Source organism: Synechococcus sp. CB0205 (assembly GCF_000179255.1).
Lineage (GTDB): Bacteria > Cyanobacteriota > Cyanobacteriia > PCC-6307 > Cyanobiaceae > Vulcanococcus.
In genome coordinates this window covers 1-54662 of the sequence record NZ_ADXM01000008.1, presented here as the reverse complement: position 1 = coordinate 54662, position 54662 = coordinate 1, and the positions used below count along the sequence as shown (strand labels likewise).

The window sequence follows — 54662 nt, the reverse complement described above, 5'->3', positions numbered from 1 at the left end:
TCCAAACCACCCCCTCAATCCTGTTGGCTTATCAGGTCTCCTCCTCGGAGGGGCAGTTCGATCGCGCCTATCTCAATGGCCTGATCTATGAGCAGCTCTACTACCAGCTAGAGCGCATTCCAGGGGTTGCCCAAGCGACCTTGTTTGGCGGGAGTAACCCGGCCTTTTGGCTGTTCGTCGATCCGAACAAGCTCACGGCCAACCAGCTGACCGCTGATCAGGTGGTGTCGGCTGTTCGCAGTCAGAACTCCGTCGCCATTGGTGGCCTGGTCGGTGGTCCACCGGCGGGGGGGAATCAGCTCTTCACCTATCCGATCTTGGTCGAGAACAATGGCAACTTGGTCTCGGTTGATCAGCTCAACCAGTTGATCGTTGGTCGCTCTCCCCAGGGCAATCTGCTGCGCTTGCAGGACGTGGGAGAAGCCACCTATGGCTTCAATACCTTTGCGACGGAAGGGAGTGATATCAATGGCTACCCCGCGATCACCGTCGGCGTTTATCAGACCCCCGAGAGCAATGCCCTGCAGGTAAGCGAGGCGGTGGTGAACCTGATGGATCAGTTCCGTGCTCAGGTTCCTCCGGGGGTGACGGTGCAGCAGATCTACAACGTCGGGCAGTTCATTGAGTCCGCCGTTGGAGGGGTCACCGACGCCCTGGGCCTAGCGATTGTGTTGGTGCTGGTGATCCTCTTTCTGTTCCTGCAGGACTGGCGCGCCACGGTGGTTCCGAGCCTGGCGATTCCGATCTCCTTGGTGGGCACCTTTGCCTTCATGAAGGCCTTTGGTTTTTCGATCAATCAACTCACCTTGCTGGGCCTGGTCTTGGCCACGGGCCTGGTGGTGGATGACGCCATTGTCGTGATTGAAGCGGTCGCCAAAAACCTTGAGCAGGGAATGAAACCGCGTCAGGCCGCCCTCGAATGCATGGGCGAATTGATCGGAGCGATCATTGCTTCCTCGCTGGTGCTGATGGCGGTGTTTGTGCCGGTGGCGTTTTATCCCGGTGGGATCGGCATCATCTACCGCCAGTTCGCCTTGACGATCGCGTTCTCGATCGCGATCTCGACCTTTAACGCCCTGACCTTCTCGCCGATGATGGCGGGGCTGATTTTGAAGACTGAGAAGCCTCCGCGCCCAGAAGGCTGGCGTTGGACCGTGGCTGGTCTGGTGATTGGGCTGGGTTTTGGAAAATTCAGCGCAGCCTCCTTTGGACCCCTGGCCTATGTCGTGGGGATTGCGGGGTTTGGCTTTGCCGGCAGTCGGCTGGCTCTGATCTTTGATCGCTTCAATGCCTTTTTTGCTCGCTTGGAGCAGGGCTATGGGCGTCTCCTCCACTGGCTGATCGACCGCCGGCGTTGGATCTTGATGGGTTTGGGGGCTGGGATTGTGACCACCGCCATTGCCTTCAATGCCCTGCCCACGGCTTTCATCCCTGAGGAGGACCAGGGCTATGGCCTGGGGATCTACCAACTTCAGAACGGAGCGTCCCTCTCTCAGACCCAACAGGTGGGCATGCAGATCGCCGAGGTGCTCAAGCAGGAGAAGAACATCACAGCAGGCAGTGTGATCAGTGGTGCTGGGTTTAACGGCAATAGCCCCGATCAAGGTCTGTTTTTCTTTGGGCTGAAGCCCCTGGATGAGCGCTCAGGCTCCGAAAACAAAGCCCCGGCGATTGTTGATCGCCTGAATGCCAAGTTGTCCCGCTTCAGCAGTGGCCTGGCGGCGGCTTCTCAACCCCCAGCCATCCCAGGCTTTTCGGCGCAAGGGGGCTTTTATTTCCAGTTCAACGACCTCAGTAATGGTGCCTATACCTTCACCCAGTTGGATCAACTGGCGGAGCAACTGGTCAGCCAGGGTCAGGCCAGCGGTGCTTATTCCAACCTCTATACCCAGTTTGTTCCAAGTGCTCCAGCCTTTGGACTGAAGATCGATCGATCGATTCTGGGTGCGCTGAATGTCGACTTTCAGCAGGCCATGCAGACGATCGCCATTTTGGCGGGTGGTAACTACTCCGGTCTGACCTACGAGAGTGGTCAGGTGCGCAACATCTATGTCCAGGCCGAGCCCGCCGGTCGCCAGGGGTTGGAGAACATCCTGAGCTACTACGTACGCAACCGCGACAACAAGTTGGTGCAGGTCTCGGAGTTCGCCTCGTCTGAACTCTCCAGTGCACCGCCGGTCATCAGCCACTACAACCTCTACCGAACGGTTTTGATTCAGGGTGTTCAGGCCTTGGGTAAGAGTTCTGGTCAGGCGCTGAGCGCGATCCAACAACAATTCAAGGCCCTTGATTTCAACAACATCGGCTATGCCTTTACGGGGATTGCCGCTCTACAGCTCTCGGCCGGCAGCGCCAGCGTGTTGGTCTTTGGCCTGGGGGTGTTGTTTGTCTATCTCGTGCTGTCCGCCCAGTACGAGAGCTACGTCACCCCGGTGATCATCCTGATGACGGTGCCCTTGGCGATGCTCGGCGCCTTGGCGTTCCTCTCCCTGCGCTCGATTGATCTCAATATCTATGCCCAGGTGGGCTTGGTGACCTTGATTGGTTTGGCCGCGAAAAACGGCATCCTGATCGTCGAGGTCGCCGAGCAGCATCTGGAATCGGGGATGTCCTACGGCGAGGCTGCCATTGCCGCAGCTGAGTCGCGGATGCGGCCGATCTTGATGACGGCCATCGCCTCATTGGCGGGATTCTTCCCCTTGGTGGTGGCCACCACGGCGGGAGCCAACAGCCAGCAGTCCCTCGGCACCGTGATCTTTGGTGGCCTACTGGTCGCCACGGTGCTGTCGCTTGGGGTGGTTCCGCCGTTCTATGTCGCCATCAAAAACTTGGAGGAGCGCTGGTTTGGCGCTCCAACGGCACGGGGTTAGGGCTGATCAGGTGATCACGGTCGGGCGGTCCATGCCCGTGCGGGTCTTGATTTCAGCTAGGGCATCGGCTGCAGTGATCAGGTCGGCCAAGGCGGTCTGGGGATCCTGGTTCAGATCACCGCTGCTGGGCACATAGCTCTCGAGGTACAGCCGCAGGGTGGCGCCTTGGGTGCCGGTGCCGGAGAGGCGGAAGACAACGCGGCTGCCGTCATCCAGCAGGATCCTCAGGCCCTGGCCGGTGGTCAGGGAGCCATCCACCGGATCGCTGTAGCTGAAGTCATCGGCCGTACTGATGCGGCGGCCGGCGAAGTCCTGGCCCACCAGTGAGGGCAGCATGCCCTTGAGGCGGTCATAGAGGCCATGGGCCTTCTCGCTGGCGATCGCTTCGTAGTCATGGCGCGAGTAGTAGTGCCGGCCGAAGCGCTTCCAGTGGGCATCCATGATCTCGGCCACCGAGCAGCGCTTGCTGGCCAGGATTTGCAGCCAGAAGAGAACGGCCCAGAGTCCGTCCTTTTCTCGGATGTGGTTGCTGCCGGTGCCGAAGCTCTCCTCACCGCAGAGGGTGATGCGGTCGGCATCCAGCAGGTTGCCGAAGAACTTCCAGCCGGTGGGTGTCTCGAAGCAGGCGATGCCGAGCTCCTTGGCGACGACGTCAACGGCGGCGCTGGTGGGCATGGAGCGGGCGACGCCCGAGAGCCCTTGGGCATAGCCCGGCGCCAGCGTGGCATTGGCGGTCAGCACCGCCAGGCTGTCGCTGGGGTTCACGAAGCAGCGGTTGCCCAGGATCATGTTCCGGTCGCCATCGCCATCGCAGGCCGCACCAAAGCGATAGGCATCGCTCTCCATCAGGAGCTCGGCTAGATCGTGGGCGTAGGTGAGGTTCGGGTCGGGGTGCCCACCACCGAAATCCTCCAGGGGCTTGCCGTTGCGGACTGTTCCTGCCGGTGCCCCCAGCAGGCCCTCGAGCAGTCGGGTGGCGTAGGGGCCCGTGACGGCGTGCATCGCGTCGAAGGCGATAGGGAAGTCGTCTTGAATCAGCGCCTTGATCTGATCGAAGTCGAACAGCTTCTGCATCAGGGCGATGTAGTCATCAACCCCATCAATCACCTCTAGGCGGAGATCTCCCACCGTCTGCTGGCCGACGGCATCAAGGTCGACCGGCGCGGACTCGAGGATGCGGTAGCCATCCAGGGTCTGGGTGCAGGCGTAGATCGCGTCCGTGAGGGATTCGGGGGCCGGACCGCCATTGGCGCCATTGACCTTGACTCCGAAATCACCGTCGGGACCACCGGGGTTGTGGCTGGCCGAAAGGATGATGCCGGCCGTGGCCTGGTGCTGTCGGATCAGGTTGGAGGCGGCCGGGGTGGAGAGGATTCCGCCGCTGGTGGTGATGATGCGGCCCACACCTTGGGCGGCGGCCATGCGGGTGATCACACCGATGGCTTCACGGTTGCCGAAGCGGCCATCGCCACCGACCACCAGGGTGCCGCCTTGGATCCCGGGAACCGTGCGCAGGATCGCCTCGATGAAGCTCTCGAGGTAGTGGGGTGTTGCGAACTGACGGCTGCTCTTGCGTAGCCCCGACGTGCCTGGTTTTTGATCGGAGAAAGGGGTCTCGAGAGCGATCTGCCGCACGCCGCTGGTCATCGGTGAGAGCCGAGGGGGCACCAAGTTAGACCGATGTTCTTGATTCCAGAGGTGATGCGGCGGAACTAGCTGCCGCCAAAGCCAAAGCCGCTCTTCTTCTGGTTGTCAGGGGCTTGGGGCTGGTTGGCTTCGGGCTTGGCCAACTCCAGGCTGCGGCAGACCAAAAGCAGGCGCTGGGCTGGATCGCTTAAGGCTTCCCGCCGTTGATAGCTGTTGCTTGCAGCGGGTTTGGCTTTCTCAAGGATGCTCCAGAGCAGGTCCTTGCAGCTGGCGGGAAGTCGGGGGTGATCCATCAGTGGATCGGCGAGCTCTCGGGACCGTGAACAGCTTGCGGCGCTGTTGTCGCGGGCGCAGCTGATGGTGATCAGCTGCAACTCCTTCAGGCTCTCTTCGCTTGGGAAGGGAACGTAGGGGTCAGCCGCCAGCCCCGCTCCGCCGCTCAGAACTGCAGCAGCGGCAATGGGCAGGGGCAGCAGCTGACGCAGGGACACCATGGGGCCGGGCTCACTGGCATCCATCTTGGATCGAAATCGCGGCGCCTAGCCCAGAACCATTTTTTTGCTGCGCGTGGGATGCAGCAGATCAATCATCAGGGTGTTGATCCATCCGTCCTGCTTGCTCTGCCAGAACAACAGCAGATAGTGCCCTTTGCGTTGGATCCGCATGGCTAGAGCAGCGGGGTCACTCTCAAGTAACGCGGCTCTGCGTGGCAGGGCTCAAAAGCTCTGCTTTGGTTTCAACAGTTGGAAGAGACTCTGTTCCTAGGACTGTTGAAAGCCGGTGTTTATACCGATCGCGCAGCGCAGATCTGCTCCATAACGTGTGTGCATCTCCGATGGGGATGGGGAACTGAAGGCGCTGGGGGGCCAGCGTCTTTTTTATTGCCCAGGATGTTGAAGAGACCGGTTCTTTTACTCATGGTGTTGCTTTGCGAGTACTCCTAAAACAGCAGCAGACACCAACAGAACGCCCCTGTTCGGGCGCTCGGGTGCCAAGGGCGGTCAACAGGCCGCCCTTCTTCATGGCCCCTGGCTAAAAGGGAGGCTCCATTGCCGTGGGAGCGATGCCTCTTCTGCCGCGCTGGCGCTTCATGACCGATGAGGCCAAGGCTTTAACCAAGCGCGTTGCTGTCTCTGCGGTGGCCTTGCTGTTGGCAGCGCTGTTGCTCCGTGCCCTGCTGCCCTGGATGCTGCTGGTCCTGCTCCTCTGGGGGCTTTGGCGCTGGCGGCGGGGCTAGCAGCCTTGGGTCCGCCATCGTTTTGTATCTGCCGGTACTAACGGGGGCCAGGCGATCTATAGGTTTTGTAGCGATGGACTTGGGGAACTGACTTGAGGCAGCCAGTCGAGCCCTGGGCTTCCACTCATGTTTGACCCGTTTGGTCTGTCCTGCCTGGATTACTTGATCTGGCTGCGCTCAGGTCAGGAGGCCACGCTTCGCCTCTCCTGCAGTCAATCCACCATTTCCCGTAACGCGAAAGCTGTCGCCGAATCCCTTGGCCTGGATGCCCGCAAGCTCGAGGGGGAGTGGAGCCTGGATGGGGATCTCTCGCTCCTGAATGCCGAGAGGGAGGTGCATCAGTTCGCTCGCTGGCAACGGAACGATGCCCTGCGCATTGACGGGATCTACGGGGCTGGGGCGCCCTATCTCGAGGGTCTCTCTGATCCTTGGGTCTGCGGTCGATCGGACTTCATGGGGATTCCCTATCCCATGGTGTTGCTCAGCCAGTCGATCTTGGATGTCTGGATCGGTTGCCATCCCGATCTGCCGGAAGACGACGACAGGTTTGTCGTGGTCCCCCTCAGCCGTTACCCCGCCTATTTCTTGGTGGATCGTGCGCACCCTCTGCTGGAGTCACCAGGCGATTTGACCCTGGAGGATTTGCGGGGATTCCCGGTCCTTTCCCTGCCCGATGGTGCGTTTCCGAAGATGCAGCAGCACCTCAAGGGCTTGGGTTTGGCGCGCACTCCAGTGGGAACGACGCGCCATGACCCCCGCCGCTGGGAGGGGCGCACCGAGGATCAACTCACCATCAGCTACGGCAGCCCCCACACGGTTGCCTGTTTTGCTGGGGCCAAGGTTGCCTTGCCTCTCTCCACAGGGCTGACCTTGGGGGATTCCCTGGTGGTGAAGCGCCGTTTCGCGGACAGCGACGCCTTTGTGCAGCTCGTGGCTCAGCTGCGTGCGCGTGCTCAGTCCCTCTCGGCGTCTCGCCCTGAGCTGGTCAGTTGTTGAGCGGCCAATGATTGGACTCGATGAACTGGATTGCCTGGATTACCTGATCTGGCTGCGCACCGGTGATCGGGTGGCCCAACGGCTCAACTTGGATCAAGCCTCGGTGTCCAGAAAGGCGCGGCGAGCCGTGGCGGCCTTTGGCTTGGAGACCAGAAAAGTCGAGGGCGAATGGCAGCTGGAGGGGGATTGCACGCTGCTCGATTTAGAGCGGCAAGTTCACCAAGATTGCCGCTGGAAACGGGACCTGCCGCTGCGGATCGAGGCGCAATATTATTCCGGCCCGTTATTGCTCGATGCACCCCCCAAGGGGTGGCTCTGTGGTGCTTTTGATTGTCTTGATGTCGCCACTCCTCTAAGCCTTTTAAGGCGTGGTGTTGTGGATGTTTGGATTGCTGGTTTTCCTGATGTACCAGGGGACGATGACGATGCTTTCGCTGTCGTTCATCTCGATCGTTTGCCAACCCATTTGGTGGTCTCCCCTGGTCACCCGCTGACCCGCCTGGGCTCAGCCATCACCCTGGAGGATGTCCGTCAATTTCCCTGCTTGGCCTTACCCGATGGTGCTTTCCCGAAGTGTCAGGCTGTTTTGGAGGGATTGGGATTGTGGAACTCCCCCTCGTCGGTCCGCCGCTACTCCTATGAGGTCTGGGAAGGCCGAACCGCGGATGAAGTCACAGTGGCCTACGCCAGTGCCTTTTCGATCAGCCTGTATCCCACAGAAAAGGTGATTTTGCCGATTGAGATTCCACTGACGGTTGGCGACAGCGTCGTGGTGCCGCGTCGCTTCGCGAATCATCCGCGCTTTCTGGCGTTGCTCGAGCACTTGCGCTCGCGCCTGGAGTCCATGCGTTCGGCCTACCCCGAGCTCGAGATCCTGCCGGCCTAAAGCCGCTCAACCCCACTGCCGCAGCGCTGTCGGTTGCGTTCGAGTTTGCGCCGCAGTCGTTCGGTGATGCCTAGATCGGCAGTGCGCCAGAGACGATCCATTTCACGGGTGAAGTGGGCAGCGACATGCGGGGAGCGGATCACCAGCAGCACCTCGTCGTTTTGATGGGCGGCAGAGGGGCTCCAGTTGAAGCTGCCGGTGATGACGGTCTTGCCATCGATGACAGCGAACTGGTTTGGCTGGAGACCAGAAGTGCTGTCCCAGCTTTGTTCCTCAGGGTTTCTGTGGGTCCCTGAGCCGATAAGAGAGCCAATCTCTCGCTTGGGGATGCATTGGAAAGGTGTACGGCTACGAACGACTAAATCTGCCCTTGATGGCTTGAGCTATTCGGTGGTAGTAGCCAGACCGTTGTGCTGGAACTATCAGGCGATGGCGTTTTTGTTGTCTCGGCAAGAGGCTGGGCAACCCAATAAGAATCTTCCTGATTTTATTCACCACCTCTCATCTCTCACTAGTAAAAGGTGAGAGGTGGTGAAGTTCTTTGAGACTTGCCCAGAAACTCACTCAGTCAAGCGCCTGCTTTCTCTGCCCATCAGACGCAGGACTCCAATCGGTGTAGACCACTTTCCACGCCTTGACTGTTTCAGGTCCGATTTCATTGATGCGGAGACCTGTTGATCCATCACTGGATAGCAAGACAAATGCTTTCCCGTTGACCAGGCTGTAATTGGCGAGAGCATCAGCGATCTGCTTATTGACAGCAAAAACGCCATCACAACCATTGACGACGATGTATCCATTCTTGTTCTTGATTCCAAATGCTTCAATCTTTTCGCTACCAGTAGTTACACGCCTTCCGAATGACTTTTCCGCAACTGTCTCAAGGCGAACCCTTATCATATTCCGACCGAAGAAGGAGGCAACGCGGAATGTGCGATTGTAGTTGCGGTCGAAGACTCCAATGGTCTGACCTGTTATGGGATTCTTGAGAATGACAGGTTTGGAGAGTGGGAACTTGGTGCTTTCAAGATCCTGTGAGCGCCAGTCTTCGGTAATAGTGAAGACCTCAACCCCAGGAAATTGCCTAGGCAGTTTTTCTTCTTGGTATTGAATGTATTCCTCGGTGCGCGTTGGTTCGCAGAGATGAAGTTCTTCCTTGAGGTTGTCTCCGTATTTCTTGGGACTAATTTCAAAGGCGCAAACCGGAGCGCTCGCTATCAGCATTGCTGAAATCAGGGCTGAGGGGCGTAGCAGGCTCATGGTGCGATCGCGTGTATTCCTGTAGCGTACACCCATATACTGTGATCCGTCTCTTATGTGTTTCCTGCATATCAACTCGCAGAATAGCGCTTCTCTTTCATCTTTTGGGTCAAGATTGACTAAGGTTGTTTCACTACTGTTTCTTTCGGTAGCGCCTCCTTCAGTCGCTGCTCCAACAGTAAGCGTCCGAAGTGCAGTGAATTGTCCTGGTGTCTACTTGCCAGCAGGTAGCGGCAAAGTATGCAAAGCGATGCCTGACTATAAGGATATTATCTATCTTGGGGAAAACTCCCGTAAGTCCTGCAAGTTTCCATACACCCGCGTGAATGCTGGAGACAGCAAGTGGTGCGTGACTTATCCGGATCCGTAAATTGCTGTTTGCTTCTCAGGAAATCAACTTCACAAGCGCCCTCAGTCATCGACAAAGTGATCGCGCTTACCAGTGGATTCAGAACGACGCTAAACAACCCGATAAGCATCTACGTAGTTCTGCTTGGTCTGGTAGCGAAGCCACTCCCATAGCCACTCAGCTCCTCTGAATTCCACTACCGCAGCGCTGGCGGTTGCGTTCGAGTTTGCGCCGCAGTCGTTCGGTGATGCCCAGATCGGCAGTGCGCCAGAGGCGATCCATCTCACGGGTGAAGTGGGCGGCGACCTGCGGGGAGCGGATCACCAGCAGCACCTCGTCGTTCTGATGGGCGGCAGAGGGCGACCAGTTGAAGCTGCCAGTGATGACGGTCTTGCCGTCGATGACAGCGAACTTGTGGTGCAGTTTGTCGCCGCGGGCCAACTGTGGTGTGCCGACGCCTTCGGCTGCCCGCTCGAGCGGTTGATTGTTCGTCTCTATCTTGCAGTCGCGATCAGCCATGGCGACCCCCAGGAGATCGAGGACTTCAGAGAAGGGACGGCTGGCAAAGCCTGGATCAGCCACAAGCCGCAGCCGCACCTGCTGCGCCAGTCGCTCGGCCAGTTGGTCGGTGAGTGACTGCGCGGAGAAGACAAACAGGGCTAGATCGATGCGCTCCCGTGCCTCCGCGAGGACGGAAGCGATCAAGGCCAGGCCGTTGTTGGGATCACTGCGGCGATGGGGCGCAAACAGCACCTCCACCTTGCTGCTTCCCACACGGATGCGCTCAGCGGCGTGCTGACCTTTGCCCAGGCCAAAGCGGCTATCGGGTTGCCCGCCGGGCCCGTCTCCCCACATCCGCTCAAAGTCCTCGCGGAAGAGTGCGGCCAACGCTGGGTTCTCGATCTGCAGCAGGTGGTTGGCGTTCCCGCGGGTTCGGGGCGCGCCCGGGTCCCCATGGATGCCTGAGGCGGTGAAGTTGGCCGACCCCGTCACCACGGTCTGCCCATCGACCACCAGGTACTTGCTGTGCATCAGGCCGCTGCCCTTGCTGCCATCGGCGGTGTCATCCAGCAGGGGGACGCCCGCGCGCTGCAGGATGCCCACGGCATCGCCCTGCTGCCGCTCGCTCTCCGAGAGTTGCCCGTCGCCGTTTTGGTCGGCTAAGGCGCGCAGCTGCCGGTGGCGTTGCCGCTGATGGGGGCTGAGCTCGGCTTCGTGCTGGCTGCTCCAGGGTTGGCTGTAGAGGTTCTCCAGGACCACCTTCACCGGGATGCCCCGCCGGTGTTGCTTGACCAGGGCCTGGGCGATGGCCGGGAGGGAGAGCTCCTGAACGGCCACCAGAATCTCGGACTCCGCAGAGCGGATCGCTTCGATCAGCAGCGCCTCGAGGTCCTCACCCGCTCGCCACTGGCGGCTGATCGGGCTGATGTAGCCGCGGTCCTCCCGTTGGTTGAAGGCTGCCCTGATCTGCGGGTGCTGTTCCAGCTCTGGCGCCCGCTCGGCGCCGATCAGTTGCCCGGCGCTGCCGCAGCCCTGCAGCAGGCAGGCCAGGGTTAGCAGGCTCCTGAAAGCGGGCCGCTGCAGCATCAACGTCTCAAGAGGGATCTGGAGCCAGTGTTCCCTTGGTGCCTCAGCCGTGCTCGGGCATTTCTGAGGTCAGCAGCATCGAGCCAAACCAGAGGCTGCTGATCAGCACCGCCGCCAGGACCCCGGCGCCAATACCCACCTTGACCATCAACAGGGGAACGGCGATGGGGAACAGCACGGCTCCAGCCAGCGGGGTGAAGGCAACAACGGTTTTCATTGGGGAGCTGTGATCAGAACCACTCGGCCACAGCTTGGTCGCTGGGGTTGCTGTTGTCCTCTGGTGTGCTGCGATCGAAATTCAAGGTGATGTTGCGCTTCTGCTCGCCATCGGCCGCAATCGCTTCGATGGCATAGACCTGCTCGCCATCGCGGAAGGGAACTTGAACCCGGAAGGTGCCGTCGCTGGAGAGGGGAACCTCCTCCCCTCCAATGCTCAGGCGGGCGGAGGGATCGGTGGCTCCGTAGACGATCAGCTCGGCATCGGCGACCAACCAGAAGGCGCGCTTGCGTTGCCCGACCACGCCACTGCCGGATTCATTGCGGCCGCTGGCCCAGAGGCCGGCACCGGACGCGTTGAGGCCTGAGCCACTGGCGCCCTCGAGTTCATGGAAGGCCTCCGAGCCCCGTCCCATCGTCCGTCCAAAGCTGGTGGCGGTTTGATAGAGCCGCTCGTGCAGACCGCTGTCTGGAGTGGTGGCGGGTTGGCTGGCGATCCCAGCGGCATCCACCTGGCCGAGCGGGGCCTCGAGGGAGAAGGGAACGAACTGATCGAGGATTTGTTCGCTGGGGTGGAGCGCGGGCACCCGCGCGATCGACGAATAGGCCAGGGAGATCCAGCCACCAGCGTTGACGCGGTAGCCAAGTTCAACCCGGTAGTCGCGATCACTGAGCGGCACGGGCAGGTACCACTCGGTGGCGTGGCTATCGACGGGCACTTCCTGCAGGGTGTGCGGGTGCACGCCTCCGTCGCTCACCCCAGTGACATCGGCGACCCGCAGGCAGAGCTGGCTGGCTCCATCCTTGAATGCCTGCTGGCGATCGCTTTCAGAGATTTCCCAGAAGACATAGGCCCACTGGGGATCACGCGGCAGAAAGACGACGCGCGTGCTGTCAATGGTTTTGGGTGGAGGGCTGTGTTCTTGCTCGACGCTGCTCATGTCGGCCTGGCGCTCGCCGATGGCATCAACCAGTTCAGCCTTGGTTTTGCGGCTGTAGAGCGTCACGCCCAGTTCACTGGCCACCTGGCGCAGCTGGCGCAAGGTCATGCGGGCCAATGAGGTCAGGGCTTGGGTCACAGCGCTTCCGATTCCTTGCGGGATCAATGGACTTACTTTCCCTGATCCCTTGTGCAATCGGCAGTCGTGGTCAGGATCCCGTGACTGCCTCCGGTGTGGAAACACAAAAAAAGCGGCGGTTCATCCGCCGCTTCAGAACTCTTGGCCCGTAGATCAGCGGCCGATGCTGCGGAAGGGGACTTTCGAGAGGTAATCGATGTTGCTGTTGCCACGGGGGCTGGTGGCTCCGCGTGCCGCGGGCATGGAACGCACCCAATCGGTGTAGTCCTGGATGTAGCCGCCACGGCGCTGTTTGGCGCGTGCAGGAACGCTCTTGGCGGTGCCGGTGTAGACGACTTGGGGGAAGCCCAGGATGCCGCGGTAGTACTCGTCGTACCGAGGGCTGGTGATGTTGAAGGGGGTTTCGCCCAGGTCGCGGCCGGGCAGAACCCGGGCGCGCTGGTAAGGAACGGTGTGATAGCCGAAGTTGTCGAGGTATTCCTCGCTGTCGAGGATGGTGTCGACCAGGCCTTCGACGCCACGGGTGGCGATCACGATGGACCAGGCGATTTCCTCGGACTTGCCGTGGGTTTTACGGCCCAGCAACTTTTCGACAAGGTGCTGCACCACCTTGTAGTTGCTGTTCATCCCGTAGAAGCTGCGCTTGAAGGTGTCGGAGAGACACAGGCCACGAATAAAGTCGCGAACGGTGATCTGAGCGTTCTTGAGCTGTGATTCCAGGTATGGATTGCGGTCCGACTTGAAGGCGTGGAAGAAGACCTGGCGATAGGCGCTGTCGATAACGGTCTTGCAGTTCTCGCTGTCACTGGCGAATTCCATTGAATTCGCACGCGCCGTCTCATCGGAGTTCACTCGGATGGGAGCGACCCTGTTGTTTTGAGTAGTGGGGGCGTACTCCAGAAGAGGGATGGCCACTCGAGCTTCGCAATCCAACTTTGCGACCTTAAGCGGGGTGTCGTTTCAGATACCGCCTGCGCTTGGCGAGGGATCACAGTCCGTAACGTTCCTCAGCACTTACCAGCCCAGGGGGGAGATGGCCTCGAAGAGCCTTTGTTCACTGGAGTTTGAATCTGGCGCGGTCGCCTTCACGTCGTCGCATCGGATCTCGACGCAGAAGGACGCGTTATTCGAGAGCCCCTCAACGGTGCTGCTGCGAACCCGAACGTTGGGGCCGGAGAACGAGAAGCGTTCCCAAACGCTCATCGTTTCGTAGCCGGTGCTCAGCAGTAGGCCGTCCCGTTCATCCATCGAGAACTCCGAGCTGGCTGGAGTCTTTTCGGCATAGCCCTGATCGCGGAGCAGGATCCCTGAACGCCCCCGTTCATCGGTGGGGATTAGGCCAAACAGGCTTTCGCCGGTGTGGTCCTCACCGGCTTTGTCCCAGGCCATCGAGGCGCTCCAGCGCACCCAACAGCCCCCCACCAGGCCAGCCGGATCCTGGCCGTGGAGTGCGGCGATCTCGGCCAGGCGCTGGTCCGTGCGCTCCAGTTCCTCCACCACGATCAGCGAGCCTCCGGCTTCGGCGCGGCGGTGCAGCAGGTGATGGACGCTGCGCTGGGAGCGCCAGCGGCCGCAGCTCAGCTGGAAAAAGCTGAGGGCATCCTCAATCGCAAGGGTCACGGCGCTGCAGCAGATGCAGCGATGATCGCAAGCCGTAGTCGTCTCCTGCAGCCGTGCTCAGCGGAGTCCTGGCGGCCTTGGCGGGAGCCCTGTGTTGGACCCTTGCCAGCAGTCTTTGGCGGCGGTTGCCAACGGCCCTCAGCGCCAGCCAGCTCAATCTGCTTAAGAACGCTCTGGCGCTGCTGTTGCTGCTGCCGCTTTTGGGCGCGTTCGGCGTTGGCTCTCAATGGAGCGATCCCTGGGCCTTCTGGCTGCTGGTCGCCAGTGGGGTTCTCGGCATTGCCATTGGCGACAGCCTCTTCTTTGCCGCCCTGCGCCGCATCGGAACCCGGCGCACCCTGACCCTTGATGCGGGCGGTCCCGCGGTGACGGCGCTCTTGGGAATGGCGGCCCTGGCCGAGAGCCCCAGTCTTCTGCAATGGCTGGGGATTGCCCTGATCACAGCGGCCCTGGCACTGGTGGCAGGCCGTGATGCCGGGGAGCCTCGCTCGCGGGACTGGGGCCTGGGGGTTGCGCTGGCCCTGGGGGCCTTGGCCTGCGGCAGTGGCGGAGCCGTCTTGGCCCGGGCGGCCCTGCGCTCTGGTGGGATCGATCCCCTGCAGGCGGCCGCGCTGCGCCTCTTGGCGGCAACTCTCGTCCTGCTGCCGCTGCTGCCGTCTCTGCTGCAGCGACATCAGGGGCCGCTTCCGCAGCGGCGGCGTTGGCCCCTGGGGATCCTCGCCACCTTGCTGGGGACCAGCGCTGGGATTGCCCTGCAGCAAACCGCCCTGCAGCAGTTGCCGGGGGCGCTGGCGGTGTCACTCCTGGCGACCGCTCCGGTGATGGCGCTCCCCTTGGCCTCCCTGGAGGGGGACCGCCCCGACTGGCGAGGCGCCCTGGCGGCCCTGATGGGCCTGGCTGGGGTCAGTTGTGTGGTGGCTTAAGTCGCTCATCGGCCTGCCGTTGTCCCCAGCGCACCAGGTCGGCGATCTCCAGCTGAAGCGCGGGTTTCCCGAGGTCGTTGCCGATGCTGGCCAGCTGGGCTGAGGCCTTGCCCAATTGCTCAACCAGAACGGGAATAAAGGTCGGGTCCACCGCCAGGTTGGGTTGCTGCTCGGCCCAGGCGCTCAGACGGGCCCCCTCCGGTAGGTCTTCCCCTTGGGCGGCCGCCTGTTGCAGGCAGCGCAGGCTATGGGCCAGCAGGCGCAGGTGATGGCGCTCGAAGGCCGGGAGCAGCGTGCTCTCGAGTTCGCTGAGGTCCCCTTCGCTCAGCACGGCATCAATTCGGGGTGAGGCGGAATCCGCAGGCCTGGTTGCCCTCGAGCAGCCAGTGGACCCGATCCACTTGGCAGTCGGGAAAGGTCTGTCTGATCAGCTCCAGTTCCTGATCGCAGACGCAGGGGAATTGCTGGGCGATGGACTGAACCGAGCAGTGGAACTCGCTCAGTACCCAGCTGTCCTGGCCTGGTTCGGCGTGGAACTCGGCGACGTAACCCTCGCGCCGCCGCAGCTCCACCAAGCGCTCCAGCCGTTCCAGGACTGTGCCGGCGCCGATGTGTCTGCGGTAGTCCTCGGCCTTGTCGCTGGCCTGCCGCTCGAGCAGCTCCTCGACCCTCCCGCTGGGCAGGTTGGCGGTCATCGAGCTCAGGAGGCCCAGGGCGAAATGTTCGCTGCCGTTGGGGAATTGTCCGCGTCCATTGCTAGTCAGGCGCCAGCGGTTGCTGGGCCGACCTTGGCCCTCGCTGGTGGGACTGGCTTCCACCAGACCCTCGTCTTCTAAGGAGCGCAGATGGCGCCGCATGACTTGGACCGACACCTGAAGCGCCTCGGCGAGCTGGGCAGCCGTGAGCTCCCCCTGCCGCAACATCAGGCTGAGAGCGGCTTCGCGTGTCGGTGACTGGGCGGAGACGCTCATGTTGGAAAGCGGTCTTCCACACCATGCCACGGCTAAACGGGCGCTGACGAGTGAGCCGAGAGGCCCCTCCCCCCGATTGTCACCGGCAACGCGCAACAATGACCACTCACTGCTGACGGTTCAGGCCTCTATCGTTCACTTACGAAACCTTGGTGTTTCGTAAGTTGTTGATGGACGAGCTGTCAGCCCCGCTGGGCGCCAGTCCTCGCCCGGCACGTCCGTACCAGCTTTGTCTCTGCGCTCATGTCTGCAGCCCCCTCCCCGTCAGCCAGCGACAGCCTTGAGGTGATCCGCAAGTTTGCGGAGACCTACGCCCAGCGCACGGGGACCTATTTCTGCAGCGATCCCAGCGTGACGGCTGTCGTGCTCGAGGGTCTGGCCCGTCACAAGGACGAGCTGGGCGGCGCTCTGTGCCCCTGCCGCCACTACGAAGACAAGGAGGCCGAAGTGGCGCAGGCCTTCTGGAACTGCCCTTGCGTGCCGATGCGTGAGCGCAAGGAATGCCACTGCATGCTGTTTTTGACCGAGGACAATCCCTTCCGCGGTGAGAACCAGACCATCTCGATGGAAGACGTCAAAGCCCATACGGGCGGTTGAGGCTCACCCATGAGTAACGCTCAGGCCGTTGGTGATTTAGTCAGCCAGCCGTACAAGTACGGCTTCGTCACTGACATCGAAACCGAGAAGATCGCCAAGGGCCTCAGCGAGGACGTGGTGCGTCTGATTTCCAGCAAGAAGGACGAGCCGTCATTCCTGCTGGACTTTCGCCTGCGGGCCTATCGCCAGTGGCTCCAGATGGAGGAACCGGACTGGGCCGCTTTGGGCTACCCGCCCATCGACTACCAAGACGTCGTTTATTACGCCGCTCCCAAGCAGCAAGAGAAGAAGACCAGCCTCGATGAGGTGGATCCGAAGCTGCTGGAAACCTTTGACAAGCTTGGAATCCCCCTAAGCGAGCAAAAACGGCTGTCCAACGTCGCTGTTGACGCCGTCTTCGACAGTGTCTCGATCGCCACGACCTACAAGGAAAAGCTGGCTGAGCACGGTGTCGTCTTCTGCTCGATCAGCGAGGCCGTCAAGGAATATCCCGAGCTCATCGAGCGCTATCTGGGGACGGTGGTCCCGAGCAACGACAACTATTTCGCGGCGCTGAATTCAGCTGTCTTCAGTGACGGCTCCTTCGTCTTCATTCCCAAGGGCGTCGAATGCCCGATGGAGCTGTCGACCTATTTCCGGATCAACTCGGGAGACACCGGGCAGTTCGAGCGCACCTTGATCGTTGCGGAAGAGGGTGCCTCCGTGAGCTACCTCGAGGGTTGCACCGCCCCGATGTTCGACACCAACCAACTGCATGCGGCAGTGGTGGAACTGGTGGTGCTTGATGACGCCTCGATCAAGTACTCGACCGTTCAGAACTGGTACGCCGGTGATGAGAACGGAGTGGGCGGCATCTACAACTTCGTGACCAAGCGCGGTCAGTGTCGTGGTGCCCGCAGCAAGATCAGCTGGACCCAGGTGGAAACCGGTTCAGCGATCACCTGGAAGTACCCCAGTTGCGTGCTGCAGGGCGCCGATTCGGTGGGCGAGTTCTACTCGGTGGCCCTGACCAACAACATGCAGCAGGCCGACACCGGCACAAAGATGATCCACGTGGGCCCGCGCACCCGCTCGACGATCGTCAGCAAGGGCATCAGCGCTGGGCGCTCGTCCAACAGCTACCGCGGTCTGGTCCAGATCGGACCGAAAGCCACCGGCGCCAAGAACTACAGCCAGTGCGACTCGATGTTGATTGGCGATCAAGCCGCCGCCAACACCTATCCCTATATCCGCTCCCAGCAGCCCCAGGCCGCTGTTGAGCACGAGGCCAGCACCTGCCGTATCTCAGAAGATCAGCTCTTCTATCTGCAGAGCCGCGGCATCGGTTTTGAAGAGGCCGTCTCGATGATGGTCAGCGGCTTCTGCCGCGATGTCTTCAACCAGCTGCCGATGGAGTTCGCCGCCGAGGCGGACAAGTTGCTGGCCCTGAAGCTTGAGGGCTCAGTCGGCTAAGTCCACTGCTGACCCCGGCCCGATGCGGGCCCTTTGTTTCCCTTTCGTCTCCCTTCCCCGTGATTCGCCCTGACGCTCCAGTGCTGCTTGAGATCCGGGATCTCCACGCTCGAGTCGAGGACAAGGAGATCCTCAAGGGCGTCAACCTGACCATCCGTGCCGGCGAGATCCATGCGGTGATGGGCCGCAATGGCAGCGGTAAGAGCACCCTCTCCAAGGTCCTGGCTGGTCATCCCGCTTACACCGTCACCGGCGGCAGCGTGACCTACCGCGGCGAGAACCTGCTGGAACTGGATCCCGAGCAACGGGCCCGCACGGGCGTGTTCCTGGGCTTCCAGTACCCGGTGGAAATTCCGGGGGTGAGCAACCTGGAGTTCCTGCGGGTGGCCACCAACGCGCGCCGCGCCCAGAAGGGTGAGGAGGAGCTCGACACCTTCGCGTTTGAAGACCTCGTTCGTGAGCGTCTGCAGGTGGTCCAGATGGATCCCGCCTTCCTTGATCGCTCGGTGAACGAAGGCTTCAGCGGCGGCGAGAAAAAGCGCAACGAGATCCTCCAGATGGCCCTTCTGGATCCCCTGGTGGCGATTCTCGATGAGACCGACTCCGGCCTGGACATCGACGCCCTGCGGATCGTGGCTGGCGGCGTCAATCAGCTGGCGAGCCCCGACAACGCGACCCTGCTGATCACCCACTACCAGCGCTTGCTCGACGCCATCACCCCGGACTATGTCCACGTGATGGCGGCCGGGCGGATGCTGCGCACCGGCGGCAAAGAACTGGCCCTGGAGCTTGAAGAGCGGGGCTACGACTGGGTGGACCAGGAGCTGGCCGCCTTGGCTGCCGCGGAGGTGGCCTGATGACCGCCAGCCTCAGCGCCCCCACCCAACGGGCAGCTTGGCTGGAGCAATGGCTCTCCCAGCTCCCTGCCGCCTCGGGTGCCCTGGCGGCTGTGCAGCAGCGCGGTCGCGCTGCCCTGGCCCAGCAGGGTGTTCCCTCCTCGCGTAGTGAGGATTGGCGCTTCACCGACCTGAGCCTGCTGCAGGCGCTTCCCTTGGCGGCGGCTCAGCCTGCCCAGCCCACCCTCGCCGCCGGCGGGTCCGTGCTGCGCTTGCAGCTCGATGGCCAAAGCGATCCCCTGGCGGGGGTGACCCTGCCCGCAGGGCTTGAGGTCCTCAGCGAGGCGGAACTGGCCCAAGGGTTGGGCCACACCCTGGCGGCCACGGCTTGTCAGCAGCACTGGCCGGTGGAACTCAATCAGGCCAGCGCCACGCAGGTCCTGGCCCTTCGGGTCAAGAGCCGAGCCTCGGCGGCGCTGGAGCTGGTCAGCGCTAGCTCCGGGGGCATGCTTCCCCTGCGGATCCTGCTGGTGCTGGAGGAGAAAGCCCAGCTGGATCTCTCCCAGCTGATCGAGGCCCGGGCCGCGGGTCTGGTCAGCCTGGTGATCGAGGCCCACCTGGCCCGCAGCGCCCAGCTGCGCCATGGCCTGGTGGCTTTTGGCCAAAGCGATGCTGCCCTGTTCAGTCACATCGCCGTTGAGCAAGAGCCGGAAAGCCAGGCTGCCCTCAGCAACGTCGCTGCGGGTTGGGGACTAGCCCGGCACGAGCCGCGGTTGGTGCAGGTCCAGGGTCAGGCCCACTCGCTCCTGCGCGGTCTGCAGTTGGTGGGCGGTCAGCAGATCGCTGACACCCACAGCTTTGTCCAGTTCTCTGGCCCCGAAGGGGAGCTCGATCAGGTCCACAAGGCGGTGGCCGCAGGCCAGGGCCGCAGCGTCTTTAACGGCGCTGTGCGTGTGCCCCGGGAAGCCCAGCAGACCAACGCGGCGCAGTTGAGCCGCAACCTGCTGCTCTCGGATCGGGCCCGGATCGATACCAAACCCGAGCTTGAGATCGTCGCCGATGACGTCAAGTGCGCCCATGGCGCCACGGTCAGCAGCCTGCAAACCGATGAGCTCTTCTATCTCCAGAGCCGCGGCATTGGCGCGGAGCAGGCCGCCGGCCTGCTGAAGCGCGCCTTCTGCGAAGAGGTCCTGCGCGCCCTGCCGGAGCCCGCGCGCCAGTGGTGCCCCCTGGATCAGCTGGAGCTGGAATCGGCATGAGCAGCTCCTCCAGCCTGATGAGCGTTCCTGCTGTTGATTTGGCCGCCCAGACGCGGCAGGACTTCCCCCTGCTGGCCCAGACGGCCTGCTTGGGGCAGCCGTTGATCTATCTCGATCACGCCGCCACCAGCCAGAAGCCCCATCAGGTCCTGGATGCCCTGCGGCACTACTACGACCACGACAACGCCAACGTTCACCGGGGCGCGCACCAGCTCAGTGCCCGCGCCACCGAGGGCTTTGAGGGGGCTCGGGCCAAGGCTGCGGCCTTCATCGGCGCCTCCAGTCCCAACGAAATCGTCTTCACCCGCAACGCGAGTGAGGCGATCAACCTGGTCGCCCGCAGTTGGGGTGAAGCCAACCTGCGCCCGGGCGATGAGGTGCTGCTGACGGTGATGGAGCACCACAGCAACCTGGTGCCCTGGCAACTGCTGGCGGATCGCACCGGCTGCGTCCTGCGCCATGCCGGCCTGAGCGAGAGCGGTGAGCTCGACCTGGAGGACCTGCGCAGCAAGATCACCGACCGCACACGGCTGGTGAGCCTGGTGCAGGTCAGCAACACCCTGGGCTGCCTCAATCCGATCAGCCAGGTGGCGGCCCTGGCCCATGCCGCCGGTGCCCTGGTGCTGGTGGATGCCTGCCAGAGCCTTCCCCACCTGCCGGTCAACGTCAAGGAGCTGGACGCCGACTTTTTGGTGGGCAGCTCCCACAAGCTCTGCGGTCCCACGGGGATGGGATTCCTCTGGGGCAGGGAGGCCCTGCTGGAAGCCATGCCTCCCTTCCTCGGCGGCGGCGAGATGATTCAGGACGTCTACCTGGACCACAGCAGCTGGGCTGGGCTACCCCACAAATTTGAGGCCGGCACCCCCGCCATCGGTGAGGCGATCGGTATGGGCGCGGCCCTGGACTACCTCCAGGCCCTGGGTCTCGATCGCATCCATGCCTGGGAGCAGCAGCTCACGGCCCATCTGTTTGAACGCCTGCAGGGCATCGATGGCCTGACGGTTCTTGGCCCCACGCCGGAGCAGCAGCCGGATCGGGCGGCCCTGGCGGCCTTCCATGTCGAGGGTGTCCACGCCAACGACATCGCTGCCCTGTTGGATTCCGCTGGCATCTGCATCCGCAGCGGCCACCACTGCACCCAGCCCCTGCATCGCCACTACGGCCTTAGTGCCTCAGCGCGGGCCAGCCTGAGCTTCACCACGACGATCCAGGAGATCGATCGCTTCGCGGAGGAACTGCAGGGAACCATCAGCTTCCTGCGCGAGCACAGCTAGGCGGGGCTGAGGACGGCCATGGCCTCGGCCCCATGGCGTCCCTCCCAGGCCCACTGCCAGCTCCAGCCCGCCTCCTGGGCGATCCCTTCAATGACGCCGCGCTCGGCGGGGTAATCAAAGCGCTGGATGTGGGTGAGCACCGCCTGGCGTTGTTCGGCGCCAAGGGCGCTCCAGCCCTGCACCCGCCCCCCGCAGCGGGCCAGATAGGCCTCTCGGCTTTCCCCGGATTGGCGGAAGACATCAACCCAGATCAAGCGGCCCCCCGGGGTGATGCGTCTGCGGCATCCCTTTAGCCAGTTGGCCTTGTCCTGGTCCTGCTGGAGGTGATGCACCGCATAGCTGCTGTGGATCACCTCCACCGCCTCGGCCTGCGGCGCGTTGGCCCAGCTCAGCAGATCCTCCGCCAGCCAGGAGCGGGGGAAGGGGGCCTGGCTTAAGGCGGCTTGCGCCAGGGGCAGAACCTCGGCGCAGAGGTCCAGCCCCGTGTAGTGCCCCAGGGGCAAGTTCTGCAGCAGCGGTGCCAGCAAGCCAAGATCGCCGCAGCCCAAATCCACCAGGTTGGGGGCCTTGGCCGTTGCACACACCTGGCGCAGCACCTGCCCGCAGGCCAGGCTCATGGCCTGGTGCTCCATCAGGTCGTGATCCAACACGGCCCGGTAGGTGGCCCACTGCCGCTGAAACAGGTCCATGACGCCGCCATCCCCCAGCGCCCCAACCCTATTTCTGGTGGTCCTGGGTGGACGCACCGCCAGCAGCCTGATCGAGTTGCATGACGTCCGCTTTGTTGCGGGCCGCTCCATCGACGACACCATTCCGGAGCTCAAGCGGCAGTGGTTCGGGAGGCGTGAGGGTCTGCACCTGGATGCCTACATGGCGGTGCAAGCGATCGATGGCTGGGCGGTGAGCCTCGCGCGAGAGCCCGCCGCGCCCCGGCCCGAGCGGCTCTGGTTTGTCAACCTGGGCGCCTACCGCCCGGACTCCCTGGCGGAACTGCACCAGTTCGGCCTGGTGGTGGCCCGCTCCCCGCAGGCGGCCAAGGCCGCGGCGAAACGCCAGTGGCTCCACGGCGCGCTGCAGCAACACAAGGACGACCTCTGCGCCGTGGACGACTGCCTGGCCCTCGAGCAGCTGGAGTTGCTCGGCGGCCAGCGTTGGCATGTCCAGCTCTCCCCCGATCCTGAGGGGACCAGCCAGCTCCAGGTGCCCGATTGGCAGGGCTATCGCCCGATCTGAGCGGGGCCGCAGGGGATGATCGGTGCAGTCAATCGGTACCCATGAAGATCGACGGCCAGGCCTGGCGCACCATCTGGCTGGAGCCGGGTGGCCGCTCGATCGGGGTCATCGATCAGATCCAATTGCCGCATCAGTTCACCACCCGCACCCTGCGCAGCTGCGATGAAGCGGCCGAGGCCATCCGCACGATGGTCGTGCGCGGTGCCCCCCTGATCGGTGTCACAGGGGCCTACGGCCTGATGCTCGCCCTGCAGGTCGACCCCAGCGATGCCTCCCTGGCGGCGGCCTTTGATCAGCTCAATGCCACCCGCCCGACGGCGGTCAACCTGCGCTGGGCTCTCGAGCGCGTTCGTGATCGGGTGGCGCCGCTGCCCCCGGCTGAGCGGGCCGAGGCGGCCCAGGTTGAGGCCGGCGCCATCGCCGATGAGGACGTAGCCATGTGCGAGGCCATCGGCGAGCACGGCCTGGCGCTCTTCCAGGAGCTGGCGGCCGCTCGGCCCGGTCAGACCCTCAATGTGCTGACCCACTGCAATGCCGGTTGGTTGGCCACGGTGGATTGGGGCACGGCCCTGGCGCCGATCTACAAGGCCCACCGCGCTGGCCTGGACATTCATGTCTGGGTGGATGAGACCCGCCCCCGCAACCAGGGCGCCTCGCTCACGGCCTATGAGCTCGGCCGCGAAGGGGTGCCCCACACCGTCATCGTCGACAACGCCGGCGGCCACCTGATGCAGCACGGCCAGGTGGATGCCGTGATCGTCGGCACCGACCGCACGACCCGCCGCGGCGACGTCTGCAACAAGATCGGCACCTACCTCAAGGCCCTGGCGGCGCGGGACAACAACATCCCCTTCTATGTGGCCCTGCCGGCCTCGACGATCGACTGGTCCATCGATGACGGCGTCGCCGAGATCCCAATCGAGGCTCGCAGCCCCGAGGAAGTCACCCACATTCAGGGCCGCAGCCCCGAGGGGGCGATCACCACGGTTCAGCTCAGCCCTGATGGCAGCCCGGGCTTCAACCCCGCCTTTGATGTCACCCCAGCGCGTCTGGTCACGGCGCTGATCACCGAGCGGGGTGTGGTCGCCGCCAGCGCCGCCGGCCTCCAGGAGCTCTACGGCGATGTCTGATCTGGATCTGCGCGAGCAACTGGTCGACTGCGCCCGGCGCATGCAGGCCAGCGGCATCAACCAGGGCACCTCCGGCAACCTCTCGGTGCGCATCGCCGGCGGGATGCTGATCACCCCCAGCTCCCTGCCCTATGAGCAGATGCAGCCCAGTGACCTGGTGGCGCTGGATCTCAAAGGGGAGCCCCTGTTCATCCCGGCCGATGGCCGCCCCCAACGGCGGCCCTCCTCGGAGTGGCGGCTGCACGCCGATGTCCTGGCGAGTCGGCCGGAGGTGCAGGCGGTGCTGCACTGCCATTCGATCCACGCCACAGCCCTGGCCTGCCATGGCCGTGACATCCCCCCCTTCCACTACATGACTGCGGTGGCCGGTGGCCATGACATCCGCTGCGCCCCCTACGCCACCTTTGGCACCCAGGAGCTCTCCGATGGGGTCGTTCAGGCCCTCGAGGGACGGCTGGCTTGCCTGATGGCCCAGCACGGTCAGGTGGCGTTGGGCCCCACCCTCGACAAGGCACTGGCCCTGGCGGTGGAGGTGGAGACCCTGGCGCGGATCTACCTGCAGGCCCTGGCCCTCGGCGAACCACCTCTGCTGAGTGGGGAGCAGATGGAGCAGGTGCGCCACCAGTTCCGCACCCTGCTCTACCGGGCCTCCTCGAGCTCGGGCAGCTGAGCGATCCAGAGCCCCGCGGCCCCGGCCACCAGCATCACCGCTGCGCAGACCAGGGTCCAGACCGGTAGTCCCCAGCCGGCCACGGCCAGGGGGGCCACCACCGTGATCACCCCACCGGAGAGCAGGGGCTGCAGCAGCAGTTGCTTGAGCGAAAAGGCCGGCAGGGCGTCGCTGTGATTCTCCGGATCCGCCATCCGCAGCAGCAGCAGGCCTGAGGCGGCGACGCCGGTGGCCTGGCCAAATTCCACCAGGGCCCGCTCAAACCAGTCCTTGGGCAGCAGCTTCGGCGCGAGCCAGAGGCAGATCAGCAGATTCCAGCTCAAGCCAGCTCCCGCCAGCAGGGTGATCGGTAGCCAGTTGGCCTGGAGTAACTGCAGGTTCAACCCCGCGGTGGCTGAGGCAATCAGTAGATCCGCCGCCAGGGTGCTCACTTCGCTCTGGATCGGGGCGGAGGCCAACTGGCTGCGCTCGCTGCGCTCCAGCAGCCACCGCACCAGCAGCGACCCCAGGATCGCCAGCGGGAACACCGGCAGGGCCTGGCCCACCGTGGCGACGCCGCCTCCGATCCAGCCTGTTCCCAGCCGCAGCAGCAGTTGCAGCAGCCAGCCGATGGCCACGGCGATGCCCACCAGGCCCAGGTTGCAGAGCCAATCCGCCCAGGGATTGCTCGGGCCCTCGGCCCCGCTCACCGCCGCTGGAGCGACCTGAATTGCTTCCGGCGCCAGGTCCGCCACCAGCCATCCCCGTGCCCGCCCGAGCACCACCACCAGTCCCCCCACCAGGGTCGAGGACAGCAGGCCAACGGTGGCCAGGGCCAGGCCCAGGTCCTGGCCGCTCTCAAACCCCAGGGCCGCATAGCTCGCCCCCATGGCTGCAGCGGAGCCATGCCCCCCCTCAAAGGCCACCTCGATCAGGCAGGCCATCACCGGGCTGAAGCCCAGCAGGGGCTGCAGCACTAGCAGTACCGCCAGCCCGGCCACCACGTACTGACCGAAGGCCAGAACCAGTGCCAGGGAGACATGGCCGCCCACGGGCTTCAGCACCCCTGAGAGCTTGGGCAGCGGCTTGCCCAGCATCAAGGAGCCGAAGACCAAGGTGAGCAGCACCAGGGGCAGTTGGGCCCAGAGCTCCATCAGGTGCTCGGGCAGCAGCGGGAAGGGCCCCTTGGGGGCGACCAGTAGCCCCAAGACGCCCGCGACCAAGGCCTCGGGAATGCCCCAGAGCTGCAGCTGTAGCCGCCGGCCAATGGCTCGGCCCGTCGCCAGGATTCCCGCCAGAACACCCCCCGCCAGGACGAGCCAGCTGATCCCATCGACGAGATCAGCGCTCCAGAGTCCCGGCAGAAGCTCAGCCATTACAGGGCGAAGTGCGTGCGGAAGAAGGCCTCCGTCGCCTCCAGGACCTCAATTTGGGTGCTGCCCTTGCGGAAGCCGTGGCCCTCTTCCGTGAACAGGCGCACCTCCACCGGGATGCCTTTGTTGCGCAGGGCCTCGGCCATCCGCTCGGTTTGCTCCGGGGGGACCACCACGTCCTCGAGGCCCTGGAAGAAGATCACCGGGCAGCTCATCCGTTCGGCATGGTTCAAGGGTGAGCGGGCGGCGTAGAGCGCGCGTTGCTCGGGCCACGGGCCCACCAGGCCATCGAGGTAGCGGGCCTCAAAGCGGTGGGTGTCCTCCGCCAGGGCACTCAGGTCGGCCACGCCGTAGCGGCTGGCACCGGCAGAGAAGCAGTCGCTGAAACAGAGGGCCGCCAGGGTGGTGAAGCCCCCGGCGCTGCCCCCTTCGATCGCCACCCGTTTGGGGTGGGCCTGCCCCTGCTTGATCAGGGCCTGGGCCGCAGCGGCGCAGTCCGCCACATCCACGACGCCCCACTGGCCGTTGAGTCGTTCGCGGTAGGCCCGGCCAAAGCCGGTGGAACCGCCGTAGTTCACATCCACCACCCCCCAACCGCGGCTGGTCCAGAACTGAATGGCCAGGTTCAGGCCCGTGCGGGCCATGGCGGTCGGGCCGCTGTGGCTCTTCACCAGCAGGGGCGCCTCGCTGTGGCCACCGCCGGTTGGCGGGTAGTACCAGGCCTGGGTGGCCTGGCCGCCGTGGCCGTCAAACCACAGCTCTTGGGGCTGGCTGATGGCCTCCTGGGCAATCGGGCAGGGGGCCGCTGGTTGATGCCGCCAGCTCCCGGTCTTCAGGTTGAACTCCAGCAGGCCCGAGGGGTGGGTGGGGCTGCTGGCGATGCAGGCCAGTTGGCCCGCCTCTGCGCAGAGCCCCGCCAGATCACTGCAGGGTTGCTCGAGCGGCCGCCAGCTTTGGTCCTTGAGCTCTCCGAGCTCCCAGCGGCCCTGCCGGCAGGCGAGGGCCAGCAGGCGCTCACCATCCCAGGCATGGGTGCTCATGCCAAAGACCCACTGGGGCATGGCGAATTCGGCCTGCTCGTGCAGCAGGGGCTGCCAACGGGGCGTCTCCAGCGCGTCCTGCTCGGCTGCGGACCAGCGCTCGAGGTTCCAGAAGCCGCTGCGGTCATTGGCCACCACCAGGCCGCGTCCGGCCCAGATCGGCTGAAAGACCGAGATGGCCTCCGCGTCCTCAGGAGCGCTGCCAGCGACGCGACGGCCGGGGCCCAGCTGGCCGGAGGCCTGAATGTCCGCCAGCCAGAGGCTGCTGCAGTCCCAGGGCATGGCCGGCTGCTGCCACTCCACCCAGGCCAGCCGCGCTCCATTGGGGCTCAGGGCGGGATAGCCGCAGAAGTCCGCGGCCTGATGGAGCTCGACCAGCTCCCCGCCGGCCAGGGGTAGCGCCACCAGGTGGTCTTGACCGTCGCGCTCCAGAACGCCAATCCAGCGGTCCCGCTGCCGGTCGATCAGGCCGCCACCGAGGGCCCCCTCAAAACGCTTGCCCTGGGGTGTGAGCAGTCGCTGCGGTTCGGCCCCTGGTTGATCGAGATCCAGGCGCCAGAGGCAGCGGTCGGCGTCATGGACGAACACGGCTACGGCCTCTCCATTGGCCCGCCGGCCGATGGCGCAGGGGCCGCCGCCGTACTCATGGACGCGGCAGCGCAGGTTCCAATCCCCCGGGGTGCATTCACGGGGCTCCTGCCCCTGGGCTGCTCGCCCCATCAAGGTGGTGCGCCCCTGTTCGTGGGGACGCTGCTCGAGCCAATAGAGCGCCCCATCCAGCAGCACGGGCTCTTTCAGGCTTGGGGTTTTCCCCAGCACCACCTCGGCGGAGAGGGGAGTGAGCGTGGCTGGTGGGGACAGGCTCAACGGAACAGGCCGATTAGGCCTCCTAGAATCGCTGTTCGCAACGCCGTTGAGGACAGGTCTTGGCCAATAGCTTCGCCAAGTTGGCGCGCTCGGCTGAGCTCTCGGGACGCCTGCAGGTGTCTAAGGAGCCCATCGAGAACCCTCCCTACGACATCCACAAGCTGGGTGATGAGGTTTTGCGCGAGCCGGCGCGACGCATCGGCAAGGTGGATGACGCGGTGCGGAAGCTGGCCACCGACATGCTCGTCAGCATGTACGCCGCCAAAGGAATCGGTCTGGCCGCTCCCCAGATCGGCGTGAATCAGCAGTTGCTGGTGATTGACCTGGAGTTGGAGGATCCCAGCAGCCCTCCTTTGGTCTTGATCAACCCGGAGATCACCTCCGTCGGCGGGGGGCTCTGCACCTATGAAGAGGGTTGCTTGAGCATCCCTGGGGTCTATCTGGATGTGGTGCGCCCCAGCGTGGTGGATGTCAGCTACCGCGATGCCTTTGGCCGTCCCAAGCGGATGAAGGCCGATGGCCTGATGGCCCGCTGCATCCAGCACGAGATGGATCACCTCAACGGCGTGCTCTTCGTCGATCGGGTCACCGACGAGGAGAAGCTCGTCGAGGGCCTCAATGAAAAGGGCTTTAATCGCTCCGACGTTCACACCATCGCCTGAGCCTTCGAGATGCCGATGAAACCCCTGGCGGGACTGTTTCTCGCCCTGGCTTGCGTGCTGGGTATTGCAGCCACTGGCTCGGTCTTCGAGTTGGCCTACGGCGACCCTGAGCTGGGGGTCAAGACCACCGGCACGATCTTGGGCCTGGCCCTGCCAGGAACGCTGATCAGCCTCCTGGTGGCGATCCGGATCAATAAGCCGGCCTGAGGGACTGGCGCCGCTGGCGATCACTTTTACGATCAGCCCCTGGCAACCCAAGCGACTCTGTGTTTTCTCTGGTCCGATCCCTGGCTGCCCTGCTTCCGCTTGCCGGCCTGATGGCTGGCGGCGTGCAGGCCAAAGCGTTGTTTGACGCTGTGGAGGTGGACCAGACCAAGTTCGTCATCGTCGCGGCTCCGATCGGCACCGGCGAACGGGCTCAGCTGAACATCTACGAACAGCGCAAGGACACCCGTCCCTGTTTTGCCCTGGCCGAGGAAGGGCCGGTCAAGGTCGATCCCCTGCTCTCCAGTTTTGACTTCACGGGGATCTGCAGCCGTTACATCGACGGCAATGGCTATTCCCTGCGGGTTGGGGAGGAGGACCTCGCCAGCACCTACCGCATCAGTGTTGTGCGCGAGAAGGGGGACAACGTGCTGATGGCGTTCCCCTCCAAGCCGAGTGCGGGGCCAGAGATGGTGATTGCCCGCAGCGGCGGCCATAGCCAAAACACCGACTACCTGCTGCTCCAGCCCGAGCCGGGCTGGAAGTTGATGCGGCGCCAGTTCGGTGGACGCAACCTGGGGCACGTGTACATCTACCGGGACAGCTGGCCTGCGGCGGAGCAGCCCGCGACCACCGGTGATCAACCAGCGCCTGAGGCTCCTGTCCCAGGGCTCTGGTGAAGAGCACTTGCTACCATCTTCAAACTGCAAAATTCCTAGATCGGTTTTATGACCCAGGTCACCGTCGGCGAGAACGAGGGCATTGAGTCGGCACTGCGCCGCTTCAAGCGCCAGGTCTCCAAGGCCGGGATCTTCGCCGATCTCAAGCGCCTGCGTCACCACGAGACCCCCGTCGAGAAGTACAAGCGCAAAGCCCAACAGCGCCGCCGCCGCCGCTGAGCCTCGGCTTCAGCCCAAGCGTCCCTGCGGGAATCGGTAGAAACACCGATTCCCGCTTTTTTCATGGCTACCAATGATGGAGAAGGTCTCCGTCGAGGTGCGCTGTGAAGCAGTTAATCAGTGCCATCAACCGCTGGTTTGGCAAGAGCGTGGGCAATGCCTTTGGCAATCCCCTCGAGGAGCGGCAGCACCTGCCCCCCAACGTGGGCGTTCAGCCCTATCGCGATACCCCGCCCCACAAGCACTAGGCCGTAAAGCTGCGGTAGGTCAGGGCCTCGGCCACGGCTTGGGGCCCAACCTGATCGTCGCCGTTGAGATCCGCGATCGTTCGGGCCACGCTCAGCAGCCGCTGGCCGCTGCGGGCTGAGAGCGTCCGAGCGGCCACAACCTGCTCCCAAAGGGCCAGAGTTTCCTGGCTGAACGCGCCCGTATCGCGCAGGTCGCGGGCGCTGAGCCTGTGGTTGCTCCCTGCACCTGGATTGCGCTGCTTCATGCGCAGGCGCGCCTGCTGGATGCGCTGGGAGGCGGAGGCTGTCGATTCCGGCGGCCTCCGCTCGATGCAGGCGCTGTAGCCCTGCCGCAGGACCTGCGCGGGCACCCGTTGCATCACGACCTGGAGGTCGATGCGATCGAGCAATGGGCCCGAGAGCCGGCCCCAGTAGCGCTGGCGCTCGGATGTGGTGCAGCTGCAGTCGTGCTCCGGGTCGCCGTACCAGCCGCAGGGACAGGGGTTGGTGGCGGCCACCAGGCTGATGCAGCAGGGGTAGTGGAGCTGCTGCTTGGCCCGGCTGAGCCGGAGGGTTCCCTGCTCGAGCGGTTGCCGCAGTTGATTGAGCACATCGCGGCGGAACTCCCCCAGCTCATCGAGAAAGAGCACGCCCCGGTGGGCCAGGGCCAATTCCCCAGGCCTTGGGCAACTGCCGCCGCCCAGGAGTGCCGCGCTTGAGCAGCTGTGGTGCGGGCTGCGGAAGGGCCGGGTCCGGATCAATCCGCCCAGTTGCTCCAGTTCTCCTGCAATCGAATAGAGCTGGGTGATCTCCAGCTGCTCCGGTGGGCTGAGGGGCGGCAGCAGTCCGGCCAGGCTCTGGGCCAGCAGGGTTTTGCCGCAACCGGGCGGGCCGACCAGCAGGAGGTGATGGCCCCCGGCCGCGGCGATCTCCAGGGCCCGCCGGCCGTGGGCCTGGCCCTGGATCTCCTGCAGGTCCACGGGAATCGGCGTGGGCTGTGGTGTGTCGCTTGAGGGCTGCAGCGGGCCGGGGCTGTAGTCCGGCTGCAGTGCCTCGAGCGCTTCGCACAGGCTGCTGACTGGGCGCACCTCCAGGCCGCTGATCAGGCGAGCCTCAGGGCCGTTGGCCTGGGGGACCAGCAGGGCCCGGGCCCCCGCCCGCTGGGCGGCCAGGGCGATGGAGAGGGCGCCGCGGATCGGTCGTAACTGGCCATCGAGACCCAGCTCTCCGCAACACCAGATCCCCTCCAGTCGCGCGGGCTCGAGCTGCCCGCTGGCACAGGCCAGGGCGAGGGCGATGGGGAGATCAAAGCTGGGGCCCTGTTTGCGCCGGTCGGCCGGCGCCAGGCTGACGATCACCCGCGAGAGGGGCAGCCGTAGGCCGCTGTTGCGCAGGGCCGAGCGCACCCGCTCCCTGGATTCCTGAACGGCTGCATCGGCCAGACCGACGATCACCAGGGCCGGGAGTCCCGGGGCGAGATCCACCTCGACCTGGACGGGGTAGGCCTCGATTCCCGCTAACGCGGCGGTGCTTGATCGTGCCAGCATCGGCTCATGGACAGCGCTCTATAGACGTTCCACCGCTGTTTCACCAGCCCATGGCCGACGCCGCTGACCTCGCCAGCAACGACACGATTTTTGGCCGCATTCTGCGGGGGGAGATCCCGTGCGATCAGGTCTATGCCGATGAGCAGTGCCTGGCCTTCCGCGACGTGGCTCCGCAGGCACCGGTGCACGTCCTGGTGATTCCCCGCGAGCACGTCGTCAACCTGGCGGAGGCCGAGGCCAGCCAGGAGCAGTTGCTGGGCCATCTGCTGCTGGTGGCCGCCAAGGTGGCCAAGCAGGAGGGACTGAGCGGTTTTCGAACGGTGATCAATAGCGGTGAGGAGGCCGGCCAGACCGTCTTTCACCTGCATGTGCACCTGATTGGTGGCCGTCCCTTGGCTTGGCCTCCAGGCTGAGTACCCAGCGGCGAGAATGACGGCATCTGAACGCCGTCATGAATCCCCTGCAGGCCTTCCGCCGTCAGCTCATCAAGCTGCAGCGGCTGGCTCAGCCCTATTTCCTTCCCGTCGAGGAGACCAGCGGTTGGCAGTTCCTGCTGCTGATCGTTGCCCTGCTCGCGGTGGTGGCCGGCAGCACCCTGCTGCTGCTCAGCGGGGTGCTGGCCCTCAGCGGTGCGCTGATCCCCGAGTTCCAGGCCCGCTTCCTGCCGGGGGTTCCCCAGCAGATCGCCGCCCTCTGGGCGAGCCCTGCCGGCCCCATCTTGATGGTGCTGTTTGCCGCAGGGATCGGCAGTTTTGTCTCCCTGCGCAGCAAGTTGCGTCAGGGGCGCTGGCTCCCCTGGGTGCTGCTGGGGGTGATCACCCTGTTGATCTTGGTGATCAACGGCATCAACGTCGGCATTAGCTACGTCGCCCGCAACGTTGAAAACGCACTCGTCACCTACAAGGTCGAGGAGTTCTGGCAGATCGTCGCGATCTATGCCTTTTGCCTGGTGCTGGCCCTGCCGATTCGCGCTCTACAGAGCTATCTGATCCCTCGCTTGGGTTTGCTCTGGCGGGAGTGGCTCAGTGGTCGCCTGTTGCGCCGCTATCTGACCAATCGGGCCTACTACGTCCTCAATCCCAATGATGAGGCGGCTGAAGAGATTGATAACCCGGACCAACGGATTTCCCAGGACACCGCGAGTTTCACCGGCACCAGCCTGAGCGTCAGCGTTGAGGTGGTCTCCGCTGTCTTGACCTTCCTGAGCTTCATTGTGGTGCTCTGGACGATCAGCTCCACTCTGGCCCTGTGGCTGCTGATTTATTCCCTGGGCGGCACCGCCGTGATCGTCTTCGCTAGCCGCAAGCTGGTGGCCCTGAACTATGACCAGTTGAGGCTGGAGGCGGACTTCCGCTACGGCCTGGTCCATATTCGGGACAACGCCGAGTCGATCGCCTTCTACCGCGGTGAACAGCAGGAATCACGGGAGGCAGAGCGCCGCCTGGGTGGCGCGATTCAGAACTACAACAAGCTGATTGTTTGGGAGGCGCTGATCAGCGTGATTCAGCGCTCCTATGACTACTTCTCGCGCTTTTTGCCCTGGCTGGTGATCGCTCCGATTTACTTCGCCAAGGAGGTGGATTTCGGCGTCTTTGCCCAGTCCGGTATTGCTTTCTCCCAGGTGTTGTTCTCGGTGAGTTTCATCGTGAACAACATCGATCGCCTGGCGGCCTTCTCGGCGTCCATTAGCCGCCTGGAGGGGTTCCAGGGCAAGGTCGAGGCCATCAGTGAGGTCAATGCTGAGCAGCAGCGCTTAAGCGAGGAGCAATCCAGCACTGGGGCCTCGGGTTCCCTGTTGGTGCGCCACGTGGATCTGGTGCCCCCCAACAGCGATCGGCGTCTGATTGAGGACCTCAGCTTGGAGGTGGGGCCGGGGCAGCGGGTGCTTGTCGTTGGTCCCAGCGGTTGCGGCAAGACCTCGTTCCTGCGCCTGGTCAGTGGCCTTTGGCCCGCTGCCCGCGGTGAGGTCCAGCGCCCCCCCCACCAGGAGTTGCTGTTCATCCCCCAGAAGCCCTACATGATTTTGGGCAGCCTGCGGGAGCAGCTTTGCTATCCCCAGGAGCCCCAGCGCTTCAGCGATGAGCACCTCCGCAGCGTCCTCAACGAGGTGCGGCTGTCGGCCTTGGTGCAGCGCTACCCGGATTTCGACATCAAGCAGGACTGGCCGCGGCTGCTGTCCCTGGGTGAGCAGCAGCGCCTGGCGTTCGCCCGCCTGCTGCTGAATTCCCCGCGCTTTGTCGTGCTGGATGAGGCCACCAGCGCCTTGGACGTGGCCACCGAGAAGCACCTCTATGAGCTGCTCTCCCAACGGGAGATGGCCTTTGTGAGCGTGGGTCACCGCCCTAGCCTCAAGAGCTTCCACGACCTGGTGCTCGAGCTCGATGGCCAGGGGGGATGGAAGCTGATTCCCGCCACCAGCTATGACTTCAGCCAAGGAGCCTGATCCGACGATGTCCGAGACGCCCGAGGTCCCCGTGACCAGCGCCACCACCAACGACGCTCCTGCCTTTGGTTGGAGTGGCTACGCCGAGCGGGTGAACGGTCGCTTCGCGATGGTTGGTTTCGTGGCGATTCTCGTGGTTGAGGCGCTCAGTGGGGAGACCTTCCTGCGCTGGGCTGGTTTTGTGGGCTGAGGTTCCCTCAGGGAATCTCCAGGAGATCGATCTGCCAGAGCCCGCCGCGGCTGACCTCCACCGCCAGCACGCGCCCATCGGCACTGAAGCTGACCTGGCGCGGAACCCCGGCGGGCTCCATCGGCAGCAGCTGCGTGGCCTGGAGGCTGCGCTTGTAGAGCACCAATTCCGTGCGGTCCTCCCGTTGGCGCACGACCGCTAGCCGTTCAGCGTTTTGATCGACCGCAACGCTGATCGGCAAAGCATCGGGGCGATTCAGTCCCGGTAAGGGGACCGGGTTACGGCGCTTGACGTCGATCAGCTGCACCTGCACGCGTCCATTGCCGCGTGCGGCGATCAGGGCCAGCCATCCCCCCGCCAGCGAGGGGCTCCGGCCCTGCCCCAGTTGGTTGAGTTGCTGGTTCAGTCCTGGTAGGGGGCGCAGACGTCCGCCAGTACAGCCGCTGAGCAGCAGCAGCGTCGCGCCAGCACTGAGCAGAAGACGGATCAAGGCTCGACTCCTGGCCCGCCGCCGCTCTCGCGCTGCCCTGGGGCGAGGTCCGGCTCCAGCAGTCCGCTGAGGTCGTAGATCTGCAGTCGGGTGCTGCCCTGGGAGGTGAGCTCCACCGCCAGTTGACGGGCATCGGGGGCCAGGCTGAGCCGCCTGGGTTCGGCGTTGCCCGGCAGGAAGAGGGGCTGCAGTGCTCCGCTGGCCCGATCTTCAATCACCGCCTCCCGGCGCGCCCCCCGCTGGATCAGCAGGGCGAGGTAACGGCCGTTCCAACTCAGGGAGGGGGAGCTGTGGGGTTGATGCCGCTTCAGGTGGCGCAGGGGCAGAACTTTGCCGCTCCGCCGTTCCTGCAGCAGGACGGTGGTCCGCCCGCCGCGCTCCACCAGGGAGGCCAGAAGGCGACCATCGCCGCTCAGCGCTGGTTGTTCGCGGTTCTCAGCGCCGTTGAGCCCCAGGGGGCTGGCGCTCTGGCGGCGCAGGCCGCAGCCGCCGATGGCCAGCAGCAAGCCAGCCAGCACCAACGCTTTGGCGGGCAAGGGCCTCAGTCGTCGAAACGGGAGCTGTTGTCGCGAGGGGCACCGCCAGCGGCGGGGCGAACGGGACGGAACTCAGCGTCACTCACGCCGGCATCCGCCTCAGGTTTCGCAGAAGTGGCCTGATAGGGAGCGCCCTGGGGAACGCCGGGATTGCTGGGGCTGCGGCTTGCTTCAGGAGCGGGGGAGCTCATGGGGCTGCCGCGCCGGCTGGAGCGGGGCATCTCCTCGGGCCGGCTGTTGGGGCGGCTGCCGCGGCGCATGTCCTCGCGACCTTGGCGGCGGCTGCCGAATTCTGCTGAGCCAGCTTGGGCTCCACCGGCGCGGAAGCGGCTGGACTGTTCAGGTTCGCGCGCTGGGCGGGCCGATCGGTCCTGACCCTGCCAGTCATCGCGGGAGGCGGCCCGCTCGGGGATGGCTGCTCGGGCTGGACGACGGGAGCGGTAGAAGTCGTCTTCTTCACGCTCGCCGTAGCTGTCGTCGCGGGAGCGAATCCGACGCCGAAGCGGCTGGGGATCGTCGAAACGATCGGCGTCATCACGGAAATCGCGACCACCACCCATGCGGGGCCGGGGCGCGGGTTCCTCGTCGTCGTCAAAGTAGGACGAGCGGCGGGCCTGCTCCGTCGTCACGCCACGCAGCCGAACGCTCTCGTAGCCGAAGAAGACGGTGGTAGCGGCCAGCAGGAACTGACCGAACTGGAGGATCGGATCAAGGCGCCAGCCTTGAAAAAAGAGAATGCCGCCGCAGAGAAGCCCAACGGCGGCAAAAAACACGTCGTAGTCGCGCGCCAGAGCCGGCTTGAAGCTCCTCATGAAGTAGAGGAGAGCCCCGCCGACGGCCAGCACGATCCCGACAATGCTGGCCCAATTCAGGCTGGCGTTAACCACAGATCGATTTGCCCTTTCAGGTCACTGTAGGCCCGGCGTCGAGGCCAGCAGCTGCCGGAGCAGTCCCGCAGAGGGATCAGAGCTTGCGATCAACGCGGTCGTTCTGGCTGATCAGGATCACGGCGGCTGCCACAGGGATGACCACGATCACGGCGCCCCAGACAAGGCTGCTCAGAAAATTGGCGAGGGAAGGGGTCATGACAGTGCCGAATCCGCGGGCAATCCTAGGCAGTGATGGCAACTTCCTACGATTGCGGAGCAGCTGCTTAGAGCTTTGTGACGGGACCCGATGGCTCCAGCCTGGAACTGCTCCGTCTGGTGCTGCCCCCCTTCACCATGGGCCTGGGCCTGTTGCTGTCGGCTTGGACCCTGCTGTTCCTGTTCCGGATCGTCCTGACCTGGTATCCCCAGGTCGATCTCAGCCAGGGTGTCTTGCGGATTGTGGCCGTCCCGACTGAGCCGGTTCTGGCGCTGAGCCGCAAGCTGATTGCGCCGATTGGCGGCGTCGATGTCACCCCGGTGATCTGGGTCGGACTGGTCAGCCTGATCCGCGAGCTGCTGGTGGGGCAGCAGGGCCTCTTGACCCAGATGGTGATGCGCCTGAGCGTGCTGCCGGCCTAGCCGTTCGGCAGCATCTCCTGCTCCACGAACTTGGTGTGGACGTCGCCGGAGATGAATTCCGGGCGCTCCAGCAATTGCAGGTGGAATTCGATCGTGGTGGGAATGCCGGTGACGGCGCATTCCGCCAGGGCGCGCTTGAGCCGCTTGAGGGCGTGGTCGCGATCCTTACCCCAGACGATCAGCTTGCCGATCAGGGAGTCATAGAAGGGTGGGATCTCATAGCCCGTGTAGACGTGGCTATCGAAACGGACGCCTGGGCCGCCGGGGGGAAGCCAGCCGGTGATTTTGCCGGGGGCGGGCCGGAAGTTCTGGCGCGGGTCCTCGGCGTTGATGCGGACCTCGATCGCATGGCCAGTGAGTTTGATCTCCTCTTGGCTAAAGGAGATGGGCTCGCCGCCGGCGATCCGCAGCTGCTCGGCAATCAGGTCGACCCCGCTCACCATCTCGGTGACGGGATGCTCCACCTGGATCCGGGTGTTCATCTCCATGAAATAGAAGTTGCCGGTGCGATCCACCAGGAACTCCACGGTGCCGGCGCCCTCGTAGCCGATGGTGCGGGCTGCCGCGACCGCTGCGTCTCCCATGCGGCGACGCAGCTCAGCATTGATGGCGACGCTGGGGGCCTCTTCCAGTAGTTTTTGGTGGCGCCGCTGAATCGAGCAGTCCCGCTCTCCGACGTGGACGACGTTGCCGTGGCGGTCGGCCAGCACCTGCACTTCGACGTGCCGGGGCCGGTCGATGAATTTCTCCATGTAGAGGCCGGGGTTGCCAAAGGCGGCTTCCGCTTCGCCCTGGGCGGCCTTGAAGAGGTTGTCGAGTTGGTCCGCTGAGGGGACCAGGCGCATCCCGCGGCCACCTCCACCGGCGGTGGCTTTGATCATCACGGGATAGCCCATGGATTCCGCCAGGGTCCTGGCTTCATCCACGTTCTCCAGCAGCCCTTCACTGCCGGGGATGGTGGGAACGCCCACCTTCTGCATGGTGGCCTTGGCCGTGGACTTGTCGCCCATTGAGCGGATGGAGTCCGGCGAGGGTCCGACAAAGGTCAGGCCGTGGTCAGCGCAGATCTCGGCGAACTTGTCGTTTTCCGCCAGGAAGCCGTATCCGGGGTGGATCGCATCGGCACCCCGGGAGGTAGCGGCCGCCAGGATGTTGGGGATATTGAGATAGCTCTTGCTGCTGGGTGCATCGCCGATGCAGACCGCTTCATCAGCGAGCTGGACGTGCAGGGCGTTGCGGTCGACCGTGCTGTAGACGGCGACGGTGGGGATTCCTAATTCCCGGCAGCTGCGCAGGATCCGAAGAGCAATTTCGCCGCGGTTGGCGATCAGCAGTTTGCCGATGGGCATCCAGTGGCAGTCCGGCGAATCCGGCAGGGCGGGCCGGGTGGACTGTATCAGTGATGACTGGGCCCATCCCCTTGCTGGGCGGGGTCAGGCGATGGGTATATTGCCTGGGCAGTGCATCAGTGCTGCACCCCTCACGCCACCGTTTTTCGGTGGTGGACTCCCCCCGAGATTCCAGACCAGGACTTCGTTTTGGCTTGGACGCTCACTACCACGCGGATGTGGTGGAATTGGTAGACACGCACGTTTGAGGGGCGTGTGACTTCGGTCTTGCGAGTTCAAGTCTCGCCATCCGCATCGTTCAGAGCTCCGCAGCGTGAAGCCTGCCGCCGCTGAGCCCAATCCACACGGCGATGCCTGCATCGTCTTGGTCTGCAATGGCCCTGGTGAGCTGGCCACCTGGGTGCGGCCCCTGGCCCAGCGGTTGCACCGTGAGTTGCCCCTGCGGCCCCTGACGCCTGGGGCGCCGATGGCCCTGCAGTTGGTCTTGGTGCCCTGCCCCAATGCCACGGGCATTGAGCACCAGGTGGCGGATCGGATGGGCTTGTTTGAGCGGATCAGTCCGGCCAAGTGCTTCTGGAGCCTGTTGCTCAGGCCCCAGCGCTTGGGCCGTTGGCCCCGTCGTGGCGTTGTGGTGTTCCTCGGGGGCGATCAGTTCTGGACCGTGCTGCTCTCAGCGCGCCTGGGCTATCGCCACATCACCTATGCCGAATGGGTGGCGCGCTGGCCCCGCTGGAACGACCGGATTGCGGCCATGGGGCCGGCGGCGGCGGATCGCCTAGCGCGGCGTTGGCAACCCCGCTGCCAGGTGGTCGGTGACCTGATGGCGGATCTCTCGGAGGCCGCGCGCTCAGAGCGCCCCTTGCCCCAGGGGGAATGGGTGGCGTTGATGCCCGGTTCCAAACGCGCCAAGTTGCAGGTGGGCGTGCCGTTTTTGCTGGAGGCCGCTGATCGTCTGGCGGCCCAGCGGCCTGGTATCCGCTTTCTGCTGCCTGTGGCTCCGACCACCAGTGTTCAGGAGTTGCTGGCCTACGGCAGTGCGGCGAATCCGATCGCGCAGCACTACGGCTCGGGTGAGCCGGTGCTGGAGGGCTATGACTTGGTGACCCCCGCCGGCTCGCGGATCCGCTTGGTGGAGGAGCAGCCAGCCCACGGGGTGCTGAGTCAATGCCAACTGGCCCTGACCACCGTCGGGGCGAACACCGCGGAGTTGGGTGCCCTGGGGGTGCCGATGATCGTGCTGGTGCCGACCCAGCACTTGCATGTGATGCAGGCCTGGGATGGGGGCATTGGAATCCTCGCCCGCCTGCCCTTCTTGCGTTGGCTGCTGGGGGCGGCCTTGACGGCCTGGCGGATGCGCAACCACGGCTTCTTGGCCTGGCCCAACATCTCCGCAGGCCGCCAGGTGGTCCCCGAGCGGGTCGGGGCGATCACACCCCAGGAGATCGCCGCTGAGGCCGCCGATTGGCTGGCCCATCCGCAGCGCCTGGAGGGGATGCGGGAGGACCTGCGCAGCCTGCGGGGGCAGCCCGGGGCCGTGGCGGCTCTGGCTGGGATGGTGCGGGAATTGCTGCCGCCGCCTTCTGCTGGCGCTGCCTAGCTTGAGCGGGTTTCCCAGGCTTCCAAGCGATGGCTGACGCCGCCCAGCACGACAACGAGCAATGGCGCGAGAAGCTCACCCCTGAGCAATTCCAGGTGGCCCGCATGGGCGGGACCGAGCGGGCCTTCACCGGGATCTACTGGGACAACAAGGCCAAGGGGATGTACCGCTGCGTTTGCTGCGGCAGTGAGCTGTTCAGCTCTGAGACCAAGTTCAACTCCGGCACCGGCTGGCCGAGCTTCTGGGATGGGGCCAAGGAGGGCGCCATGAGCACCCACTCGGACACCAGCCACGGCATGGTCCGCACCGAGATCAAGTGCGCGAACTGCGATGCCCACCTGGGTCACGTTTTCAATGACGGTCCCACGCCCACCGGGCTGCGCTACTGCGTCAATTCCGCGTCCCTGAATTTTGAGGAGGAGAAGGGCTAGGCCCTTCCCTCACCAGGGATCGCCGCCGCCGGAGGGCTCCCGCCGCCGCGGCAGGGGTGCCCGCTCATCGAAGGGCTCATAGGGCTCGACGTCCAAGGGGGACTCATCACGCACATAGCGGCGCGGTGCGGGCTCCTCATCGAGATAGCGGCGCTGGCGCAGGGGCTCGCGTTCGCGGCGCTGCTCCACCTCGACATAGTCGTAGTCCTCTTCCGGTTCGAAACGGCGGTTGGTGGCCGGCTCGATGCGGCGCTGCTCCTCCTGGGCGGTGGGTTGCCCCGCGGCCAGTTGGTTCTCGACGGGAACCATGTTCAGGCGATAGCGCTCGCGTTCCTCCTGCTCCCAGCTGGGGCCACCGACGCCGAGCTTCTCGAGCAGGCCGGTGCCGAGCTGCTTGAGCTTCTCCTCGGCGCCCTCATAAACAATGATTCGATCGGGACCGCTGCTGACGATCTCTTCAACGGTCAGCTCCCAGGTGCTGAGCACCCCCTCGCCGAGCAGCGGGACACCAACGGCTCCGAGCACCAGGGTGGTGAGTTCGCCGGTCTCGATGTCAAAGCTGAAGCCCAGCACGCGGCCCAGCTGCTCCCCGGATTCAGTGATCACCTGGCAGTTGATCACCCGGGAATAACGGTCCGGATCGAAGTTCTCCGAGAGGGAGTCGGCCGAATCCACCAGGATCACATCGCCCACTTGGCGGATGCTCTCGAGGGGCATCCAGCGGGGCAGGCCCGGCAGAAAACGCGTGAGCGGGTTGTCCCGCAGGCCCAGGGAGACCACCTCGCGGCGGTCGATATCCACCACAACTTCGCCCACCACACCCAGACGCCGGCCGGTGTCCCGGGTGATCACCTGGGTGCCCATGAGCTCCGAGCGCAGCCAGAGGCGGTCGCTGGGGGTGGCCGCTGGGTTGCTTCCTGGTGGAGTGCTTGTCATGGGCGCATTGTGACCGAAAACCTGTCGGAGCTTGGTTAGGCCGCCGGGGGTAATCCCACCACCTGGGTGTGGGCCCCGCGGGCTTGGGTCACACCGATGGTGCGGGTGGCGGCACCAATCATCGGACGGCGGTGGCTGACCACCAGGAACTGGGCAGCATCGGCCTGCTGGGCGATCAGGGCGGCGAGCCGCTCGACGTTCACGCCATCGAGGAAGCTGTCGACCTCATCAAGGGCGTAGAAGGGCGACGGGCGGAAGCGCTGCAGGGCAAAGAGGAAGCTCAGGGCCGTCAGGGACTTCTCGCCGCCGCTCATGGAGGCCAGGCGGCGCACGGCCTTGCCCTTGGGGTGGGCCACCAGGTTGAGGCCGCCCTCCAGGGGAGCCTCCTGGTTTTCCAGCTGCAGGAAGCCCTCGCCGTCGGAGAGGCCGGCAAAGATGTCGCGGAAGTGCTCATCGACGGCGTTGAAGGCCTCCATGAAGGCCTCCTGGCGCAGGGTGGCCACGGTTTCGATACGCAGCAGTAGCTCCTCGCGTTCTTTGCAGAGGACGTCGAGGCGCTCCTGCAGGTCCGCCAGCCGCGTCTCGAGTTCTTCGAGCTCCTGCAGGGCAAGCATGTTGACCGGCTCGAGGGCCTCCATGCGCTGCTGCAGGCTCTTGAGCTCGGCCTGAAGCGCCTCGAGGCCGTTCTCGCGCACCTCCTCGGGGATCTCAGGCAGGGGATCGGGGAGCTCCCGTTGCAGCTGCTCTAGCCGGCCGCCGCTGCTGCGCTCCTCCTCGGCCAGGGCCAGGAGTTCCTCGCCCAGGCGCTGCAGTTCCCATTCCTGTTGTTGCAGGGCCTGGCGCTGCTTGGCGAGTTGGGCCTCGGCTTCGTCGCGTGCGCGGCGCCGCTCACCAAAGCGGGTTTGCAGCTCCTGCTGCTTGGCCTCGAGGGTGCTGCGCTTCTGTTGATCGGCCTGCTGCTGCTCCTTCCACTGGGTGCGCTCAGCGATCAGGGCATTGACGGCCTGGGCGAGCCGCTGCTCTTCCCCGCCCAGGGCTTGGAGTTGGCTGCTGACCCGCTCGGCGGCCAGTCCCCTCTCCCGGCGCGCGGCCAGCAGGTTGTCGCGTTCCTGTCTGGCCTGGGTCAGGGCGGCATCGGCGGCCTCGAGTTCCTGCTGCAGGCCCTGCCAGCGCTCGCTGTCGCCGCTGGCTTGGGCACTGGCTTCACTGGCCTCCAGCTGCTGCAGGGCTTGCTGCAGCGGGGTGAGTTCCGTGGCGATGGCCTGCAGGCGCTGCTGCCCGCCGCCCAGGTCGGTCTCGATCTGCTTGATCCGCGCGCTGAGCTGATTGCGGCGTTCCTGCAGTGGGCCGCTGGCCCGTTGGGCGGCCGTGCGCTCGGCGTCCAGGGCGGCCTTGCGTTGCTCCAGCCGGCTGAGCTGCGGCCGCAGTTCTTCGAGGGACCGTCCGAGCTCGGATTCCTTGCGCTTGCTGGCCAGCAGGGTTTCCCCGAGCTCCAGCAGACGCCGGCGCAGGGGTTCGGCTTCGTCGGCGTCGCTGGCGGCACCGAAGCTGAGTTGATTGCCCCGTTGTTGCAGGCTCCCTCCGGTCATGGCACCGCTCTTCTCGAGCAGTTCGCCATCGAGGGTGACGGCGCGGCAGCGGCCCAGTTCGCGGCGGGCGCTGGCAAGATCCCGGAAGACCAGGGTGTCGCCGAAGACGTAGCGGAAGACCTCGCCATAGACGGGCTCAAAGCGCACGAGCTCCACGGCCCGCCCCACCAGACCGTCGCCGCCCACGGCTGCGCCACCGCGCTCAAAGGCGGCGCCGTTGCGCATGGCCCCGCCCCCGCCACGGATCTTGTTGAGGGGCAGGAAGGTCAGGCGACCCGCCCGGCGGCTTTTGAGCAGATCGATCGCCCGGGCGGCAATGCGGTCGTCATCGACCACCACCTGGCCAAGGCGGGCGCCGGCAGCTACCTCCAGGGCGAGGCGATGGGCTTCCTCCACCTCGGCGAGTTGGGCGACGGGGCCGTGGATGCCCTCGAGTCCAGCCTCGAGCAGCAGGCGCAGGGCTCCGGTGCCGCGGCTTTCCTGGATGGTTTCCCGCCGGGACTCCATCCGGGCGATGTCTCGCTCCAGGCTGACCTGCTCCTGCTCGAGCCGTTGGCGGGTGCGCTGCTGCAGCGCGAGGGCTTCGGCGAGCTCCTGGGCGCGGGTCTGCTGGGCCTTGAGCTCATCGAGCAGTTGATGCCACTCGTCCTCCAGGGCGGTGAGGGAGCTGGAGACCCCATCGCTGCTGGCGGCGTCCTGTTGCAGTTGCTCCTGCAGTTCTCCCAGGCGTTCCTGCTCTTGGCGCAGGCGCTCGACGAGCTGCTGCTGTTCGGCCTGCAGCGGGGAGAGCTTGGCCTGGAGCTCCTGGCGTTGGCGGCTGCGCTGCTTTTGCTCTTCCAGCCAGCTGCCGCTGCGGCCGGCCACTTCCCCCAGGCGACGGCGGGAGAGTTCGACGGCGGCTTCGGCAGTCCGGCAACCCGCTTCGGCCTCCTCCAGGCTGGCCTGATCGTCAGCGCTGTTGAGCTGGCTTTGCTGCTGCTTGAGGTCGGCTTGCTGGCGGCCGAGCTCCATGCGCTGACGCTGGAGTTCCTCGGCGCCCTGTTGGTGTTTCTCCGCTTGGCGGCTGAGTTCCCTGGCGCTGGCCTCCAGGCCGGCGAGCTCGGACTGCACCGCCAGGAGCTGATCTTCCCCAAGGGCTTTGACCTCGGCCTGCAGGGCGTCGAGGGCTTTGGAGGCGGTCTCGAGGGTGCTTCGGCCTTCGCTGACGCTCTGGCGCTCGTTCTCTTGCTGGCGCTTGAGCGCCTCCTGGCGGCTCTGCAGTTGTTTGAACTGGGCCTCGGCCTGCTCGAACCCGAGCACCTGCTCCTGCAGCCGGCCCCGCTGGAAGCGCTCCCGCAGCTCCTGGTAGGTGCGGGCTTTGGCGCAGTCCCGCTCGAGCTTTTGCCGGGAGACCAGCAGTTCCTGCTGGACGATGGCGCAGCGCTCTTCCCGGTCTTGCACGTCCGAGAGCTTGGAGCGGGTCTGCTCGATGCGGGAATCGAAGAGGGCCACCCCGGCGAGCTCATCGATGATTCCGCGGCGGTCGCGGGAACTCATCGAGACGATGCGGGTGACGTCGCCCTGCATGACGACGTTGCTGCCTTCCGGGTCCACCCGCAGCCGCCGCAGCTGGGTTTGCAGCTGCTGGAGATTGCAGGGGATGCCGTCGGCGCTGTAGGTGCTGGCGTAGGTGCCGCCGGGGGCAATGCGCAGCCGGCGGGTGACGGTCCACTCGGTTTGCCCGGGCTTGATCCAGGGGCCTTCTTCGGGTGCCTCGAGACCCTGTTCGGCCTCATCGGGCTGCCAGTCGCTCAGGTCGAAACGAACGGAGACGACCGTTTCGGCCGCTTTGCCCTGCTTGAGCTTGGAGCTGTTGACCAGGTCGGGCAGTCGCTCCGCCCGCATGCCGCGGCTGCTGGCGAGGCCCAGGCAGAAGAGGACCCCATCGAGGATGTTGCTTTTGCCCGAGCCGTTCGGGCCGGTGACCACCGTGAAACCCTCGTCCAGTGGGATCGACATCGATCCGCCAAAGGACTTGAAGTGGGTCAGCTCTACCTGATTGATGTGAACCAACAGGCCCGAGCGTCGAGCACCAGAAAGGTAGCCGACCCTCTGTCGATTTCAAGGCATGGTCACTACGGTGTGGTGGCTGTCCCACGGCTCCATGGACTCAGGCACGACCAGCAACGGTGTCCCCCAGGAGCCCGTGCAGGAGCAGCCCTGGCGGGCCAAGATCGAGCCGGAGGAGGCGCCTGAGACCGAGCCCCTCTCGCCTGTGGCGAGCCTGTTCCGAGAGCGCTTTGAGCAGTTTCTGCCGACGATCCAGCGGGAGTGGCCAGACGTCGCCCGTCACACCCTGGAGGCCACGCGGGGCAGCCTGGACACGGTGGTGGAGGTGATTGCCCGGCAGACCGGCCGAACCAGTGACGGAGTCAAGGAGCAGTTGCTGGATCTGCTGACGGTGGGCGAGGACCAGGCCCAGCAGTGGGCGGATTCCCTGCGGCCGCTGGAGGAGCAGCTGGAGCATCTGCTCGATGACCTCAATGCCAACTTGCGGCCTCGCATCGAAAAACCGGTGCGGGAGCGCCCCTTGATGGCTTTGGGATTGGCTGCTGGAGTGGGGCTACTGCTCGGTCTGTTGCTCTCCGGCCGCCGTTCGTCATGACCAGCTCCGACTCCTCTTCTTCGAAGGACGCCCCGCGGCGTGGCGTCCCCTTGAAGGCGGCCTCCCGGATCACCGGGTTGGTGGCCTCGGTGATGGACCTGCATGTCCGGATTGCCCTGAAGGAGGCCGACCGCGAGAAGCGCCGTTTGATTGGCGGGGTCGTGCTGCTGATGGCGGGCCTCTCGGCGCTGTTGATGGCCTGGTTGGCGGCCGATGTGGCGCTGTTGTTCTGGCTGCATCAGAACTGGGGCTGGAGCTGGATCCACTCCGCCCTCGGCTTGATGGCGGTGAACCTGCTGCTGAGTGCTGTATTTCTGCGGATCGGTGGCCTGATGACTAAGGGCCCCTACCTGCCCGAAACCTTGGCGGGTCTTACGAAGACGACTCGGGCGTTGGTTGGTCGCTGAGCCAGCGGCAGAGGCCCGGTAGGGAGAGCCCCTGCAGGCTGAGGTTGAGGATCACCGTGATGAAAACGATCCCCTGACAGTTCTGGGCCAGGACGCTGGCGGCTGCATCGCTGGGCACTCCCCGCAACAGTGGGATGGCGCCCATGACGTTGAAGGAGAGAGCCAGGGGGACCGCTCCGCGTAGGCCGCACCAGGCGATCAATAAGGACTCCTTCAGGCTGAAGGGCGAGAGCCGCTGAAAGATCAGGACGCTCAGGGGCCGGGCGATGAGCATGAGGACCGCGGCGGTGGCCAGACCGGCCGGCAGGGCTGGCAGCAGGTGGGTTGGATCCACCAGCAGACCAAAGATGAAAAAGATGCTGATCTCCGTCATGGTGTTGAACGGCAGCAGCACTTCTTGAATCGTTTGGTGGTTGATCTCAGGGCGCTGATAGTGCTCATTGGTCATCATTAGACCGGTGATATAGACCGCGACAAAGCCCGATCCGCCCAGGATTTGTGTGCAGCCGTAATCCATAAAGGCGATGGAGATCGCCACGATGAGCAGTTGCTCCCGGTCAACCACCAGGCGGTTGATCATCACGCGGGCGACATAGCCAAATCCCAGGCCCACCAGGACTCCGGAACCGATTTTTTGCAACAGGCTTGAGAAGCCGCTAATGACAACATCCGGGAGTGCTTGCCCTTGCGCGCCAACGCTGAAGAGACTGGCGGCGATGCTGAACAAAATCAGCGCCGATGGGTCATTGACGGAAGACTCAAATTCGAGCAGATCTTGAACATTTTTCGGCACATGCCGTTTGACCTGTCGCAGGACCCCGAGGGTGGCTCCGGCGTCGGTGGAACCCAGGCAGGCGGCCACGAGAAGAGCTGCCCCCAGGGGGATGGCATTGCTGAGCCCCGGGGTGATCGCTGCCCCGCTTTGGGAGGTCAGCCAGACGATCGCAGCACCCAGGACCAGGGTGGAGACGGCGACCCCGGCAATGGCCAGGACGAGGCCGTATTTGAGGAAGCCACGAATGGCCTGGGTATCGGTTTTTAGCCCGGCATAAAACAGCAGTAGGGCCAGCGAGAAGGTCTGAAGGCGTTCGACCTCGGATGGATGGATATCGAGAACCTGAAGATTGATCAGCAGGCCTAAGAAGAGAACCCCAAGAACAGCGGGAATCCCAATTCGAATCGAGAAGCGACTGATGATCAGCGTGCCCAGATAGACCGCTCCGATGAAGAGCAGTTGAATCTCGAGGGGGATCGTCATTAACCCCTGGCTGCTGGCCAGTAGGGGGGTGATCCAGTGGCTCATGGCAAAAGCCTAGGGCTGGCTTTAACGGATTTCGTAGTGGAGCCAGCGGCAATCAATGCCTCCGTTGCTGATCGGAATGCGCCGGCTGGCTTTCATGCGTAGGGCGCCGGTCAGCTCCGGGTTGCCGCTGAGGAGCCAGAGGCTCCAGCCACTGCAGCGCTCTTTCACCATGGCCCCGAGATCGGCGTAGAGCTGCTCGAGTTCATCGCGTTCACCAATCCGCTCGCCATAGGGCGGATTGCAGACCAGGACTCCCGGGCCGCTGGGCAGGGCGAGCGTGCGGAAATCGCCGGTTTGGAGGGTGATGGCTTCAGCGAGTCCTGCGGCCTGGGCGTTGTGTCTGGCTTGCTCGGCCACGCTGGCGTTCTGTTCGCAGCCCAGCAGCAGCGGCAGCGTGCTCAGCGGTTGCTCGCGCGATTGGGCCCGGCGCTGCTCCTCGTCCCAGAGCTCGGTGTCAAAGTCCGCCCAGCCCTCGAGGGCAAAGGGGCGATGCAGGCCTGGGGCCTGGGAGAGGGCCCAGCTGGCGGCTTCGATCAGCAGTGTCCCCGATCCACAGAGGGGATCGACCAAGGGGATCGATCCATCCCAGCCCGTCAGCCGGATCAGGCCGGCGGCCAGGTTCTCCTTGAGGGGGGCGAGGCCCATGGCGCTGCGGTAGCCGCGGCGATGGAGGCTGCCGCCAGAACCATCGAGGCTGAGCCGTGCCTCGTGGCGGTTGAGGTGGACGTGGAGGGAGAGGTCGGGCTCCTCGAGGTCAACGGAAGAGCGCTCGCCCCAGATGTCGCGCTGCAGGTCGACGACGGCGTTCTTGACCTGCAGCGCCGTGTAGTGGCTGTGGCTCAGGCCGGGATTGCTGCCGCTGACATCCACGCGGAAGCTCATCGAAGGGTGCAGCCAGCGCTCCCAGTCCAGGGCGTTCTGAATGCCGTCGTAGAGCGACTCGCGGTCATGGCAGGGGAACCGCGCGATCTCCCGTAGGAAGCGGAAGGGATAGCGGCATTGCAGATGGAGCCGATAGAGGCAGGCCATGTCCGCCTCAAAGGCAGCGGCGCGCCGCAGGGGTTGCACCTGCTTGGCGCCGAGCTTGATGAGCTCCTCGGCGCCAATCTCCTCAAGGCCCTGGGGGAGCACCGCGATCCCTTGGATCAAGCCGCTCTTGACGAGGCGTTTGACCGGTTGCCGCTGCCAGGCCTCTGTCATGACCTCAATCGACGGGGGCGGTTGTCCTCCTCGATGGAGGTCTCTCCCATTGTGCGTTGACCCTGCAGAATGAGGGGGTCCGGTCTCGACCGGACTAGGTGGCTCACACCAGTGTTTCGGACAGCGGTTCGATTCCGCTCAGCTCCACTTCATGGGGCTGCAATGGTTTCGACGGGGCATGAGGAGGGTGACTGAAGCCTGCTCGGTAAGAGCGAACCCGTAACAGCGAACAACATCGTTCGTTTCTCCCGTCAGACCGCCCCTGTGGCTGCCTGACCCTAATTAAGGGAGATGGGGTTAGATCAGCCTTATCAACCAAATGATCCATGGGGGCTGGGAGGCCCCTTCAAATCAATCCCAGAGCGGGATCTCGTCGATTGCGACGGAAGCCTCGGATTCGCTCTCATCCAAATCCTCATCCAAAATCCCCCCAGTTCTCGCGGGGATGGACAAGGCAGAGGCGCTTGCCTATGTCTCCCGTTTATTCGATGCGGCGCAAGCAGGTGCGGTGCTGTGGGGTGACGACCTTTTGCTCAAGCGGTTTCTCGCCCAGTGCAGCCGCTCCGGCAGTCAGGAAACCCGTGACGGCTATGCCCGAGAAATCCGTCATTACGTCAGTTGGCGGGATCGCCACCACCCCCACTTGCATCTGCGAGAGATCGACCCATCACTCACCGAGAACTGGATTGCCGAGTTGCTGCATGCGGTCGAAGTTGGAGAACTGAAGCCGCGCAGCTTCAACAGGCGCGTCAGTGCGGTGAGTGCGATGTATCGCTGGGCTTCTGAGCCCTCCCGTTCTGCGGTGACAGGTGTGCCGCGTAATCCCATCCCCCCGCGAGTTCAGCTCCACGCACCGAAGCTGGCGAAGCCATTACCTGAAGCAGATCTCTCCGCAGTGCTCGGCAGGATCAGCCAAGCCAAGGCTGAAGGCTCCAAAACAGCAGCCAGGGATTTTGTTCTAGTTCGCGGGAGCTACCTGCTTGGTTGCCGGGTTTCCGAGTTGGCTCGCCTGAAGTGGGGGGACATTGAGGCTGTCGATGGGGGCGGGCAAGTCACGCTTCTTGGCAAGGGCAGTAAGCAACGCACCGTCCGGATCAGCGTTGAAACCCTGGAGCTGTTTGAGTCCTTAGGGCGACGGGAGTCAGGGGATTGGGTCTTCCCCTCAAACCGGAAGGACGGTCCGCTGAGTCGGCAGGCGATTGCTGAGCGGATGCGCCGCTGGGGACGAGAGGCGGAGGTTCATCTCCATCCCCACAAGCTGCGTCATACCCACGCCACTCATGCGATCCGCCGCGGGGTGGATGTCTTCACGCTCCAGGCAACGCTTGGACACAGCAGTAGTGCCACTACTTCTGGGTACGTCGCGGCTAACCCAGCGGACTCAAGCTCGTTACGGCTGGGCTGACGTAATTGGCGTTGCGGTCGAATAGAAGCGGAGGGAGCTGTTTCGCCGAGGCCGACCTGGTCGTCATCGAGATAAGACTGATCGGCTTGATCAACAGCACCACTGAGTAGCTGTCCCGCACAGGTACTACAAGCACCGGCCTTGCAGGAGTAGGGCAGATCCAGTCCTGCCTCCTCGGCGGCATCGAGGATATAACTGTCATCGGCACAGTCAAAACTTCCGAGACCTTCAATTTGGATGGTGTAGGTCGCCATGGCCTGATCAGCACAGAGGTTGTGGAAAACGCACGGTGCGCCAACCGCCACTGGTGGTGCTTACCTCCACGCCGATGGCCAGTGGTTGGTTGGCGGTGAGACTGCCGCACCAGGCCCGGGCCTCCTCCAGGGCGGCCTCGAGGTTCTCGTATAGGCCGTCGAGCTGGGGATGGGGCTGCAGTGCCGCATCAACCAGCCTGTAGCGAGGGCAAGTCGGGGCCGTGAGTAGCTGTAGGTGGTTCATCTCATCTGACCGAATCACAAATCAATCCTGTTCGCTCTGCGGCATAGGCAGTTGTGCTGTTGAACACGGTTTGACCGTCTTCTGTTGGGCTTGGTGGCGCTGAACAGAGTTGGGCGTGAGGCCTCGAAGACCGGCCAAGATCGCCCCTTGGAAAACAGACGACCTGGTGTCGAGGGCTATTGGCGCAGAGATAGTTGCTCCGTGCGCGGCATGTTTCGTTGACTTCAGGCTGGGGTAGCACCGCAGCTCATAGTTGTAGTGCTGTAAAGCAGTAATGCCGATCCCATAAAGAACGGTTGAGCCGATAACACCGGCGGCCCCGTTCATGCCAAGTTGTTATGGAAAGCAGCTAACGCCATAGCTGCTTTTGCTAGGCGACACCTTGGTGGTGTCACCTCAACAGCTCCCGTCCGCGGATTTTCTCCCCAGCCCACCCGGGGAGCTGTTGCTGTCTTGAGATATGCGATCACTGCCCTTTGTCCTTGATACTGGCTCCGGTTTTTGTCTTGTCTGAACATGGGTTTGTGAGTCACCTTCAACGGGGTAGCTTTTTGTCCTCTCACGGGAAAAGAACCCTTACTAGCCATGCAAGTACTGATATCTGCATGGAAGACCAGAACCCTGATCGCCGTGTACGGCAATGAACAGGAAAAGCTGTCGATGTATTGGAAATGACAAGAAGTTGTCAACAAATACCAACAAGGCCTGGCTGGCGAACGAGTCAATGGGTTGAATCAGATTCATCAAGCCGCAAAGACTGGATAACCACAGAAGATGAGACCAGATGAACTGGTCAGACGATGTGGTGGCTCTCGCTCTGAACACATGCAGAGCCCTGACAACTTGCAAACCATGAAACACAAAGTCGTGAACGTGGGACTTGGTCAGTTCGCCCCCAGGCAGCGCAGGAGACTTCGCACTACTCCGACCCCTGAGCAAAAAGAAGCATTGATCAAGCTCTTTAAGCGGTACAGCGCATTGAGTGAACAGGAGACCGATCAAGCCATCCAAGAAGAGATTGCCAAGATCAACTCAACCCTGAAGGGGCTGAGGTGTCCTTATCCACGCTTCAGATCCCATCCACCCGTACCGCCCGAGATCGCTGTTCTGACAATGGATGAAGCCGTTACGCCAAGGGAACGAGAGCGACCTGAACAACATCCGATGGACTCAGCTCAACGGAAACGCTTCATCACCCAGCTTGAAAGCACTGAGATGGCAGGTCGATCTGTTGAGCTACCGTTTGGATTCGGCACGGAACAACATCGCTTTAGCAGGTGAAAGTCTGACGCCTTACGGGAGGGGGCACGTGGACTTGACCCGACAAGAGCAATGCCACTGACGGGGGGCGCTTGAACTGTCAGTTGGTTGACAAGTTCCAACCGACCTCGCGTCCATCGGTTGGAGAGCTTGCCACCGCCTTCCTCTGCGTGTCAGGCGATATTTAGTTTCTACAAGTGGAAACGGAATGCGTGATGTGCTCTAAGCAACAGAAGTCATTATATTCATATCTTGTTCATTATTCGCAGGTCCCATTGAGCCGCACTCTCTGAGTTGTTCGGCGTTGGCTCCAGGTCAGTTCGGTCAAGAAGCCAGCCATTAGCGAGCCGCACACAACCATCTCCAATATCAATCCTCAGGATGGACTCTTCAAGAGCTTCTGGTCATGAGCAAGCTGCATCATGCGCAAGATCTCGTACTCAGCCATGCAGTCAACACAACTGCACGGATCACCGTGCAGATCCCAGCGATCGAGCGTGTAACCCGTTAGCTCGGATTGATCGTTATGGAACTTGGTCACGGCGATGTGACTACGGTTATGCAAACTCTGTCGCGCATCAGACCCTGAAACAGTCGTGTAAACCGACCCTGTCTTGGCGTCTTAGAACGTGGACTGGTTGAGCTAGCTGGTCGCCTAGCAATCAACCAAAAGGCGGATGGCATTCAGTCTTGAGCTGCTCTTGAATGGCTTGATGGGTGCTGGCCTTTTCGCCGAACCATGCCTTCAGCAGCTCTTTGGCGAGGGCGCGCAGAACCTCGGGGTCGCTCTGGGCATCGATATCTCGTTTGAGGCGCTCAACCTCAAAAGTTTGCGCCATGGTGAGCCGATCGGAGCCATCGATTGGATGCGATGGGACAATTAAAAGTTATGGGGTTCCGGGCTGAAGAACGTCATGTTGACTACACAATCCGCGCTCTGTCAGCAACACAGGACAATGACTAATTGTAAAGCAGTTGTCATTGGTTCACGTTCGCCCTCGCCGCTCGCTTAAGACTGAAGCAAGCTGATTCTTGATCATGCGACTGAGTTGGAGTCAGCACCTGGCTGCGGCCAGAACACTCGAGCTCGCTAGTCGGGAACAAACAGGAACAGCGCTTGCCTTGATGGGTATGGCGCTGATGATTGCTCTCCAGGACCTCCAGTCGATCACTTCATTAGAGTCATCCGCTACCGAACGGAGCCAATCCAACTACTTCTAGTAGCACGAGTTACACCTTCCAGAAATCTTCCAGTCAACGTTGTGTGCGTTGACCCACGCAAGGTCGACTCTCTTTATACGCTGCATTGAATTGGCCTTGCGTTCATGTCCGACATCCAGCGGTCACTCCAGCCTGCCAGCCTGAAGTGGCAAGACGATGGCGAGCTCTCAGCTCAGGACATATTCAACCTGGTTTGCCGCCTGCGAGCTGTGGAACCAGGCGCCACCAGCAATGAGCTGTGGCGCCTCGGGCAGAAATATCCCAAGTCCACCCCCAGCACTCACCAGGCCTGCCGAATCCACACCGCCTGACTCAGGCGTGCGAGCAATGAAGTTCGCCAGACGTCATACCAAGATCTAATTATACCAATGAGTCGATCTGATCTGTCGTGGTCTTTCTGTTGTTGATTCGCCCACATTCTTTCAAATCGTAGTTTAGGTCACAGAGAAAGATTCCTCCATCAATAGTGTTGTCATGTTGTTTGTTTGCACCGAGATGTCGAGCACGCAAGAACTCACTATCGGTCAACAGTTTGAGGTGGAGCGCTTTTCCAGGGCAATTGACGCCACAGCGGAACCCGCGCGGCTGAAGGCTCTGGCCAAACAGCTACTGCAGGCCTGGCATACCCAGAAAGCCGCCACCGACTGGGTGAAGTCCCAGAAGCTGTGAAGCCCTATGAGGCCATGTCAATCACTCCTCTCCCGTTGCTACTGCGTCTGAGTGATTGACCGGATCAACGGTACGGAATTGTCATCCCTGGACCGTACACATCGCTTTCCTGCAATGACTCGCCTTGTTCTTGTCAGCCCATTGACACAAATGCTTGGCTTTGGAGTCTCAACATGTCGATCAGGTGGACCATGGGATCGTCGATATATTCATCTTCGAACAAGACCAGCAGCCTTTGAGCACTCGACTGCTGACTTCGGATCGTAATGACAATGATGACTCATGTTCTAGATAGCATTTGCTGACCCAGGGCAATAAGGACGTCAAAGGCACATTTCAGGAGACATCGAATTGCAACAATCCAAGAAGAATAGTGCTTCCAATGCGCACATCTCGTTCAATTGAGCTGCTCTCTGCTCGCTCCACGACATCAGGCTCCACAGTCTTTTCTGAGCCTCTGCCAAGCGACGAAACGTTGATCGCGGAAGTGCACAGCAGCGATCGCGGCGAGCTGTTTTGCCATCGCTTTCAAACCGATCAATTGCAGGTGATCAGCGGCAGTTTGGATCTGATCGTGTTGCAGGATCGCCGCCTGCAGTGCATCTCTCTACGGGAGGATGAACCGGTCTGGTTACGCATTCCGCCCGGTGTCCCCCATGGTGCGATCAACCGCAGTTCACGTCCGGCCGTCGTGGTGAATGCGGTTCTACGTCACGGTGTGAGTGATCGGCGCGATTACCAGCCGCGGGCGATCCCCAGGGCCCTGGCTCAGATGTGGTCTGAGTTTCAGGTCGGCTAGAGGATTCGGGGCAAAGCTTGCCTAAGCACCTGCTGTAGTTGTTGTCCGAGACGCCCGAACTTGGATTGCGGCTAGCTCACGTTTGATTAAGCCGCCAGGGCTTGTGATCCGCCTCGTGACTGGCCTTGTCGCGAATGCCGGTAGAAATGCTCTTTGTGCTGGCTACGGTCTTCGGGTAGTAATGGTGCGCGCCTCTTGACGAAGAGATCGCCCAGCGCCCCTGCTGTCGCTCTCAGGGGCTTTTCTGATTTTCGAATGTCCTGAACGCGACATTGCTCTCGCGCTTGAGCGTCCGGTGCGCCATAAGGACTTTGGGCCGCAATCTCTTCGTCAAGGCATGGCGGCTCAGGGGGGTGAACCGCCGGTTCGCCCCTCCCCTCTTGCATTAGAAGCGCCAGTGAGGCCATAACAATTGAGGACACGGTTGAGTGATTCCCCGTGATCCGAGACGGGGGAGTGCCAAGCTCCCCCACCCCAACACTTCCCGCTACTGAGCAGTGGATCGGGGAGCTGTTGTGCCAGCGGTTTTGAGACGCCTGGTCCGTAAGTCTGGTTGCGGTCGAATAGAAGCGGAGGGAGCTGTTTTGCCGAGGCAAGCTTGGACTCACCCCACCTTGACGTGGTCCATTGCCCAACACTCCGTGGCGCCGCCTGAGAACAGGCAAACCATGGTCTGGTCAGGGTCGATGACTCTGTAGGTGGAGCCATCCGCGAAGTTCTTTAGCCGTGCGTGCAAGTGGGCGAGGTCGTGGTCGGGATGTTCTTCGGTTTGTCTCCAGCCTTTACTGGTCAATCTTTCGATGGAGAACACGAGCTTCTCAGTGGAGGGGATGCATAAGGTCGGTCAGCGCCACTGACTTGGGTAAAAACAACGGAATCTCATTGGGATCACGCCATGCACAGCGCACCAGGAAGTATTTCTTGATACGAGACACTGCATCTAGCGGAACTGATTGGTCTCTAAGGGAAAGAGCCTTGGCAGCCGATCTCAGCAGACTGACCTCTTCTCAATCGTGACGCTGAGCCTCGACATCACCGGCTGTCGCCAAAGCGGCCACTAACACAACACAAGGTGTTCAGCACGAACTAAGCGGCGCGCTTGTCTTCCTGTGAGCCACTCTTAATCAGTTGATCCACACCTGCTTGCGCCGAACTCTGGTAGTCGACGACCAGGTCACTGCAACAGCGGGGGAGAGCAAAGAGGTCTGGACAGTCGCGTAGCGCGAGTTGGCGACGCTCGATATGCGCGACGCTCAATTCAGAGCCTGGTGATGGCATGCAGCCATAGGTCGTAGTG

Annotated in this window: 57 protein-coding genes, 1 tRNA gene and 2 pseudogenes (1 of these 60 running past the window's edge); 31 read left to right on the top strand and 29 right to left on the bottom strand. The window is 63.4% G+C overall.

Translation table 11 applies throughout. The features are described from left to right. Positions 1-2870 carry the 3' portion of an efflux RND transporter permease subunit gene (locus CB0205_RS0100605; RefSeq protein WP_010313089.1) on the top strand. It extends 394 nt beyond the left edge of the window, so only the last 2870 of its 3264 coding nucleotides appear in the window; the start codon falls outside the window, past its left edge; its stop codon occupies positions 2868-2870. Positions 2871-2876: 6 nt separating this feature from the next. Here the strand turns inward: CB0205_RS0100605 and CB0205_RS0100600 are convergent, their stop codons facing one another. The 3 genes from CB0205_RS0100600 to CB0205_RS16595 all read right to left on the bottom strand — a co-directional run bounded on the left by CB0205_RS0100600 (position 2877) and on the right by CB0205_RS16595 (position 5182). Further along, positions 2877-4517, bottom strand: coding sequence for an alpha-D-glucose phosphate-specific phosphoglucomutase (locus CB0205_RS0100600; RefSeq protein ID WP_010313085.1), 1641 nt, complete (start codon positions 4515-4517; stop codon positions 2877-2879). Between the two features lie 65 nt (positions 4518-4582). After that, complete coding sequence (locus tag CB0205_RS14040; RefSeq protein WP_071777915.1) at positions 4583-5011, bottom strand: hypothetical protein; 429 nt, start codon at positions 5009-5011, stop codon at positions 4583-4585. A gap of 45 nt (positions 5012-5056) precedes the next feature. Further along, positions 5057-5182, bottom strand: coding sequence for a hypothetical protein (locus CB0205_RS16595; RefSeq protein WP_010313076.1), 126 nt, complete (start codon positions 5180-5182; stop codon positions 5057-5059). 398 nt (positions 5183-5580) lie between these two features. On the opposite strand from CB0205_RS16595, the gene CB0205_RS16230 reads away from it, so the two are divergent. From CB0205_RS16230 to CB0205_RS0100575, 3 genes are all read left to right on the top strand, one after another. Continuing rightward, positions 5581-5754, top strand: coding sequence for a hypothetical protein (locus tag CB0205_RS16230; protein ID WP_198001890.1), 174 nt, complete (start codon positions 5581-5583; stop codon positions 5752-5754). Positions 5755-5880: 126 nt separating this feature from the next. Beyond that, the gene (locus tag CB0205_RS0100580; RefSeq protein WP_010313074.1) at positions 5881-6750 is read left to right on the top strand and encodes a LysR substrate-binding domain-containing protein; all 870 of its coding nucleotides are present in this window, start codon (positions 5881-5883) and stop codon (positions 6748-6750) included. Next, positions 6704-7636 (top strand): LysR substrate-binding domain-containing protein, encoded by a 933-nt coding sequence (locus tag CB0205_RS0100575; RefSeq protein ID WP_198001889.1) that lies wholly within the window; start codon positions 6704-6706, stop codon positions 7634-7636. Before CB0205_RS0100580 ends, CB0205_RS0100575 begins: the two co-directional genes overlap by 47 nt. Here the strand turns inward: CB0205_RS0100575 and CB0205_RS0100570 are convergent. The 7 genes and pseudogenes from CB0205_RS0100570 to CB0205_RS0100540 all read right to left on the bottom strand — a co-directional run. Next, a pseudogene (locus tag CB0205_RS0100570) lies at positions 7633-7872 on the bottom strand (phospholipase D-like domain-containing protein); the annotation flags it as partial. The gene CB0205_RS0100575 and the pseudogene CB0205_RS0100570 overlap by 4 nt on opposite strands. Before the next feature lie 328 nt (positions 7873-8200). Next, complete coding sequence (locus tag CB0205_RS0100565; RefSeq protein ID WP_156797697.1) at positions 8201-8896, bottom strand: hypothetical protein; 696 nt, start codon at positions 8894-8896, stop codon at positions 8201-8203. Positions 8897-9422: 526 nt separating this feature from the next. Then, on the bottom strand, positions 9423-10832 hold the full coding sequence (locus CB0205_RS0100560; protein WP_010313068.1) for a phosphatidylserine/phosphatidylglycerophosphate/cardiolipin synthase family protein: 1410 nt from the start codon (positions 10830-10832) through the stop codon (positions 9423-9425). A 43-nt stretch (positions 10833-10875) separates the two neighbouring features. Beyond that, entirely contained in the window at positions 10876-11049 is a 174-nt protein-coding gene (locus tag CB0205_RS16225; protein ID WP_010313066.1) for a hypothetical protein, read from the bottom strand. Between the two features lie 13 nt (positions 11050-11062). Further along, positions 11063-12127: a DUF4912 domain-containing protein gene (locus CB0205_RS0100550; protein WP_010313064.1), complete on the bottom strand. Its 1065-nt coding sequence runs from the start codon at positions 12125-12127 to the stop codon at positions 11063-11065. A 153-nt stretch (positions 12128-12280) separates the two neighbouring features. Then, positions 12281-13042: a phycobilisome rod-core linker polypeptide gene (locus CB0205_RS0100545; RefSeq protein WP_029625993.1), complete on the bottom strand. Its 762-nt coding sequence runs from the start codon at positions 13040-13042 to the stop codon at positions 12281-12283. A gap of 99 nt (positions 13043-13141) precedes the next feature. Beyond that, positions 13142-13747 carry a phycobiliprotein lyase gene (locus CB0205_RS0100540; protein ID WP_010313056.1) on the bottom strand — a complete coding sequence of 202 codons (606 nt, stop codon included), beginning with the start codon at positions 13745-13747 and terminating at the stop codon, positions 13142-13144. 53 nt (positions 13748-13800) lie between these two features. Between CB0205_RS0100540 and CB0205_RS0100535 the strand changes: the two genes are divergently transcribed. Continuing rightward, the gene (locus CB0205_RS0100535) at positions 13801-14670 is read left to right on the top strand and encodes a DMT family transporter (RefSeq protein ID WP_010313053.1); all 870 of its coding nucleotides are present in this window, start codon (positions 13801-13803) and stop codon (positions 14668-14670) included. Here the strand turns inward: CB0205_RS0100535 and CB0205_RS0100530 are convergent. Then, a complete protein-coding gene (locus tag CB0205_RS0100530) occupies positions 14651-15001 on the bottom strand; it encodes a hypothetical protein (protein WP_010313051.1) in 351 nt (116 codons plus the stop codon). The two genes, CB0205_RS0100535 and CB0205_RS0100530, sit on opposite strands and share 20 nt — an antisense overlap. A 4-nt stretch (positions 15002-15005) precedes the next feature. Then, on the bottom strand, positions 15006-15641 hold the full coding sequence (sufR, locus tag CB0205_RS0100525) for an iron-sulfur cluster biosynthesis transcriptional regulator SufR (protein WP_010313049.1): 636 nt from the start codon (positions 15639-15641) through the stop codon (positions 15006-15008). Between the two features lie 243 nt (positions 15642-15884). Between sufR and CB0205_RS0100520 the strand changes: the two genes are divergently transcribed. Genes CB0205_RS0100520 through CB0205_RS0100500 form a run of 5 tightly spaced genes read left to right on the top strand, consistent with a single transcriptional unit; the run spans position 15885 to position 21059 of the window. Beyond that, positions 15885-16238: a ferredoxin-thioredoxin reductase catalytic domain-containing protein gene (locus CB0205_RS0100520; RefSeq protein WP_010313046.1), complete on the top strand. Its 354-nt coding sequence runs from the start codon at positions 15885-15887 to the stop codon at positions 16236-16238. A gap of 9 nt (positions 16239-16247) precedes the next feature. Then, on the top strand, positions 16248-17690 hold the full coding sequence (gene sufB, locus CB0205_RS0100515; protein WP_010313045.1) for a Fe-S cluster assembly protein SufB: 1443 nt from the start codon (positions 16248-16250) through the stop codon (positions 17688-17690). 59 nt (positions 17691-17749) lie between these two features. Next, positions 17750-18547, top strand: a complete 798-nt coding sequence (sufC, locus tag CB0205_RS0100510; protein ID WP_029625992.1) for a Fe-S cluster assembly ATPase SufC — start codon at positions 17750-17752, stop codon at positions 18545-18547. After that, a complete protein-coding gene (gene sufD / locus CB0205_RS0100505) occupies positions 18547-19785 on the top strand; it encodes a Fe-S cluster assembly protein SufD (protein ID WP_010313043.1) in 1239 nt (412 codons plus the stop codon). The genes sufC and sufD overlap by 1 nt, the downstream gene beginning before the upstream one ends. Continuing rightward, on the top strand, positions 19782-21059 hold the full coding sequence (locus CB0205_RS0100500; protein WP_010313042.1) for a SufS family cysteine desulfurase: 1278 nt from the start codon (positions 19782-19784) through the stop codon (positions 21057-21059). Before sufD ends, CB0205_RS0100500 begins: the two co-directional genes overlap by 4 nt. On the opposite strand, the gene CB0205_RS0100495 is transcribed toward CB0205_RS0100500, so the two are convergent. Further along, the gene (locus CB0205_RS0100495; RefSeq protein ID WP_010313040.1) at positions 21056-21748 is read right to left on the bottom strand and encodes a class I SAM-dependent methyltransferase; all 693 of its coding nucleotides are present in this window, start codon (positions 21746-21748) and stop codon (positions 21056-21058) included. The genes CB0205_RS0100500 and CB0205_RS0100495 overlap by 4 nt on opposite strands. Between CB0205_RS0100495 and CB0205_RS0100490 the strand changes: the two genes are divergently transcribed. The 3 genes from CB0205_RS0100490 to CB0205_RS0100480 are packed head-to-tail and all read left to right on the top strand — an operon-like array spanning position 21747 to position 24092. After that, complete coding sequence (locus tag CB0205_RS0100490; RefSeq protein ID WP_010313038.1) at positions 21747-22292, top strand: DUF1543 domain-containing protein; 546 nt, start codon at positions 21747-21749, stop codon at positions 22290-22292. The two genes, CB0205_RS0100495 and CB0205_RS0100490, sit on opposite strands and share 2 nt — an antisense overlap. Before the next feature lie 41 nt (positions 22293-22333). Continuing rightward, complete coding sequence (gene mtnA / locus CB0205_RS0100485; RefSeq protein ID WP_010313036.1) at positions 22334-23422, top strand: S-methyl-5-thioribose-1-phosphate isomerase; 1089 nt, start codon at positions 22334-22336, stop codon at positions 23420-23422. After that, positions 23415-24092, top strand: coding sequence for a class II aldolase/adducin family protein (locus CB0205_RS0100480; protein ID WP_010313034.1), 678 nt, complete (start codon positions 23415-23417; stop codon positions 24090-24092). Before mtnA ends, CB0205_RS0100480 begins: the two co-directional genes overlap by 8 nt. On the opposite strand, the gene CB0205_RS0100475 is transcribed toward CB0205_RS0100480, so the two are convergent. Beyond that, positions 24062-25447 (bottom strand): sodium/glutamate symporter, encoded by a 1386-nt coding sequence (locus CB0205_RS0100475; RefSeq protein WP_010313031.1) that lies wholly within the window; start codon positions 25445-25447, stop codon positions 24062-24064. The genes CB0205_RS0100480 and CB0205_RS0100475 overlap by 31 nt on opposite strands. Next, positions 25447-27351, bottom strand: coding sequence for a prolyl oligopeptidase family serine peptidase (locus CB0205_RS0100470; RefSeq protein ID WP_010313029.1), 1905 nt, complete (start codon positions 27349-27351; stop codon positions 25447-25449). Before CB0205_RS0100470 ends, CB0205_RS0100475 begins: the two co-directional genes overlap by 1 nt. Positions 27352-27410: 59 nt before the next feature. On the opposite strand from CB0205_RS0100470, the gene def reads away from it, so the two are divergent. The 5 genes from def (at position 27411) to CB0205_RS15765 (ending at position 29364) form a co-directional block, all read left to right on the top strand. Then, positions 27411-28013 carry a peptide deformylase gene (gene def, locus CB0205_RS0100465; protein WP_010313028.1) on the top strand — a complete coding sequence of 201 codons (603 nt, stop codon included), beginning with the start codon at positions 27411-27413 and terminating at the stop codon, positions 28011-28013. A 9-nt stretch (positions 28014-28022) separates the two neighbouring features. Next, positions 28023-28220: a hypothetical protein gene (locus CB0205_RS0100460; RefSeq protein WP_010313026.1), complete on the top strand. Its 198-nt coding sequence runs from the start codon at positions 28023-28025 to the stop codon at positions 28218-28220. Positions 28221-28279: 59 nt separating this feature from the next. Beyond that, positions 28280-28897, top strand: a complete 618-nt coding sequence (locus tag CB0205_RS0100455) for a DUF3747 domain-containing protein (protein ID WP_010313024.1) — start codon at positions 28280-28282, stop codon at positions 28895-28897. Between the two features lie 48 nt (positions 28898-28945). Further along, positions 28946-29116 (top strand): 30S ribosomal protein S21, encoded by a 171-nt coding sequence (gene rpsU, locus CB0205_RS0100450; RefSeq protein WP_010304532.1) that lies wholly within the window; start codon positions 28946-28948, stop codon positions 29114-29116. A gap of 104 nt (positions 29117-29220) precedes the next feature. Then, positions 29221-29364: a hypothetical protein gene (locus tag CB0205_RS15765; protein WP_010313022.1), complete on the top strand. Its 144-nt coding sequence runs from the start codon at positions 29221-29223 to the stop codon at positions 29362-29364. Here the strand turns inward: CB0205_RS15765 and CB0205_RS0100440 are convergent. After that, positions 29361-30890 (bottom strand): YifB family Mg chelatase-like AAA ATPase, encoded by a 1530-nt coding sequence (locus CB0205_RS0100440; protein ID WP_010313020.1) that lies wholly within the window; start codon positions 30888-30890, stop codon positions 29361-29363. The two genes, CB0205_RS15765 and CB0205_RS0100440, sit on opposite strands and share 4 nt — an antisense overlap. A gap of 50 nt (positions 30891-30940) precedes the next feature. Between CB0205_RS0100440 and CB0205_RS0100435 the strand changes: the two genes are divergently transcribed. From CB0205_RS0100435 to CB0205_RS0100425, 3 genes are read left to right on the top strand one after another with little or no spacing between them, the layout of a single operon-like run. Beyond that, positions 30941-31303: a histidine triad nucleotide-binding protein gene (locus CB0205_RS0100435; protein ID WP_010313018.1), complete on the top strand. Its 363-nt coding sequence runs from the start codon at positions 30941-30943 to the stop codon at positions 31301-31303. A 38-nt stretch (positions 31304-31341) separates the two neighbouring features. Next, positions 31342-33333 carry an ABC transporter ATP-binding protein/permease gene (locus CB0205_RS0100430; RefSeq protein ID WP_010313017.1) on the top strand — a complete coding sequence of 664 codons (1992 nt, stop codon included), beginning with the start codon at positions 31342-31344 and terminating at the stop codon, positions 33331-33333. A 7-nt stretch (positions 33334-33340) separates the two neighbouring features. After that, on the top strand, positions 33341-33523 hold the full coding sequence (locus CB0205_RS0100425) for a chlorophyll a/b-binding protein (protein WP_010313016.1): 183 nt from the start codon (positions 33341-33343) through the stop codon (positions 33521-33523). A 7-nt stretch (positions 33524-33530) separates the two neighbouring features. On the opposite strand, the gene CB0205_RS0100420 is transcribed toward CB0205_RS0100425, so the two are convergent. From CB0205_RS0100420 to psbX, 4 genes are all read right to left on the bottom strand, one after another. Next, entirely contained in the window at positions 33531-34013 is a 483-nt protein-coding gene (locus CB0205_RS0100420; RefSeq protein ID WP_010313015.1) for a hypothetical protein, read from the bottom strand. Further along, positions 34010-34549, bottom strand: a complete 540-nt coding sequence (locus CB0205_RS0100415) for a hypothetical protein (protein ID WP_010313014.1) — start codon at positions 34547-34549, stop codon at positions 34010-34012. Before CB0205_RS0100415 ends, CB0205_RS0100420 begins: the two co-directional genes overlap by 4 nt. A 5-nt stretch (positions 34550-34554) precedes the next feature. Further along, positions 34555-35436 carry a Ycf66 family protein gene (locus tag CB0205_RS0100410; RefSeq protein ID WP_010313013.1) on the bottom strand — a complete coding sequence of 294 codons (882 nt, stop codon included), beginning with the start codon at positions 35434-35436 and terminating at the stop codon, positions 34555-34557. 76 nt (positions 35437-35512) lie between these two features. Then, on the bottom strand, positions 35513-35635 hold the full coding sequence (gene psbX / locus CB0205_RS0100405) for a photosystem II reaction center X protein (RefSeq protein ID WP_010313012.1): 123 nt from the start codon (positions 35633-35635) through the stop codon (positions 35513-35515). 137 nt (positions 35636-35772) lie between these two features. Here psbX and CB0205_RS0100400 point away from each other — a divergent pair, with 137 nt between their 5' ends. Next, a complete protein-coding gene (locus tag CB0205_RS0100400) occupies positions 35773-36057 on the top strand; it encodes a YggT family protein (protein WP_050778398.1) in 285 nt (94 codons plus the stop codon). On the opposite strand, the gene accC is transcribed toward CB0205_RS0100400, so the two are convergent. After that, the gene (accC, locus tag CB0205_RS0100395) at positions 36054-37406 is read right to left on the bottom strand and encodes an acetyl-CoA carboxylase biotin carboxylase subunit (RefSeq protein WP_010312998.1); all 1353 of its coding nucleotides are present in this window, start codon (positions 37404-37406) and stop codon (positions 36054-36056) included. The two genes, CB0205_RS0100400 and accC, sit on opposite strands and share 4 nt — an antisense overlap. A gap of 212 nt (positions 37407-37618) precedes the next feature. Between accC and CB0205_RS0100390 the strand changes: the two genes are divergently transcribed. From CB0205_RS0100390 to msrB, 3 genes are all read left to right on the top strand, one after another. Continuing rightward, positions 37619-37700: transfer RNA gene (locus tag CB0205_RS0100390), tRNA-Leu, on the top strand. A 19-nt stretch (positions 37701-37719) separates the two neighbouring features. Continuing rightward, positions 37720-39003, top strand: coding sequence for a putative lipid A disaccharide synthetase (locus CB0205_RS0100385; protein WP_010312996.1), 1284 nt, complete (start codon positions 37720-37722; stop codon positions 39001-39003). 29 nt (positions 39004-39032) lie between these two features. Continuing rightward, positions 39033-39434: a peptide-methionine (R)-S-oxide reductase MsrB gene (gene msrB / locus CB0205_RS0100380; RefSeq protein WP_010312994.1), complete on the top strand. Its 402-nt coding sequence runs from the start codon at positions 39033-39035 to the stop codon at positions 39432-39434. Between the two features lie 9 nt (positions 39435-39443). On the opposite strand, the gene CB0205_RS0100375 is transcribed toward msrB, so the two are convergent. Beyond that, positions 39444-40370 carry a PRC-barrel domain-containing protein gene (locus CB0205_RS0100375; RefSeq protein ID WP_010312992.1) on the bottom strand — a complete coding sequence of 309 codons (927 nt, stop codon included), beginning with the start codon at positions 40368-40370 and terminating at the stop codon, positions 39444-39446. Between the two features lie 35 nt (positions 40371-40405). Next, positions 40406-44011, bottom strand: coding sequence for a chromosome segregation protein SMC (smc, locus tag CB0205_RS0100370; RefSeq protein ID WP_010312990.1), 3606 nt, complete (start codon positions 44009-44011; stop codon positions 40406-40408). A 91-nt stretch (positions 44012-44102) separates the two neighbouring features. On the opposite strand from smc, the gene CB0205_RS14035 reads away from it, so the two are divergent. Further along, complete coding sequence (locus CB0205_RS14035) at positions 44103-44603, top strand: DUF883 family protein (RefSeq protein ID WP_043705108.1); 501 nt, start codon at positions 44103-44105, stop codon at positions 44601-44603. Next, positions 44600-45010: a phage holin family protein gene (locus CB0205_RS0100360; RefSeq protein WP_010312987.1), complete on the top strand. Its 411-nt coding sequence runs from the start codon at positions 44600-44602 to the stop codon at positions 45008-45010. The genes CB0205_RS14035 and CB0205_RS0100360 overlap by 4 nt, the downstream gene beginning before the upstream one ends. Here CB0205_RS0100360 and CB0205_RS0100355 read toward each other — a convergent pair. Together CB0205_RS0100355 and CB0205_RS0100350 are read right to left on the bottom strand one after the other, a co-directional pair. Then, on the bottom strand, positions 44976-46313 hold the full coding sequence (locus CB0205_RS0100355) for a cation:proton antiporter (RefSeq protein WP_010312984.1): 1338 nt from the start codon (positions 46311-46313) through the stop codon (positions 44976-44978). The two genes, CB0205_RS0100360 and CB0205_RS0100355, sit on opposite strands and share 35 nt — an antisense overlap. A 21-nt stretch (positions 46314-46334) precedes the next feature. Then, the gene (locus tag CB0205_RS0100350) at positions 46335-47513 is read right to left on the bottom strand and encodes a class I SAM-dependent RNA methyltransferase (protein WP_010312982.1); all 1179 of its coding nucleotides are present in this window, start codon (positions 47511-47513) and stop codon (positions 46335-46337) included. Positions 47514-47958: 445 nt separating this feature from the next. Here CB0205_RS0100350 and CB0205_RS0100345 point away from each other — a divergent pair, with 445 nt between their 5' ends. Continuing rightward, positions 47959-48918, top strand: coding sequence for a tyrosine-type recombinase/integrase (locus CB0205_RS0100345; protein WP_010312972.1), 960 nt, complete (start codon positions 47959-47961; stop codon positions 48916-48918). Positions 48919-48962: 44 nt separating this feature from the next. Here the strand turns inward: CB0205_RS0100345 and CB0205_RS15145 are convergent. Both CB0205_RS15145 and CB0205_RS14030 read right to left on the bottom strand, forming a co-directional pair. Continuing rightward, positions 48963-49172, bottom strand: a pseudogene (locus tag CB0205_RS15145) (2Fe-2S iron-sulfur cluster-binding protein); the annotation flags it as partial. Positions 49173-49179: 7 nt separating this feature from the next. Continuing rightward, positions 49180-49416: a hypothetical protein gene (locus CB0205_RS14030; RefSeq protein ID WP_010312968.1), complete on the bottom strand. Its 237-nt coding sequence runs from the start codon at positions 49414-49416 to the stop codon at positions 49180-49182. Between the two features lie 825 nt (positions 49417-50241). Here CB0205_RS14030 and CB0205_RS15760 point away from each other — a divergent pair. After that, positions 50242-50697 carry a hypothetical protein gene (locus CB0205_RS15760; RefSeq protein WP_156797695.1) on the top strand — a complete coding sequence of 152 codons (456 nt, stop codon included), beginning with the start codon at positions 50242-50244 and terminating at the stop codon, positions 50695-50697. A gap of 641 nt (positions 50698-51338) precedes the next feature. Here CB0205_RS15760 and CB0205_RS16220 read toward each other — a convergent pair. Beyond that, positions 51339-51515 carry a hypothetical protein gene (locus CB0205_RS16220; protein ID WP_010312961.1) on the bottom strand — a complete coding sequence of 59 codons (177 nt, stop codon included), beginning with the start codon at positions 51513-51515 and terminating at the stop codon, positions 51339-51341. Between the two features lie 877 nt (positions 51516-52392). On the opposite strand from CB0205_RS16220, the gene CB0205_RS16215 reads away from it, so the two are divergent. Together CB0205_RS16215 and CB0205_RS14020 are read left to right on the top strand one after the other, a co-directional pair. Next, entirely contained in the window at positions 52393-52566 is a 174-nt protein-coding gene (locus tag CB0205_RS16215) for a hypothetical protein (protein ID WP_198001888.1), read from the top strand. A 475-nt stretch (positions 52567-53041) separates the two neighbouring features. Next, positions 53042-53365 carry a hypothetical protein gene (locus tag CB0205_RS14020; RefSeq protein WP_010312956.1) on the top strand — a complete coding sequence of 108 codons (324 nt, stop codon included), beginning with the start codon at positions 53042-53044 and terminating at the stop codon, positions 53363-53365. Positions 53366-54451: 1086 nt separating this feature from the next. Here CB0205_RS14020 and CB0205_RS16450 read toward each other — a convergent pair. Beyond that, positions 54452-54662 (bottom strand): hypothetical protein (locus CB0205_RS16450; RefSeq protein WP_232197202.1); only part of this gene is annotated, 211 nt, incomplete at its 5' end.

What these genes read in the sequence shown, in the direction of transcription:
- CB0205_RS0100460 (WP_010313026.1), top strand. Translation starts at nt 28,023, where the DNA reads ATGCCGATGAAACCCCTGGCGGGACTGTTTCTCGCCCTGGCTTGCGTG.
- sufD (WP_010313043.1), top strand. Translation starts at nt 18,547, where the DNA reads ATGACCGCCAGCCTCAGCGCCCCCACCCAACGGGCAGCTTGGCTGGAG.
- CB0205_RS0100355 (WP_010312984.1), bottom strand. Translation starts at nt 46,313, where the DNA reads ATGAGCCACTGGATCACCCCCCTACTGGCCAGCAGCCAGGGGTTAATG.
- sufB (WP_010313045.1), top strand. Translation starts at nt 16,248, where the DNA reads ATGAGTAACGCTCAGGCCGTTGGTGATTTAGTCAGCCAGCCGTACAAG.
- CB0205_RS0100350 (WP_010312982.1), bottom strand. Translation starts at nt 47,513, where the DNA reads ATGACAGAGGCCTGGCAGCGGCAACCGGTCAAACGCCTCGTCAAGAGC.
- CB0205_RS16230 (WP_198001890.1), top strand. Translation starts at nt 5,581, where the DNA reads ATGCCTCTTCTGCCGCGCTGGCGCTTCATGACCGATGAGGCCAAGGCT.
- CB0205_RS0100425 (WP_010313016.1), top strand. Translation starts at nt 33,341, where the DNA reads ATGTCCGAGACGCCCGAGGTCCCCGTGACCAGCGCCACCACCAACGAC.
- CB0205_RS0100475 (WP_010313031.1), bottom strand. Translation starts at nt 25,447, where the DNA reads ATGGCTGAGCTTCTGCCGGGACTCTGGAGCGCTGATCTCGTCGATGGG.
- mtnA (WP_010313036.1), top strand. Translation starts at nt 22,334, where the DNA reads ATGAAGATCGACGGCCAGGCCTGGCGCACCATCTGGCTGGAGCCGGGT.
- CB0205_RS0100500 (WP_010313042.1), top strand. Translation starts at nt 19,782, where the DNA reads ATGAGCAGCTCCTCCAGCCTGATGAGCGTTCCTGCTGTTGATTTGGCC.
- CB0205_RS16220 (WP_010312961.1), bottom strand. Translation starts at nt 51,515, where the DNA reads ATGGCGCAAACTTTTGAGGTTGAGCGCCTCAAACGAGATATCGATGCC.
- CB0205_RS16595 (WP_010313076.1), bottom strand. Translation starts at nt 5,182, where the DNA reads ATGCGGATCCAACGCAAAGGGCACTATCTGCTGTTGTTCTGGCAGAGC.
- CB0205_RS0100495 (WP_010313040.1), bottom strand. Translation starts at nt 21,748, where the DNA reads ATGGACCTGTTTCAGCGGCAGTGGGCCACCTACCGGGCCGTGTTGGAT.
- msrB (WP_010312994.1), top strand. Translation starts at nt 39,033, where the DNA reads ATGGCTGACGCCGCCCAGCACGACAACGAGCAATGGCGCGAGAAGCTC.
- CB0205_RS15760 (WP_156797695.1), top strand. Translation starts at nt 50,242, where the DNA reads ATGCAGAGCCCTGACAACTTGCAAACCATGAAACACAAAGTCGTGAAC.
- CB0205_RS0100360 (WP_010312987.1), top strand. Translation starts at nt 44,600, where the DNA reads ATGACCAGCTCCGACTCCTCTTCTTCGAAGGACGCCCCGCGGCGTGGC.
- CB0205_RS16225 (WP_010313066.1), bottom strand. Translation starts at nt 11,049, where the DNA reads ATGAAAACCGTTGTTGCCTTCACCCCGCTGGCTGGAGCCGTGCTGTTC.
- CB0205_RS0100560 (WP_010313068.1), bottom strand. Translation starts at nt 10,832, where the DNA reads ATGCTGCAGCGGCCCGCTTTCAGGAGCCTGCTAACCCTGGCCTGCCTG.
- CB0205_RS0100345 (WP_010312972.1), top strand. Translation starts at nt 47,959, where the DNA reads ATGGACAAGGCAGAGGCGCTTGCCTATGTCTCCCGTTTATTCGATGCG.
- CB0205_RS0100400 (WP_050778398.1), top strand. Translation starts at nt 35,773, where the DNA reads ATGGGCCTGGGCCTGTTGCTGTCGGCTTGGACCCTGCTGTTCCTGTTC.
- CB0205_RS0100375 (WP_010312992.1), bottom strand. Translation starts at nt 40,370, where the DNA reads ATGACAAGCACTCCACCAGGAAGCAACCCAGCGGCCACCCCCAGCGAC.
- CB0205_RS0100520 (WP_010313046.1), top strand. Translation starts at nt 15,885, where the DNA reads ATGTCTGCAGCCCCCTCCCCGTCAGCCAGCGACAGCCTTGAGGTGATC.
- CB0205_RS0100480 (WP_010313034.1), top strand. Translation starts at nt 23,415, where the DNA reads ATGTCTGATCTGGATCTGCGCGAGCAACTGGTCGACTGCGCCCGGCGC.
- accC (WP_010312998.1), bottom strand. Translation starts at nt 37,406, where the DNA reads ATGCCCATCGGCAAACTGCTGATCGCCAACCGCGGCGAAATTGCTCTT.
- CB0205_RS0100435 (WP_010313018.1), top strand. Translation starts at nt 30,941, where the DNA reads ATGGCCGACGCCGCTGACCTCGCCAGCAACGACACGATTTTTGGCCGC.
- CB0205_RS0100430 (WP_010313017.1), top strand. Translation starts at nt 31,342, where the DNA reads ATGAATCCCCTGCAGGCCTTCCGCCGTCAGCTCATCAAGCTGCAGCGG.
- CB0205_RS14030 (WP_010312968.1), bottom strand. Translation starts at nt 49,416, where the DNA reads ATGAACCACCTACAGCTACTCACGGCCCCGACTTGCCCTCGCTACAGG.
- CB0205_RS0100600 (WP_010313085.1), bottom strand. Translation starts at nt 4,517, where the DNA reads ATGACCAGCGGCGTGCGGCAGATCGCTCTCGAGACCCCTTTCTCCGAT.
- CB0205_RS0100440 (WP_010313020.1), bottom strand. Translation starts at nt 30,890, where the DNA reads ATGCTGGCACGATCAAGCACCGCCGCGTTAGCGGGAATCGAGGCCTAC.
- CB0205_RS0100490 (WP_010313038.1), top strand. Translation starts at nt 21,747, where the DNA reads ATGACGCCGCCATCCCCCAGCGCCCCAACCCTATTTCTGGTGGTCCTG.
- psbX (WP_010313012.1), bottom strand. Translation starts at nt 35,635, where the DNA reads ATGACCCCTTCCCTCGCCAATTTTCTGAGCAGCCTTGTCTGGGGCGCC.
- CB0205_RS14040 (WP_071777915.1), bottom strand. Translation starts at nt 5,011, where the DNA reads ATGGTGTCCCTGCGTCAGCTGCTGCCCCTGCCCATTGCCGCTGCTGCA.
- CB0205_RS0100580 (WP_010313074.1), top strand. Translation starts at nt 5,881, where the DNA reads ATGTTTGACCCGTTTGGTCTGTCCTGCCTGGATTACTTGATCTGGCTG.
- sufR (WP_010313049.1), bottom strand. Translation starts at nt 15,641, where the DNA reads ATGAGCGTCTCCGCCCAGTCACCGACACGCGAAGCCGCTCTCAGCCTG.
- CB0205_RS16215 (WP_198001888.1), top strand. Translation starts at nt 52,393, where the DNA reads ATGTCGAGCACGCAAGAACTCACTATCGGTCAACAGTTTGAGGTGGAG.
- CB0205_RS14035 (WP_043705108.1), top strand. Translation starts at nt 44,103, where the DNA reads ATGGACTCAGGCACGACCAGCAACGGTGTCCCCCAGGAGCCCGTGCAG.
- rpsU (WP_010304532.1), top strand. Translation starts at nt 28,946, where the DNA reads ATGACCCAGGTCACCGTCGGCGAGAACGAGGGCATTGAGTCGGCACTG.
- CB0205_RS0100565 (WP_156797697.1), bottom strand. Translation starts at nt 8,896, where the DNA reads ATGAGCCTGCTACGCCCCTCAGCCCTGATTTCAGCAATGCTGATAGCG.